At 63.3% G+C, this 57,671-nt stretch carries 43 protein-coding genes, 5 tRNA genes and 2 pseudogenes (2 of these 50 cut by a window edge); 19 read left to right on the plus strand and 31 right to left on the minus strand.

The window, feature by feature from the left end; all coding sequences use genetic code 11:
- Positions 1-604, plus strand: partial view of a deoxyribose-phosphate aldolase gene (gene deoC / locus BUS42_RS36440; RefSeq protein ID WP_074315972.1) — the 3' portion only. It extends 80 nt beyond the left edge of the window; the window shows 604 of its 684 coding nt (coding positions 81-684); its start codon lies off the left edge, out of view; its stop codon occupies positions 602-604.
- Positions 605-945: 341 nt separating this feature from the next.
- Here deoC and rpiA read toward each other — a convergent pair whose 3' ends face one another.
- The 8 genes from rpiA to BUS42_RS36480 all read right to left on the minus strand — a co-directional run bounded on the left by rpiA (position 946) and on the right by BUS42_RS36480 (position 8,421).
- Positions 946-1,644 carry a ribose-5-phosphate isomerase RpiA gene (rpiA, locus tag BUS42_RS36445; RefSeq protein WP_074317464.1) on the minus strand — a complete coding sequence of 233 codons (699 nt, stop codon included), beginning with the start codon at positions 1,642-1,644 and terminating at the stop codon, positions 946-948.
- Between the two features lie 64 nt (positions 1,645-1,708).
- Positions 1,709-1,783: transfer RNA gene (locus BUS42_RS36450), tRNA-Pro, on the minus strand.
- Positions 1,784-1,804: 21 nt separating this feature from the next.
- Positions 1,805-2,260 (minus strand): response regulator, encoded by a 456-nt coding sequence (locus tag BUS42_RS36455; RefSeq protein ID WP_074315974.1) that lies wholly within the window; start codon positions 2,258-2,260, stop codon positions 1,805-1,807.
- Between the two features lie 9 nt (positions 2,261-2,269).
- Positions 2,270-2,968: a hypothetical protein gene (locus BUS42_RS36460; RefSeq protein ID WP_254054049.1), complete on the minus strand. Its 699-nt coding sequence runs from the start codon at positions 2,966-2,968 to the stop codon at positions 2,270-2,272.
- Between the two features lie 399 nt (positions 2,969-3,367).
- Positions 3,368-4,264 (minus strand): ParB/RepB/Spo0J family partition protein, encoded by an 897-nt coding sequence (locus BUS42_RS36465; protein ID WP_074315980.1) that lies wholly within the window; start codon positions 4,262-4,264, stop codon positions 3,368-3,370.
- Positions 4,257-5,003 carry a ParA family protein gene (locus BUS42_RS36470; protein WP_074315982.1) on the minus strand — a complete coding sequence of 249 codons (747 nt, stop codon included), beginning with the start codon at positions 5,001-5,003 and terminating at the stop codon, positions 4,257-4,259. Before BUS42_RS36470 ends, BUS42_RS36465 begins: the two co-directional genes overlap by 8 nt.
- Before the next feature lie 264 nt (positions 5,004-5,267).
- Positions 5,268-6,623, minus strand: coding sequence for a nicotinate phosphoribosyltransferase (locus BUS42_RS36475; protein WP_074315986.1), 1,356 nt, complete (start codon positions 6,621-6,623; stop codon positions 5,268-5,270).
- Between the two features lie 37 nt (positions 6,624-6,660).
- On the minus strand, positions 6,661-8,421 hold the full coding sequence (locus BUS42_RS36480) for an ArnT family glycosyltransferase (protein ID WP_074315989.1): 1,761 nt from the start codon (positions 8,419-8,421) through the stop codon (positions 6,661-6,663).
- Positions 8,422-8,609: 188 nt separating this feature from the next.
- Here BUS42_RS36480 and BUS42_RS45735 point away from each other — a divergent pair, with 188 nt between their 5' ends.
- The 3 genes and pseudogenes from BUS42_RS45735 to BUS42_RS36490 all read left to right on the plus strand — a co-directional run bounded on the left by BUS42_RS45735 (position 8,610) and on the right by BUS42_RS36490 (position 10,892).
- Positions 8,610-8,891, plus strand: coding sequence for an arginase family protein (locus BUS42_RS45735; protein ID WP_254054115.1), 282 nt, complete (start codon positions 8,610-8,612; stop codon positions 8,889-8,891).
- A pseudogene (locus BUS42_RS45740) lies at positions 8,858-9,400 on the plus strand (histone deacetylase); the annotation flags it as partial. The gene BUS42_RS45735 and the pseudogene BUS42_RS45740, both read left to right, overlap by 34 nt.
- Before the next feature lie 127 nt (positions 9,401-9,527).
- Positions 9,528-10,892 (plus strand): dicarboxylate/amino acid:cation symporter, encoded by a 1,365-nt coding sequence (locus BUS42_RS36490; RefSeq protein WP_254054050.1) that lies wholly within the window; start codon positions 9,528-9,530, stop codon positions 10,890-10,892.
- 9 nt (positions 10,893-10,901) lie between these two features.
- Here the strand turns inward: BUS42_RS36490 and BUS42_RS36495 are convergent.
- Both BUS42_RS36495 and BUS42_RS36500 read right to left on the minus strand, forming a co-directional pair.
- A tRNA-Glu gene (locus tag BUS42_RS36495) sits at positions 10,902-10,976 on the minus strand.
- 181 nt (positions 10,977-11,157) lie between these two features.
- Positions 11,158-11,232: transfer RNA gene (locus BUS42_RS36500), tRNA-Glu, on the minus strand.
- 202 nt (positions 11,233-11,434) lie between these two features.
- Between BUS42_RS36500 and BUS42_RS36505 the strand changes: the two genes are divergently transcribed.
- Positions 11,435-11,995, plus strand: a complete 561-nt coding sequence (locus tag BUS42_RS36505; RefSeq protein WP_074315991.1) for a DJ-1/PfpI family protein — start codon at positions 11,435-11,437, stop codon at positions 11,993-11,995.
- A gap of 158 nt (positions 11,996-12,153) precedes the next feature.
- Here BUS42_RS36505 and csrA read toward each other — a convergent pair whose 3' ends face one another.
- From csrA to BUS42_RS36525, 4 genes are all read right to left on the minus strand, one after another.
- Positions 12,154-12,372 (minus strand): carbon storage regulator CsrA, encoded by a 219-nt coding sequence (csrA, locus tag BUS42_RS36510; protein ID WP_074315993.1) that lies wholly within the window; start codon positions 12,370-12,372, stop codon positions 12,154-12,156.
- A 256-nt stretch (positions 12,373-12,628) separates the two neighbouring features.
- On the minus strand, positions 12,629-13,369 hold the full coding sequence (locus tag BUS42_RS36515) for an RNA polymerase sigma factor (RefSeq protein WP_074315995.1): 741 nt from the start codon (positions 13,367-13,369) through the stop codon (positions 12,629-12,631).
- 226 nt (positions 13,370-13,595) lie between these two features.
- A tRNA-Arg gene (locus BUS42_RS36520) sits at positions 13,596-13,668 on the minus strand.
- Positions 13,669-13,718: 50 nt separating this feature from the next.
- Positions 13,719-13,792: transfer RNA gene (locus BUS42_RS36525), tRNA-Arg, on the minus strand.
- 135 nt (positions 13,793-13,927) lie between these two features.
- On the opposite strand from BUS42_RS36525, the gene BUS42_RS36530 reads away from it, so the two are divergent.
- The 3 genes from BUS42_RS36530 to BUS42_RS36545 all read left to right on the plus strand — a co-directional run bounded on the left by BUS42_RS36530 (position 13,928) and on the right by BUS42_RS36545 (position 20,311).
- Positions 13,928-14,710: a 3-ketoacyl-ACP reductase gene (locus BUS42_RS36530; RefSeq protein ID WP_074315997.1), complete on the plus strand. Its 783-nt coding sequence runs from the start codon at positions 13,928-13,930 to the stop codon at positions 14,708-14,710.
- 412 nt (positions 14,711-15,122) lie between these two features.
- The gene (locus BUS42_RS36535; protein ID WP_074316000.1) at positions 15,123-19,187 is read left to right on the plus strand and encodes a serine/threonine-protein kinase; all 4,065 of its coding nucleotides are present in this window, start codon (positions 15,123-15,125) and stop codon (positions 19,185-19,187) included.
- A 374-nt stretch (positions 19,188-19,561) separates the two neighbouring features.
- Positions 19,562-20,311 carry a tetratricopeptide repeat protein gene (locus tag BUS42_RS36545; RefSeq protein WP_074316005.1) on the plus strand — a complete coding sequence of 250 codons (750 nt, stop codon included), beginning with the start codon at positions 19,562-19,564 and terminating at the stop codon, positions 20,309-20,311.
- A gap of 718 nt (positions 20,312-21,029) precedes the next feature.
- Here BUS42_RS36545 and BUS42_RS36550 read toward each other — a convergent pair.
- Genes BUS42_RS36550 through ubiE form a run of 4 tightly spaced genes read right to left on the minus strand, consistent with a single transcriptional unit; the run spans position 21,030 to position 24,221 of the window.
- On the minus strand, positions 21,030-21,899 hold the full coding sequence (locus tag BUS42_RS36550) for a UbiA-like polyprenyltransferase (protein ID WP_074316006.1): 870 nt from the start codon (positions 21,897-21,899) through the stop codon (positions 21,030-21,032).
- Positions 21,880-22,800, minus strand: a complete 921-nt coding sequence (locus BUS42_RS36555; protein WP_074316008.1) for an SDR family NAD(P)-dependent oxidoreductase — start codon at positions 22,798-22,800, stop codon at positions 21,880-21,882. Before BUS42_RS36555 ends, BUS42_RS36550 begins: the two co-directional genes overlap by 20 nt.
- Positions 22,801-22,803: 3 nt before the next feature.
- A complete protein-coding gene (locus BUS42_RS36560) occupies positions 22,804-23,451 on the minus strand; it encodes a UbiX family flavin prenyltransferase (RefSeq protein WP_074316010.1) in 648 nt (215 codons plus the stop codon).
- The gene (ubiE, locus tag BUS42_RS36565; protein ID WP_254054051.1) at positions 23,448-24,221 is read right to left on the minus strand and encodes a bifunctional demethylmenaquinone methyltransferase/2-methoxy-6-polyprenyl-1,4-benzoquinol methylase UbiE; all 774 of its coding nucleotides are present in this window, start codon (positions 24,219-24,221) and stop codon (positions 23,448-23,450) included. The genes BUS42_RS36560 and ubiE overlap by 4 nt, the downstream gene beginning before the upstream one ends.
- 206 nt (positions 24,222-24,427) lie before the next feature.
- Between ubiE and BUS42_RS36570 the strand changes: the two genes are divergently transcribed.
- Positions 24,428-26,257: a UbiD family decarboxylase gene (locus tag BUS42_RS36570; RefSeq protein ID WP_074316014.1), complete on the plus strand. Its 1,830-nt coding sequence runs from the start codon at positions 24,428-24,430 to the stop codon at positions 26,255-26,257.
- Positions 26,258-26,587: 330 nt separating this feature from the next.
- On the opposite strand, the gene BUS42_RS36575 is transcribed toward BUS42_RS36570, so the two are convergent.
- On the minus strand, positions 26,588-28,150 hold the full coding sequence (locus BUS42_RS36575) for a B12-binding domain-containing radical SAM protein (protein ID WP_074316016.1): 1,563 nt from the start codon (positions 28,148-28,150) through the stop codon (positions 26,588-26,590).
- A gap of 1,447 nt (positions 28,151-29,597) precedes the next feature.
- On the opposite strand from BUS42_RS36575, the gene BUS42_RS36585 reads away from it, so the two are divergent.
- The 3 genes from BUS42_RS36585 (at position 29,598) to BUS42_RS36595 (ending at position 33,903) form a co-directional block, all read left to right on the plus strand.
- Complete coding sequence (locus tag BUS42_RS36585) at positions 29,598-29,828, plus strand: hypothetical protein (protein WP_074316018.1); 231 nt, start codon at positions 29,598-29,600, stop codon at positions 29,826-29,828.
- A 110-nt stretch (positions 29,829-29,938) separates the two neighbouring features.
- Positions 29,939-31,795 carry an alkaline phosphatase family protein gene (locus BUS42_RS36590; RefSeq protein ID WP_254054052.1) on the plus strand — a complete coding sequence of 619 codons (1,857 nt, stop codon included), beginning with the start codon at positions 29,939-29,941 and terminating at the stop codon, positions 31,793-31,795.
- 149 nt (positions 31,796-31,944) lie between these two features.
- The gene (locus tag BUS42_RS36595; RefSeq protein WP_254054053.1) at positions 31,945-33,903 is read left to right on the plus strand and encodes a sulfatase; all 1,959 of its coding nucleotides are present in this window, start codon (positions 31,945-31,947) and stop codon (positions 33,901-33,903) included.
- Positions 33,904-34,064: 161 nt separating this feature from the next.
- Here BUS42_RS36595 and BUS42_RS36600 read toward each other — a convergent pair whose 3' ends face one another.
- Positions 34,065-36,005 carry an acetate--CoA ligase gene (locus BUS42_RS36600; protein ID WP_074316021.1) on the minus strand — a complete coding sequence of 647 codons (1,941 nt, stop codon included), beginning with the start codon at positions 36,003-36,005 and terminating at the stop codon, positions 34,065-34,067.
- Positions 36,006-36,117: 112 nt separating this feature from the next.
- Between BUS42_RS36600 and BUS42_RS36605 the strand changes: the two are divergent.
- Positions 36,118-37,493: pseudogene (locus BUS42_RS36605) on the plus strand (tryptophanase).
- Positions 37,494-37,755: 262 nt separating this feature from the next.
- Here the strand turns inward: BUS42_RS36605 and BUS42_RS36610 are convergent.
- Complete coding sequence (locus tag BUS42_RS36610; RefSeq protein ID WP_074316023.1) at positions 37,756-38,121, minus strand: hypothetical protein; 366 nt, start codon at positions 38,119-38,121, stop codon at positions 37,756-37,758.
- A 591-nt stretch (positions 38,122-38,712) separates the two neighbouring features.
- Entirely contained in the window at positions 38,713-39,012 is a 300-nt protein-coding gene (locus tag BUS42_RS36620) for a helix-turn-helix domain-containing protein (protein WP_074316027.1), read from the minus strand.
- Positions 39,013-39,312: 300 nt separating this feature from the next.
- Between BUS42_RS36620 and BUS42_RS36625 the strand changes: the two genes are divergently transcribed.
- Entirely contained in the window at positions 39,313-40,404 is a 1,092-nt protein-coding gene (locus BUS42_RS36625; RefSeq protein WP_074316029.1) for an NAD(P)/FAD-dependent oxidoreductase, read from the plus strand.
- 151 nt (positions 40,405-40,555) lie between these two features.
- A complete protein-coding gene (locus BUS42_RS36630; RefSeq protein WP_074316031.1) occupies positions 40,556-41,293 on the plus strand; it encodes a class I SAM-dependent methyltransferase in 738 nt (245 codons plus the stop codon).
- Positions 41,294-41,397: 104 nt separating this feature from the next.
- Here the strand turns inward: BUS42_RS36630 and BUS42_RS36635 are convergent, their stop codons facing one another.
- The 5 genes from BUS42_RS36635 to BUS42_RS36655 form a co-directional block, all read right to left on the minus strand.
- Positions 41,398-42,375: a helix-turn-helix domain-containing protein gene (locus BUS42_RS36635; protein ID WP_254054054.1), complete on the minus strand. Its 978-nt coding sequence runs from the start codon at positions 42,373-42,375 to the stop codon at positions 41,398-41,400.
- A complete protein-coding gene (locus tag BUS42_RS36640) occupies positions 42,365-42,832 on the minus strand; it encodes an Rrf2 family transcriptional regulator (protein ID WP_074317474.1) in 468 nt (155 codons plus the stop codon). The genes BUS42_RS36635 and BUS42_RS36640 overlap by 11 nt, the downstream gene beginning before the upstream one ends.
- A 113-nt stretch (positions 42,833-42,945) precedes the next feature.
- Positions 42,946-43,518 carry a peroxiredoxin family protein gene (locus BUS42_RS36645; protein WP_254054055.1) on the minus strand — a complete coding sequence of 191 codons (573 nt, stop codon included), beginning with the start codon at positions 43,516-43,518 and terminating at the stop codon, positions 42,946-42,948.
- A gap of 39 nt (positions 43,519-43,557) precedes the next feature.
- Positions 43,558-44,853, minus strand: a complete 1,296-nt coding sequence (locus BUS42_RS36650) for an MFS transporter (RefSeq protein WP_074316034.1) — start codon at positions 44,851-44,853, stop codon at positions 43,558-43,560.
- Between the two features lie 211 nt (positions 44,854-45,064).
- A complete protein-coding gene (locus BUS42_RS36655; protein ID WP_074316035.1) occupies positions 45,065-46,348 on the minus strand; it encodes a beta-ketoacyl-[acyl-carrier-protein] synthase family protein in 1,284 nt (427 codons plus the stop codon).
- 827 nt (positions 46,349-47,175) lie between these two features.
- Here BUS42_RS36655 and BUS42_RS36660 point away from each other — a divergent pair.
- From BUS42_RS36660 to BUS42_RS36670, 3 genes are all read left to right on the plus strand, one after another.
- The gene (locus BUS42_RS36660; RefSeq protein ID WP_074316037.1) at positions 47,176-48,285 is read left to right on the plus strand and encodes a glycosyltransferase family 4 protein; all 1,110 of its coding nucleotides are present in this window, start codon (positions 47,176-47,178) and stop codon (positions 48,283-48,285) included.
- Positions 48,282-49,562: a glycosyltransferase family 4 protein gene (locus BUS42_RS36665; RefSeq protein WP_074317476.1), complete on the plus strand. Its 1,281-nt coding sequence runs from the start codon at positions 48,282-48,284 to the stop codon at positions 49,560-49,562. Before BUS42_RS36660 ends, BUS42_RS36665 begins: the two co-directional genes overlap by 4 nt.
- A 141-nt stretch (positions 49,563-49,703) precedes the next feature.
- Positions 49,704-50,225 (plus strand): hypothetical protein, encoded by a 522-nt coding sequence (locus BUS42_RS36670; protein ID WP_074317478.1) that lies wholly within the window; start codon positions 49,704-49,706, stop codon positions 50,223-50,225.
- Positions 50,226-50,454: 229 nt separating this feature from the next.
- Here BUS42_RS36670 and BUS42_RS36675 read toward each other — a convergent pair whose 3' ends face one another.
- The 3 genes from BUS42_RS36675 to BUS42_RS36685 form a co-directional block, all read right to left on the minus strand.
- Positions 50,455-52,545: a S46 family peptidase gene (locus BUS42_RS36675; protein ID WP_074316039.1), complete on the minus strand. Its 2,091-nt coding sequence runs from the start codon at positions 52,543-52,545 to the stop codon at positions 50,455-50,457.
- 55 nt (positions 52,546-52,600) lie between these two features.
- Positions 52,601-54,847 carry an OPT family oligopeptide transporter gene (locus BUS42_RS36680; protein ID WP_074316040.1) on the minus strand — a complete coding sequence of 749 codons (2,247 nt, stop codon included), beginning with the start codon at positions 54,845-54,847 and terminating at the stop codon, positions 52,601-52,603.
- A gap of 118 nt (positions 54,848-54,965) precedes the next feature.
- A complete protein-coding gene (locus BUS42_RS36685) occupies positions 54,966-55,613 on the minus strand; it encodes an adenylate kinase family protein (protein WP_074316042.1) in 648 nt (215 codons plus the stop codon).
- Positions 55,614-55,770: 157 nt separating this feature from the next.
- On the opposite strand from BUS42_RS36685, the gene BUS42_RS36690 reads away from it, so the two are divergent.
- The gene (locus tag BUS42_RS36690; protein ID WP_254054056.1) at positions 55,771-56,400 is read left to right on the plus strand and encodes a histidine phosphatase family protein; all 630 of its coding nucleotides are present in this window, start codon (positions 55,771-55,773) and stop codon (positions 56,398-56,400) included.
- An 86-nt stretch (positions 56,401-56,486) separates the two neighbouring features.
- Here the strand turns inward: BUS42_RS36690 and BUS42_RS36695 are convergent, their stop codons facing one another.
- Positions 56,487-57,671: the 3' portion of a DUF1501 domain-containing protein gene (locus BUS42_RS36695; protein WP_254054057.1), read on the minus strand. The gene runs 225 nt beyond the window's last position; only the last 1,185 of its 1,410 coding nucleotides appear in the window; its start codon lies beyond the right edge, outside the window; its stop codon occupies positions 56,487-56,489.

The raw sequence follows: 57,671 nt of genomic DNA on the forward strand, positions 1-57,671 counted from the left end.
GGAGGGTTGCCGCCTCGCCGCGAAGTACAAGGTGGCCAGCGTCTGCATCAAGCCCTACGCTGTCGCTCAGGCCGCGGCGATCCTTCGCGACTCCGGCGTGTTTGTGGGGACGACCATCGGCTTCCCGCATGGCGGACATACCACGGCGGTAAAGCGCTTCGAGTCGGAGCGGGCAATCGATGACGGGGCGACCGAGCTCGATATGGTGATCAACATCGGCCATGCGATCGAGGGCCAGTGGGATCGAGTTCAGGCCGAGATCGAGGCGATCACCCGAACAGCGCACGAGGGAGGGGCGATCCTCAAGGTCATCTTCGAGAACTGCTATCTCAACGATGAACAGAAGATTCGTCTCTGTCAGATCTGTGGCGAGGTCGGAGCCGACTACGTGAAGACCTCGACCGGCTATGGAACCGGCGGCGCCTCGCACGCCGACTTGATCCTGATGCGCAAGGCTGCCCCGTCGCATGTGAAGCTCAAGGCCGCCGGCGGAATTCGCGACCTCGACGCCGCGATCGCGGTCGCCAAACTTGGGTCCGATCGGATCGGTGCAAGTAAGACCGCGGAGATTCTCGACGAGCTCACCGCGCGTTTGGCTCGCTAAGCGCATCGCAGCAAACGCTGTACGACGGGCGTGTCGCTAGCACTTCGTCCTCACCTCTGGAGGACAGGGAGCGACCCGCCCGCCCTACCGGATTATCGTGAGACACTCGACGTTTCACGTGGAATCAGGTGAAGGGGTCCGAGCTTCGGGACCGCTCAAGCGACCGACTCGGCGGGTTCGACGAGTTTCACGTGAAACGAGGTTCAACCGCTCACGCCTTCAACTTTGAAAGCGTAGCGGTCTCGTCGTCGCATGACCAACCGGAAATGACGAGGGCTTGAAGCGCTTGTCCGCACTCAATCCGTCCCACGTACCATCGAGGCGGTGCGGAACGGCGTGGATCAGACGTGAGGCGGGGCCTCGAACTGTTCGACCCGATCGGCGTATCCGACGACCAGGAGGTCGCACAGGCCGAAGAAGAAGCCGGTATCGAGAACCCCGGCGACCCGTCGGAGCCGAAGGTCGAGACTTTCCGGATCGTCATTGGCGGCGAACCGGCAGTCGATGATCCCGTTCCCACCATCGGTGAGAGACAGGGTGCCGTCGCTCTGAGTCCGGATCGACGTGCTGGCACCGAGCCGCTTGAGTTGCGCCTCGGTGTGTTTCAGACCGAAGAGACTGACCTCAACAGGAAGCGGCATCGTTGCACCGAGCCGCTCGACCCGCTTCTCCGCGGTGATAATCGTGACCTTGCGTCGCGCCGAGGAGACCACGATTTTCTCACGGAGCAGGGCCCCTCCCCGTCCCTTGATCATCCGGAACCGCGAATCCACCTCGTCGGCCCCGTCGAGGTTCAGGTCAAGGGAGTCGACCTCGTCAAGTTCGCGAAGCGGGATGGCCAAGGATTGGGCCAGCTCAGCCGTCGCGGTGCTGGTGGGAACGCCCACAAAGTCGAGGGCTTCGTGATTGCGACGATCGCCCAGAAGCCGGATCGTAAGACTCGCGGTCGTTCCCGAACCCAGTCCGACGACCATCCCACTTTTGACCAATGCAGCCGCGGACAGGGCCGCCTGGTACTTCGCGGGATCGCGCTCGCTCATGACGTCGACTTGCCCCACCTATCGATCCAGGCCGTGTCCAGAGACGGGAATCTCAAGCAAAGAATCGGGGCGACCAGATTCGAACTGGTGACCTCCTGCTCCCAAGGCAGGCGCGCTAACCAGGCTGCGCTACGCCCCGAATCGGTTGGACCACGGCATGTTACGAACAATCCGGCATGTAGGTCAAGGTCGGCTCGAGAAAGCTTTCGGTGGGCATCAGGCGATCGAGGCATTCGAGGAACCGATCGAGGTCGATCGGCTTGCGAAAGACCGCGGTAAACGTGCGGCGAAACGAGTCGAGCGTGGGCATGTCAAGAATCTCGCCGGTCATCAGGATCAGGGGGACCGACGGATAGCGGGCACGGATCCAGTGGGCCAGGGCTCGACCATCGAGGTTCGGCATCGAGAGATCGGTCACGATCACCTGGGGCCGACGGACATCGCACTGAGAGAGCGCCAGGGCCCCCGATGAGGCGACCACACAGGAGTGACCGGCACCCTTCACCACCTGGTGCAGCTGACGCAAACTTGGCGCATGGTCATCCACGAGGAGGACGTACGGCTTCGTTCCGCCCACAGGCGCGGTGGTGGTGAGAATGGGTGCGCTGCTCAGCATGATAGTCACTCACAAGGAAGGACGAACGGTCAGGGGCCAAGTCGCCCTGAGGTGCAAACCGTCGTGGAAGTCGAGAGTCATCGTTCCCCCGTGCGCCGAGAGCACTCGGGCCAGGAGCGGCAGGGCCAGCGGGTCGGACCGGTCCGAACGTTCGGGAGTTCCACCGACGCCGAAAGAGGACGGCTCGTCCCACTCAATCAAAAAATGATCGTCTTCAATTCTCCACCCCAACTGGGCTGGCTGCCCGCGTTCACCCACTTCAGCACGCCAGAGAATGAACGTGTTGAGGCACTCGGGGAGGCGAATCGGGTCAAACTCGCCGACGTCGGACGATTTCGGTGGAACCAATCGGAGTGAACGATCTCGTGCAGCCATGGCCTCAACCCAGGAGGCCCCCCGCTCTTTCATGATGAGCGACAGCGAGGCCCTGAGGGGAGTCAGCGTCATCGGTCGGCAAATGGCCTGGAGTCGATCGAAGAGAAGTTCCACCTCGTGGTAGCGTTGATCAAGCTCGCCCCACAGCGGCGAGGCCACGTGCGATGCGTCACGCTTCGTCAGATAGAGGCTCAGTTTCAAGGAGTTGAGCGTGTTCCGGCACTGATGACAGAACACTCCGAGAATGTCGTGTAAGGCGCGAACCTTGAAGGGGTCCGACGCGACCCCGACCAAGGAACACGCGAGGTCGTCTTCCAGCATTGCCTGAGCCATCGGAAAATCCATCTCGGACGCATTTCGGGCCGCTTCGCCAAACGAACAGGACCAGGCCTCCTCGCCGGGCCGCTTGGGGAAAACTCGTCGGAGAGTCGGAGGAATCATGAGTCGGGAAGAAACGCAAACAGAGTGCCACCCCGTCCAATTCGCCGCCGCATCCCCTGAGACGCTTCCACACGGTTGAATTGTGCCATGTGAGGCGAACCTCCGAAATCGCGACGCGCGATCGGTTCGCCACTCTCGGTTCTCCTTTCCCGGACAAGCCGAAAGAAATGGGAAGCGTGGTCATCGTTTTCTTGCGATCAGGCGGAAAACGACGACAGGCGCGGAAATCACCGTGGCAGTGATTTCCGCGCCTGGGAGGTTCAACGTCGGCGACTCGACCAAGTCGGTGGCTTATTCCCCGCGAATCAGGGTGGTGACGCGCTCGAACTCTTCCTGCGAATTGAAGTCGATCACGATCTGACCGCGGTCGCGGCTCTTCACGCGAATCAAGACCGGTGTGCCGAATCGGCTATGGAGGTGTTTCTCGAGTTCGAGGACGTGGGGCATTTTCCCGCCGCCCGAAGTGACCCCCTGCTCGGCCGGATCCTTGCGAATCCGGGTTCGGGCTGGAGTCGGTTCGCCGGTGGCGACGAGGGCCTCGGTTTGGCGGACCGAGAGATTCTCGGCGATGATCCGCTGGAAGGCGCCGATCTGGCTGTCCGCGTCCGGTAGGCCGAGAATCGCGCGCGCGTGACCTTGGGAAATCTTCTTGTTACGGACCGCGTCCTGAATCTCTTCCGGCAGGTCGAGCAGGCGGATTAGATTCGAGACGGTGGAGCGGTCGAGGCCGAGTCGGCCGGCGAGCTCCTCCTGAGTCCCCCCGTAGTTGTTCAGGTAGTCACGGAAGGCGACCGCCTTTTCCAGCGCGTTCAAGTCCTCGCGCTGAAGGTTCTCGACCATGGCGAGCTCGCTGACCCGCTGGTCATCGAGCTCCATCACGCGAGCCGGGATCTCGTGAAGCTGGGCCTCGACGCTCGCCCTCAGCCGGCGTTCGCCCGCGACCAGTTGGTAGCGGTCGTTGACGGCACGCACGAGCACGGGCTGGAGCATGCCGTGCTGGCGGAGCGAGTCGGCGAGCGCCGCGATCTCGGCCGGGTCGAACTGACGTCTCGGCTGAAACGGGTTGGGATCGATCAGGTTGATCGCGACAAAAGTCAGGTCGCTGGCGTCGCCGGATCCGGGGTCAAAGCCCCCTTCATCGCGACCCAGGAGTGACTCCAGACCGCGTCCGAGTCGTCGCTTATTCACGGTCGATGACCTCCATGGCAAGTTCGGCGTAAGCCCAGGCGCCCCGGGCTCTCGGGGAATAGTCGAGCACGCTGACGCCGTGGCTCGGCGCTTCGCTAATATGAACATCGCGAGGGATGAGAGTGTCGAAGACGGTCTCATCGAAGTAGTCGCGGACTTCCTCGGCGACCTCGTTGGCGAGATCGAGCGCGGGGTCGTACATCGTCAAGACGATCCCGCCGATCTCAAGCCGGTGGTTGTCCTTGGCCTTGGTCTGGCGGGCAAGGTCGATGATCTGCGAGAGTCCCTCCATGGCGAAGTATTCGCACTGGATCGGGATGTAGACCTCGGCAGACGCCCCGAGCGCGGCGCGGGTGAGCTGACCCAACGAGGGGGGGCAGTCCAAGAACACAAAGTCGTATCCGCCCAGTTCGCCATTAAGCTGCTGGCGGAGCGTCGAGGCCCGCTGGCGATTCGAAGCCGAGAGCGCATCGGCGTCGGCCAAGCTCTGCGATCCAGGGAGGACGAAGAGCTTCGGCTGGGACGTCTCGACGACCGACTCGACCAACGGCCGACCGGCGAGCAGTGGATGACGCTGGGCAGGCTCAACACCGAGCCCGCTTGTGGCGTTGCACTGGGGATCGACGTCGATCACCAGCGCGGATCGGCCTGCCTTCGCGAGGCCCGCGGCGAGGTTGATCGCGGTGGTCGTCTTGCCGACCCCCCCCTTCTGGTTGGCCACGCTGATGATCTTGGCCACGTCTCGGCAACCTCCGTCCGAACTCGATCGATCGCGCAAGGGGCGACCGACGGACGGACGGATGACCGTTCCGGGATCGGGCGTCCCTGCCCGCAGAAGTGAGAAACCAGGGCCAGGAGGCTCCGGTCGTCGCGGATCGTATCCGGGTCGGGAACGGGTGTAAAGCTCAAGATCCGAAGCCGTCTCCGGCCTGAATTTCTCCCATTCCGCCGCGGAATTCAGGCGGTCGGCAGAACGGTCCCGAGCTTCGAATCCCAGCGCCTCTCAACCTCCTGAAACGAGCCGTTCCGCCTCCGCCTCGAGCGCGAAGCTATAGGCGAGTGGATAGAGCGGCTTGGCGTTGTGCCCGCGAAGGATGTCGGGAAGCGAGGCGAGTTGCCGGCGACAGTAATCCCGAATCGCGTCGAGCCGAGGAAGCGAGTCGACGAGCGCACCCGACCGGACAATCGGGACGAGGAGCGGCTCACCGTCCGACGGTTCGTCCGCTTTTGTCACTCGGTCGCATGAGAACCGTCCCGTGGCATCCCGGAACCGATAGACCTGCTTCGCCATCGGATAGGTCTTCTTGCCAGGACTGCGCTTGATCCTCCCGGTGCCGTTCAACTCGACGAGTTTATAGACGATCGACAGACTGGGCGCGTCGCGGCTCGTGATCAACTCGGTGCCGACCCCGAACGAATCGAACGGCGCTCCGTGCCGCACCAGGCGGGCGATCGCGGCTTCGTCGAGGTCGCCGCTCCCAATGATCTTGACCGCGGATCGGTTCGCGGCGTCGAGGATGGCTCTGGCTTTGAACGCAAGTGCGGAGAGATCGCCGCTATCAAGGCGGATGGCCTGGATCGCAGGCTCGAGCGCCGCGGCAAGGCGAACGCCTTCCACGGTGTCGTAAGTATCCACGAGCAGCGTCGATGCGTTGGGGAAAATCGCGTTGAAAAACGCGAAGGCCTCGGCTTCGGTCGGGAACGACTGGACCCAGGAGTGGGCCATCGTACCCACGCAGGGGATCCCCAACCGATGTGCGGCCTCAACATGGCTCGTCCCCGCGCAGCCGGCGAGATAGGCGGCCCGCGCCGCGAGAAACCCGGCGTGAGGACCGTGGCCACGCCGCGCTCCGAAATCAAAGACAGGGCGGCCCTCCGCCGCCTCGACCAGGCGCGCGGCTTTCGACGCGACCAAGGTCGGATAGCCAATGGAAGCGAGTAAGAAGGTCTCCACCCATTGCGCCTGGGGCAATGGGGCCTCGACCCGAATCAGAGGCTCGCCCGCAAAGACGACCGACCCTTCGGGGGCCGCCCAGACATCGCCCTCGAACCGGAGGGTCCGGAGCGACTCGAAGAACGAGGAGTCGATGTGCGAGAGCGCCGGGAGGCGCCGGATCGCGTCGACCTGTGCGTCGGAGAAAGCCAATCGCAGGAGGTCGCCGATCGCCTGTTCCAAGCCCGCAAAGACGAGGAACGCGCGGTGGTCCGGCAGTCGCCGGACGAACAACTCGAACGTGGCACGGTCGCGGTCCTTTCCCGCCTGCGCATAGCCCGCCATCATCGTGAGCTGGTAGAGGTCCGTGACCGCACCAAGTGACTCGGGGTCTGGCCAGAGGGAGACGGGAGGATCCGGAAACAAGGGGGGATTCCTCTCAAGGGAAGCGGAGCAGGGAGGGTCATCTCACGCGATTTCGCAATGCGACGCTCGGCAGCCCGGCCGGCTTCAAGAGCAGGATCAGGTTCGAGCGAATCGGGTTTCGGGCGAACGCAGATCCGGGCGAGATATCGAGCAAGGTCACCGGGTCTAGAGTTTCGTTGCGGGTCTCGAAGATTCGTCCCGTGACAGCCGAGGGCAAGATCGGTTCAACCCCGCCGTCGAACAAGGCGTCGTCAAGGATCGCCCACTCGTGAGGTTGCTGGATGATGTCGTCGAGACCTTCCAGGATCCGAAATCGGTATCGCCCTTGGAGTAACAGGTAGAAGGCGAGCGGACGCCGGCCCAAGACGACCAACTCGGGCTCTCGTCCCGAGGCGGCAGGAATGAGCTCGGGCAGTTCGCTGACCAGGTCACGGAGCGTCGAGGTCGACAGGTAGAAGCGGGCGAACGAGAACGACCGCGCCGCCGTGTTCCACTGGAAGATCAGTCCGACGACGAAACACACCAGGATCGGCACGAAGAATCTCAACGACCGGACTCGCGGTTCCGCTCGCTCCCAGGCTCGATCTCCCGGTTCGAGCGGCTCCGAGGGAAGGAGCTCGACGAGGAGACCGGCGGCCAGGAGCCAGCCCGCGGCATGCAAGGGGAGCCAGAGGCGGGCATACGGATGATAGAACGGAGTCAGCACCGAGAGCAGGAGCCACCAGCTCCCGAACATGCGTCGGGCAGGACTGGTCGCGATCAGGAGCCAGGGAGTCGCGGCGAACCCAATCCACCAGGGGAGGCTTGGTAACACCGCGAGTGCGATCCCCCCGCCGACGAGTCCCGAACTGAGCCGTATCCAAGACACCCCTGGCTTCCCGGCGAACAGGGAACTCCCGTGTCTTGACCAAGCGCACGCGAGCCAGGCGACAGCCCAGGTGAATCCGCCCCAGGCGGCGCCGCCCGACAGGGCGACGAGCTGGGCCTGCTGTTGGTTCCAGTAGGGATACCACTGGGCCGGGCCTCCCAGGTAACTCCGGTGGTGCGTGAGCAGCGCCTGATACCCGCCGTGCCGTTCGACGAACTGATACCAGGGCCAGTAGACCAACAACGCCAACCCGGCCGCGACCGCGCTCAGGAGTACCGGACCAAATCGGAGGCGGCCAGCCGAGAGCCACGCGCGACGTAGCTCGGCATGCCCGACCAAGCCCACGAGGGCGGCAAAAGCAACGATCAGACCGGTGAGCCAACCGTTGTACTTGAACTGCTGAGCCAGCCCGACTCCTAGTCCGAGCGCAAGGGCACGACCGATCGTCGGCTTCTCGAGGAAGCGCCCCCCTAGCCCGATCGCAATCAGCCAGACCAGCCCAAGTGGCACGTCGGTTAGCGCCTTTCGCGAAAAGGCGACGTGCGGCATCGCCAACGCGGTCAAGGCCGCCGAGGCAGCCCCGGCGCCGACTCCGAAGGTCCGACGGCCAACCCAGGCCGCCACCGGTATCGTGGCTACGCCACAGAGGGTCGAGGCGAGGATCGCGGTGACATCGCTGACCCCAAGCACAAAGTCGATGACTCCCACCAAGAACGGAAACCCGGGAGGGGCGTAGGCGATCACGATCGGATTGAGGCCGGCGAGCCCTTGTGGGCTCAGCGACCAGAGTCCCGATAGGGCGTAGATCCCCTCGTCGAATTGATTCAGTCCGAGCCCCCCATAGCCCCAGAACCGAAGCCCTGTCCCCACCAGCGTGAGGATCGAGACGGCAACGAGCTCACGGCGGGTCGACGGTTGGAAGCGATTCATGGGGGCCGATCATATACGAAACCGTGGGGAATCTCATCACGTCAGGCTGGTAAACCGTGACCTGTTTCACGTGGAACCGCACAGCCGGTTGACGCCGAGCCGGTCGAACTTTAACCTCAGAGTCGTATTCCTTTCCAACAACGGCCACCGGGGTTCCGCGTATGGTCACGCTCTTTACCGACCCGCGGATGCTCGACCACATTCCGCCCGTCCAGCACCCGGAACGTCCGGAACGACTTAAAACCATCCTACGCCAGCTCGAGAGAACCGGGTTGCTGGCATCCTGCCCGATCGGGACCGTCCGCGAGGCGACCCGCGAGGAACTGCTCCGAGTCCATACTCCCGGTTACTTGAAGATGGTCGCCGACTTCCAGGCAGAGGGCGGGGGGCGATCGAGGAGGATACCTGGGTCTCCCCGGGCTCAAACCGGGCGGCGCTGCTCGCGGCAGGGGCCGCCGTCGAAGCCGTGACCGCCGTCGTCAACGGCCCCGGGAACCGTGCACTCTGCCTGGTCCGTCCCCCAGGGCACCACGCCAGACCGGACGCGCCGATGGGGTTCTGCCTCTACGGCAATGTGGCGGTCGCCGCGGCCGACGCCGTGCATCGTCTGGGAATGCACCGCGTCCTGATCGTCGACTTCGACGTGCACCACGGCAACGGGACCCAGGAAATGTTCTACGACGATCCCTCGGTCGCGTTCCTCTCGATTCATCGCTTCCCGTTCTACCCGGGCACAGGCGCGGCGAACGAGACCGGGACCGGGCGGGGCCTCGGGATGACCAAGAACATCCCCCTGCCCGCCCATGTTTCTCGGGCGGACTATCACGCGGCGTTCCGGGCTGAATTGGATTCGATCGCGGATCGGGTCCGCCCCGAGCTCGTTCTGATCAGCGCGGGTTTCGATGCCCACGAGGAAGATCCCGTGGGCGGTCTGGGTCTGGTGGAGGAGGACTTCGAAATTCTGACTCGCAACCTCATCGACGTCGCCGAGACCCATGCGCAGGGTCGGATCGTGAGCGTCCTTGAGGGGGGTACAACGTTTCGCGGCTCGCGGGATGTGTTGAGGTTCATCTCCGTAGCTTGGGCGCAGGACAGGTGGATCGCAAATGAACGCCGCTTCCGAAGGGTCGACGATGCCAATGACGCCGAGCGGCCCGCGACGTCGGATTCCGTTCTTTGCTCGAATCCTCGCCGCGATGATGCTCGGTGTGGTCGTCGGCCTGATGTTCGGTCCACGAGCGGAACCGCTTGGCCAACTCGGCAACGTCATCATCGGCTTGATCAAAACCCTCGCGGCGCCACTCCTGTTCTTCGCCGTCGTGGACGCCTTTCTGCGCACTCAGATTCGGCTCCGGAGCGGCTTGATCATGCTCGCCATCACCGCGACGAACGCGGCGTTGGCGGTCATCATCGGTCTGACGCTCTCGAACACACTTCGACCCGGCGATCATCTCACCGTATCGAGCGCGTTAAGCGCGCAGGCGAAGGCCGAGAGCGCCGTGCCCGAGGCCAAGAAGATCGACTTCTTGCGTGAGTTGACGAACTATATCCCCAGTAGCGTCGTCCGCCCGTTCCTCGATAACTCGATCATCTCGATTATTTTCCTCGCCCTGCTCTCCGGCATCGCGTTGCGGCACGTGAAAAACGAGCAAGTGGCGGAGGGCGACCACGCCTACCGCGTGGTCGAACAACTCGTCGCGACGCTCTATCGCGCGATCGAGTTCATGCTCGGCGGAGTGATCGCGTTCGTTCCGTTGGCGGTCTTCGGCGTGGTCGCGAAGATGATCGGCCAAGAAGGTTTCGCCCCGTTAGTTGGCTTGGCCGCCTACGTTGGGGTCGCGGTCCTTGGCTTGGCGATTCAGGTCTTGGTGGTCTATCAGGCCTGGATCTACTTCGTCTCCCGACGGACCTTACGCGAGTTTTGGGTGGGCGCGCGGGATGCCGTGGTGTACGCGTTGGGGGCGAGCAGTAGCCTCGCGTCGCTCCCGGTCACACTCCGTTGTCTCGATCGGATGAAGGTCTCGCCCCAGTCGGCTCGGCTTGCGGCCTGCGTCGGGACGAATCTGAATAACGATGGGATCTTACTGTACGAGGCGATGGCGGTCCTCTTCGTCGCGCAGGTCTACGGCATCGAGCTCACGCTCGGCCAGCAGTTGCTGACCGCGGCATCCTGCGTGATCGCGGGTGTAGGGATCGCGGCCGTGCCCGACGCGGGTCTCATCTCGCTCGCTTTGGTGCTCGCCACCGTCGGGTTGCCACTGGAGCTGCTCCCGCTGCTCCTCACCGTCGACTGGCTGCTCTCGCGCTGTCGCGCAATGACCAACGTGACGAGTGATATTCTCGTGGCCGTTCTCCTCGATCGGTTCGATCGGGAGCAGAGTCCACCGGAGGAGGGGGCGGATCCAGAGCTCGAAGTCCAAGCTCCAATCCCGGTGGAAGCCACCGGGTCATTTCCGCCCCGAACCGCTTGAAGTGTGTGATGACCCCGACGGGATTTGAACCCGTGTTGCATGCGTGAAAGGCATGTGTCCTAGACCAGGCTAGACGACGGGGCCTAAGCGGAGAGCAGCGGCGACAAGAAGAATAAACTTCCTGTCGCATCTCATCTCGATCGCTTGGAGCGATCGAGACAAGAGTCCAACGAAGTAAGGAGCGGATCGAGAGCTTGAAAACCAAGCTCCAATCCCAGTGGAAACCACCGGGCTATTTCCACCCCAGACCGCTGAAAAAGAGCAGTGACCCCGACGGGATTTGAACCCGTGTTGCATGCGTGAAAGGCATGTGTCCTAGACCAGGCTAGACGACGGGGCCTTAGTGTTGCGGCGAGGAATAATGTAACCGGACGAGGGAGATCAGTCAAGCCGAGGACTGACGAAGTTCGTCGAGAGTTGCCAGAAAGATTGGAGTCGGTCCGAGCCCGTTGCGGCGCCGTCGGGAAGCCGTTAGCCTCGGGAGAACCGAAGGGTGCGAAGCTACCAAGAGACAGGTCAGTCAGCAAACGAGGGTCGCCACCATGTTGAAGATCTTGTTGATGTCGGGCGATGCAGGCGAGGCGCAGGAGATCTACTACGCCAAGTACCGCCTGGAAGAGGAGGGGTGGCTAGTTCACATCGCGGCACCCGAGAAGCGGGCCTTCCTCTCCGTGGTCCACGACTTCGAACCCGGATTCGACACGTACACCGAGAAACCGGGCTACCGAGTTGAGGCCGACCTTGGATTTGCGGAAGTCGATCCGACGGCCTATGACGCCCTGGTCCTGCCAGGAGGCCGTGCCCCCGAGTATCTTCGGAACCGGCCCAACGCCGTGACAATTGTCCGACATTTCGTCGCGTCGAACAAGCCGATCGCGGCCAACTGCCACGGCCCGTTGCTTTTAATTGCGGCCGGTGGCGTCAAAGGGAAGACGCTGACCTGCTATCCCGACCTCGAGCCCGATCTTTGTGCCGCGGGCGCGGAGTTCGTGAATCGTGACGTTGTGGTCGATGGGACGCTCGTGACTGTCCGAGGATGGCCGGACAACGGCCCCTGGATGCGGGAATTCGTCCGCATCCTCAAATCGACGACGCCAGTGTAGAAGCACGAGTTGAACGTCCCGGGAACGCCCGAGGCCGAAGTCGGCCGACGGGGTTTGGGACGGGAGCCGTCAATGCGATGAGGCCCGTCGAGGGCCTCATGGTGCGCAGGTGGGAAGGGGCCAGGCCGTGAGCCTGGTTGCCGTTGAGTCGACTCGATTCAGCTCACGCCCGAATCAGGACTGACCGGACTCCGATCGGGCTCGCCCACCTTCGTTTGGTTTTGGATGGCCTCGTACACCTCGCGGCGATGTACCGTCACATCCTTTGGGGCGTCGATGCCTAGGCGCACCTTATCACCCCGAATCTCGATCACGGTAATCGTGATGTTATCGTTGATGATGATGCTCTCGTTCTTCTTACGGGAGAGAACCAGCATCGCCGCTCCCCTCTAAGCCAAGCGTCCTTGGCAAGACCCGTGTAACACGGGAGGCACATCTTCGAAGTCGATACGTCGTAGAGGTCTTCCGTCATCACCAGCAACGGGATCGACATCCTCATTACAACTTTACACGCCGAAGATAGGGGGTCAAGGGGCCGTGGGAATTTCCCCACTTTCGCAGATCAGGAAACCCGGGTAGTTTCCATGATCTGCGTAAGCCGTGAAGTGGTGAACGCCAGGATGGCGGGAGGGGTTAGTTGTCGAGTTCGGAGGAATAGCGGCGATAGAGGTTGCCCAGCCCGAGGTCGAAGATTTCCGCCTCGATGTCTTCCGGTTCCGCGGGGTGAATCGTTTCGCGAAGCTCCATGATGAGGAGTTCGAGGAACTTGGCTCGGGCCCGCTGGAGGGTTTTGCGGAACGCTTCGGGAGTCACGGTCGTTCGGTTTTGTTCGCCCAGTTGCTGTGCGAGCTCGTCGATCGACGCCTTGGGGTTGCCCACTCGGAGGTGAAGTACCGTCGCGTACCGATTCTTCGGGGTGTTGACTTCGTAGGTGTCCAGCCGTGTCCAGACGCGCTTGATCACAGCTTCGCGCCAGACCCGATCGTAATCGGCGTCGGGGCTTGCCGGGTCGAGGAGATCGCCGGGCGGGAGTGGCTGAATCTTCTTGGCTCGGAAGTGGTCGATAATCAGGCGATGGAGCACGGTCCGCAGATAGTCGCGGAACCGCCCTTTATTGTTGTCCGCCCCCGCCAACTTGTGCGTGAGGAGTTTCGTCCAGAACTCCTGGAAGACTTCGTCGGCCAGATTTCGATCGCGCAGCTTGAGTCGGAGGTATCGTTCCACCGCATCGTGATAGCGGCCGATCAACTCACGCATCGCCGCCTGGCCGACCGGCCCGGGGCAATGCGCATTGCGAATCGTGGTCCAACTCGTCTCCAAGTCGGTCAGGTTCTCGCCCGAGATTGGATTAGCCCCTGATTCGGGGAGGTCCATGTTCTGGCCCACCTCAGTTGGACGTTTCCCGTAAGCCTAGGGAGTTTCACGTGGAACTTCACTTGATGCCCTAGCCCGAGGGCAATACGCCCGGTCGCCCTTATGAGACTCGACGCGATCGAGCCTGTCAAGAAGAGCGACAGTGGCGATCGAAATTTCCCGCACCGGGGGGTCGGAACGCCGTTTTGGGAGGAGACCGCAACCCTCGTGAAGTCTCCCGAACAAGTACGCCCGGCAGGATTCGAACCTGCGACCGACGGTTTAGAAAACCGTTGCTCTATCCACTGAGCTACGAGCGCATCGATGATCGGCAACTCGGCCGCGCGGGCCTTGGCGGTATTGTATGAGGTGCGCCCGGCAGGATTCGAACCTGCGGCCTGCGGTTTAGGAAACCGCCGCTCTATCCACCTGAGCTACGGGCGCGATTACTGAGTGCGTGCTCGATAATGCTCCAAGAGGCGGTATGCTGTCAACGCCGGGAATGCGTGACTCACCGATTTCGTGAGTTGCGCGCGATTTGAGCGCGCGGTCGACATCAACACCGAGGGGGGGCCTGAGATGACGGTCGGGGAGCGAGTCGCGATCGTAACGGGAGGTTCCCGAGGCATCGGTCGGGGGATCGTCGAAGAACTCTCCGCCCTGAAATACTCGGTGGTCGTCAACTACCGTTCCGATGGCGAAGCCGCTGAGGCGACCTGTCGTGAAGCCGAGAACCGAGGGGCCCCGCGTACTCTCGCGATTCGCGCGGACGTCTCCGACCTCGAAGCCGGGCGAGCCATGGTGGAGCGGACCGTTGCCGAGTTCGGCCGGATCGACCTCCTGGTGAACAACGCGGGCGTCGCGCCCTTGGTTCGGCTCGACCTCATGAACACGACGGCCGAGAGTTGGGATCGCGTCCTCGGGATCAACCTCCGCGGCCCCTTCTTCCTGACCCAGCAGGTGGCCACGTCGATGGTCGACTTGCTTCGTGCCGGCACGATCGCCGATCCTCAGATCATTTTCGTGACCTCGATCTCAAGCACGTTCGCCAGCGTCACCCGCGGCGAGTACTGTGTCTCAAAGGCGGGGCTGAGCATGGTTGCGCAGCTCTTCGCCACCCGGCTGGCCGACGAGGGGATCCGCGTCAACGAGGTTCGTCCGGGGATCATCGCCACCGACATGACCGGCGCCGTCCGGGACGTTTACGATCGGCGGATTGCCGGCGGGCTTGTCCCGATCCGACGCTGGGGAACTCCGCTCGATATCGGCCGAGCGGTTGGGGCGCTGGCCGCCGAGTCCTTCCCTTACACCACCGGGGAAGTCTTTCATGTGGATGGAGGTTTGCACCTTCGGCGGCTCTGAATCGCCCCCGACCGTTGTTGGGTCCGATTCCGCTCATTCCCCGAGCCTCAGGCGTCACCCCGCCGCGAGCCGACCGTACCCCCAGTGGTCGGACGATCGATCCCAATGGGAACGAGCCGTTTCGGCTGACCAAGCGAGCCGAGCCAGGGTAGGGGTGTCGACGCGTGTTCCTCTTCGGTTACAATTCTCCTGAAGTCCGGGTCGTTTCGCATCACCTCCCCCTGTCGCTCAAACCGCGATTGTGTTCGGACTCAGGATCGAAGTCACCGGCCAATCGGCCGACCGCGACCTATAAGGAGATTTGGTGGCGTGGGCTTCGCGAAGTCCGGGCTTCCAAATCATTGAAGAGAGCGTCGGCGTTTGACGGGAGTGAGTTCCCGGTCGATGTCGTGAGTTGGGGATGGGAGCGTCAATGTCCGAGGGTGCAACCACCAACGCCAGCAAACCTCAACCGAGGATTGGCAGTTACCTCCTGCTCCACTCGCTGGGCTCGGGGGGGATGAGTTCGGTCTTCAAGGCCGTCCACGTCGAAACTGGCCATGAGGTGGCGGTCAAGGTGCTCCCGCGCGCTCTGGCCAAGAATTCGACGCTGCTTCAGCGCTTCATTCGCGAAGCCAAAAGCGCCGAGTCGCTCGAACATCCCAACATCGTTTCGATCTACGATCGCGGAGTCGATCAGGGCCGTCACTACCTCGTTCTCGAATATGTCGAAGGGGGAGACCTCCACGACCGCGTGCGGCAAGGCGGCCCGATGGGGATCGGTGAGGCCGTCGCAGCCATTCGCTCGATCGCAACCGGTCTGCAGTACGCGGCGAGTCAAGGCTTGATCCACCGTGATATCAAGCCCGCGAACTTGCTGATGACCCCGTCAAAGCTCGTCAAAATTATTGACCTCGGCCTGGCGCTCCAGGCGGAGAGCGAGGATGAACGGGTCACTCGGGAAGGGACGACCGTTGGCACGGTCGACTATATGTCGCCCGAGCAGGCACGCGATAGTCGAGCGACGAGCGAGCGAAGCGACATCTATTCGCTGGGCTGTACCTTCTACTTCTTGTTGACGGGATTTCCTCCGTTTCCCGGCGGCGACATCGCCGATAAGCTCAGCCGACACTGCTCCGAGCCTCCTCCCGACTCGCGGAAACTACGCCCCGAGATCCCTGGCCCGGTGGCGCTCCTGATTCGTCGAATGATGGCGAAGCGTCCCGAAAACCGGTTCGCGAACTACGCGGAGTTGATGGACGAGCTCGACGTCGTGCCCACGGCCGTAGAGCCCTTACCGAAGGAGGTCGATGATCCCGACCTGCTCTTCGCATTGGTGGACGAGGGCGACGAAGGTGGGGACGGCGATACGCCCACGGTCGATGCGTTGGGAGAGCCTGTCTTCGCCCTGATCGACGAGGACGACAACGATCCGATCACCGAACTTTCCGTCGATCGGCTCGAGCTCCTCGAGCCTGAACCGAAGCGACAGGCCGGGATCCTTGGCCCTCGGACGGAATCGACTCCGCCGATCGAGCTGACCATGGCGGAGCTCGCCTCACTCGACGACCCCACACCCGTCTCCGCGCCGCTCCGTCGGCCCACACCGGCTGCGCCCATCAGCCGATTGGCCGGCCCGGACCTCTTGGCCAACGCATTGCTCGAGGAGGAGCTGGACGCTCAGTTCGAGCCATCCCCCTATCTCTCGGGTTCGCGGACCCACGATGATACGACCAAGAAGCTGGTACTCACCTACACGCTCATCGGGCTGGGGCTGATCGTATTCATCATCGGGGTCCATCAGCTCTACCTTGCCTCGCTCCCCACTCAGGAACTGGAGGTCGAACGCCCGGAGATATCGAAGGCGAACGATGCGCCGGAACCGGTGGTTGCCAGCCTCGTTCCCCCCGCGCCACCACGCCTGACGTCGATTCCGCCCCCGGTTCCGACGATTGCCGATCCGCGGGCCAAGGAGCCCGTGCCCGCTCTGCCTTGGGTCGAGCCCGATGACCCGGTTTCCTCGGTGCTCCAGGAACCCGACTACGGCTTGGAACGTGAGCGGCGGTTCATCCCGGCCTGGGCAAGGACCAACGTTCCGGATCGACTCGGCGGTCACTTCATGAGCGTGAAACGCGTGGTCGATCCCCGAGATCCCAGTCAGAAACATGCCCTGAAGCCAGCGCTCGAGGCGACGATCGGTGGAACCATCGAACTCGCCGATAGCGGCCCTTTTTTTGAAGACGACCTGCGGATCCGCGGCGATGCGCTGCTGATCCGAGCGCGCGAGGGTTATCGTCCGATCGTCTGCATCGAACCGGGTCAGCTCGACGTCGTCCGAGGACAACCCGCCTTGATCGTGCTTGAGGGCAAAAGTCTGGTCCTCGAGGGTCTCGATCTGGTCGTCAACGTCCAAGATCTGCCACTGGCCCAGACGGCTCTCTTCCTCTGCCGCGGCGGAAATCTGACGCTCAGCCGCTGCACCGTGACGATCCAGAACCCATATCGCCGGCCCTTCAGTCTGGTTCGAACCACGAGCGCACCCCGCCCCTCACGAGTGCGAATCGAGCAGTCGATAGTCCGCGGCGCCTCGTTCTCGGCCCTGACGCTGAATGGTGGTAGTGTTGACGTCGTCTTGACTCGGACCGTGGTCGCGAGCGGGGGAGCGCCGCTGATTCAGACGGCGAGTGTGGAGCTGGACGCTGACCGAACCATTTTGTTCAATCGGAGCGTACTCTCTGGTCGCGGCTCGCTTCTGGAAGTGGGTAACCACTCAGGGCCTGGCCGCCCTCGACCGATCGTCCTTCGCGCACTCGGCACAACGTTCGCCCAGCTGGCCGGCGAAGGGACGGCGAGCCTGATGGTCTCGGCGGCGGAGGAGGGCCGTCCCAACGAGCAGATTCGGTGGGCAGGTGCGTTCAACGTCTTCGCAGGGTGGCACAACTGGATGTCGACCGCGAAGGGACGCGTCGTCAAGCTCGCTAATCTTTCGGCGGCACGGAATGCCTGGCCCGACCTCGAGGCCGGGAATCGTGAGGATTTTACGCGTTGGCGAATCCCGGGCTCGCCGTTGCAACTCCGCCCAGCCGAGCTGGCACCGCTTGCAGTCGAGCGTGAGGGCAGCTTGTCACGAGTTGCATCGCCGAGTCCTTACCTCCTCGAAAAGACTTTTGAGCCGTTCAACAACCCGACGATTCCCCGGCTCGCGATTCCTTCCCGCCCCTTGCCAACAACGAAGCCCGAGCTTCCGACACAACCCTCGATCACGGCGGCCACGCCTCCGGAGAGCGCGGCGGGCGAGGCGAGTTCCCGAGGCGAGCGCGAACTCGCCTTTAATCTCGCGGCCGCCCCCTGGAATGGTGACCTCGGCCTCTTCCTGCGCGACCAAGTACGGAAGGAGGACCGGCGACTGCGCGTCTTGGTCAGCGGGAATGGTTCACCCTACTCCACACCGATCCAACTTCCGGTCGGACTCTCGTTGGAAATTCACCTCGACCCATCCCGGTCTTCTGAACTTCCGCCGGTCATTTGGTCGCCCGTCAAGGGGTCGTCAGGCGAGGCCTTGATCGACGTCCGTGGGGGCGATCTGGTGCTCACCAACGTCCGACTCAGCCGCGACGGCTCGGCATCCCCAAAGCACCTGATCCGGGTCGACGCCGGGCACCTGATTTTAAACCAATGCTGGCTGACGGCTCCCGGCACGGTCGAGCAGGGGGGAGGCGACCTGATCTGGTTCCGGGCGACGAGTACCGAGCCGCGTCCGGAACCTTCGAGCCTGTTTCAAACCCATGCGGATCGCCCGATGTGTCTGCTGACCGATACGCTCTTGATGACGGGCGGCGACGCGATCCGGGCGGACGTCGGACGCGGCTTCCTCTCACTCTCGAATTGCGCAATGGCGGTGGGAGGATCCGCCTTTGATCTTCGGCCCGCGAAGGTGGCTCGCGACCGTTTCGAGGCGGGACTCGCCATCGACCGCTGCACCCTCACCGCGGAGGAGAGCTTCGTGAGCCTGGGCCGATGGCCGGGTTCCAACCCTGGTCCGGACCGCCCCTGGCTGGTCACCACCAAGGATAGCGTTTTCCTGGCGAGCTATGACCGCAGCAGTGTCGCCACCGAAAGTGTCCTGCTCCGCGCCGAGCCCGATTCCCTGGCCCGTGGTAGCTATTTCTGGCAGTCGAGCAACGACGCATTCGATGTCACCCATTTCACAGCGCTCGCCGGGATCCCTCCCATGACCCCAAGGCGGCCCGATGTCCACCGCCAGTGGGTCAACCTCTGGGGCGCGAATCATATTCGCAATGCGACCGGACCGCTCTGGCCCAAGGGCAGCGTCCTGTCGACCCAGAGCGTGCGGTTTTATGACCGACTCCAATCCCGGAATGTCTCGCCCGCCGACCTCGAGCTCGACCCAACCCACCACCCCGGGCGCCCGCGGCTGAACGTGGGCGCGGACCTGCTTCGGCTTCAGATCGGCTTGAGGAAGCAGGAGCGGCGGTAAGTCCCGAGTCGCACAAGCGGCGAATCGGATTCTCAATACCATCGAATGCGCAGGGCATCTCACCTGCCCATTTGACAATTCGTTCGATGGTCCGTCGCCGACTCTCGTATAATCTCGAAGAGGAGTGGTGAGCGTTCAACGATTTGGTCGTGCGCGAGGAGGAACGCCCGTTGCCTTTTCAAGGACTGATGGGTGATAATCAAAGAATCGTGGCGGAGCGTGGGGGCCTTCAAGGGAAGGAGGTCGGGCAAGTTATGTCGTTCCTCCGAACTGTAGGCAGATTTTCAAGTCTCGTGGCCCTCCTGACGGTCTCGAGTGTCCAAGGGTCGGAACGTCCGGGATCGAGCTCATCGGGGTCAAGCTCGTCGGGATCGATGCCCACGGCGAATATTCCGGCCGCCGTGAGTGGCTCTTCCTCGGGCTGGCGGTACTATCCTTATCCGTACTACCAGACGATCGGTCCGAACGGACTCCCGATTACGATTCTGCCGCCGATGCCTCCAGTCATCATGCCGGCGGTTTTGGTACCCGTCGCGGTTCCCCAGCCTCCGGTTCCCAATGGCGGCAACTTCGGTCTGGCGGGTCCACTCCCGCGGCGCGGCGTCCCTGTAGTGCACGCCCAACTTCCGGCCACCAAGAAAAAGGCCGATCCTGCTCGGGCTAATCAACTCGTGACTTATGGTGACCGGCTGTTCCGCGGTGGCAATACCCGAAAAGCTGAGGAACGCTACGAGCAAGCCGCCCGAGCCAACCCGAGCTCCGCCGCCCCCCAAGTTCGCCTCGCGCAGCTTGCCTTGGTCCGTGGTCTTTACAGTGAGGCGGCCGACCACCTCCGAGCCGCGCAAACCGCCGAGCCCGGTTGGATCACGAACGTCGACGACGTCCAATCGATCTACAGTGAACCCGCCGATTTCGCGAAGCAGATCGCCCGGCTCGAGTCGCACCTTCAAGCCACACCGGGGGACCGTGACGCTTGGCTCGTTCTGGGAGCCCAGTGGTTCCTCTCAGGCCGAACCCAAAAGGCGGCCGATATCTTCCTACGGTTATCCGACCGCCAACCGGATGCGACCCTCGAGGCCTTTCTTGAGGCGTCCCGCTCGAATGATCCCGCGCCGGTCCGCTGACCACCAGGCGCGTGATCGTGGCGTGACCGACCGCTCGGTCACGCAGGTAGGATCGCGGAAGGTCCGAGTCGGACTTCGATGTTCTCGGATCGACTCCCTCGTCAAGCCCGACCGTTCGTCAGTCTCACTCTTTTTTGGTGGGGCAGGGCGGGTGTTCATAAGACGAGAACCAGCGCCAGACCAGACCCGATCCCCAAGATTTCACGTGGAACAATGAGGCGATCGGATGTCCTGGCAACTTGCTCGATGGGGTGAGCTACTGGCGAGCAGCCCCTGAGGCAAGCCTACGCTCATCATCACAGTACACCACTCGAGAGGCGGGCCTCACTTGGGACCAGGTTCTGCTGAAAAGCAGGGTTCGGGTTCGTCCTCAACGACCAAAGCAGGGGCAGTCCCAATCGTTGGGCCACTGATTCCTACACCGCGTACGCAGCAGAGCTTCCCAGACCGAGCCGCGCACGCAGCGCGGCGGAGTCAGCGATCGGGTTGCGCCCGTCATCTCGGAAGGCCAGTCCTGTGACCGCTTACTCCGCTGCGCTGCGTGCGCGGCTCGGATCAAGCGAGGCTCATCGCTGAGGATCGGTTGGCTGGGGTCCGTACTCGGATTCCAGCCAACCGATCGAAAACCGCTCGGGCCGAGACGTTGAGGCCAGAACGAGATCAGCAATGCCGTGCTCTTCATCCGCGGAGAAGCATGCGTCGAAGGCGGCGCCCGCGATCAGGTCAAGAGGTCGAGGACGCCGAAGGCGAGTAGCCCCATGCTGATCGCAATATTGACTTGAAAAAAGGCGATGTTGACCCGCGTCAGATCGTCGGGGCGGACGAGCGCATGCTCATAGGCCAAAAGCAACGCAACCGCACCGATTCCCACGAAGTAAACTCGGCCGAGCGGATAGGACCAGCCGAGTGCGATCAGGGCAACGATCATGACCGCGTGACACAACGCGGCCAGCCGCAACGCCCGGCGTACCCCGAACCGAGCCGGGATACTGTGCAGCCCGGCCTCGCGATCGAAGTCGGCATCCTGGCAGGCATAGATCATATCAAAGCCTGAAACCCAGAAGAGTACGGCCAGGCCGAGGAGGACAGGGGGCCAAGCCAGGTCCCCTCGTAACGCGATCCAAGCGGCGACCGGCGCCAACATCAGTGCAACGCCGAGCCAGACGTGCGCCAGGCTCGTGAACCGCTTGGCGTAGGAATAACCGAGCAGCCAGAGCAGGACCGGAACCGAGAGCCGTAGCGGCCACGGATTCGGCAAGAAGAGCAGTGTCGACGCCACGAACACCACGATGCAGATCAGCGTGAAGAGCACCACCGAGGCGACGGAGAGCTGTCCGCTCGGCAGATGTCGCATCGCCGTGCGCGGGTTTAAGGCGTCGATGCGGCGATCGGTGAGACGGTTGAACGCCATCGCGGCCGAACGAGCCGTCGCCATGCAGAGCAAGATTCCGATCCAGTCGCGAGGACGTCCCTGCCAGCCTTCGGGCGTGTGCGCGGCGAGCACGGCACCCAGCAAGGCGAAGGGCAAGGCGAAGAGCGTATGGCTGAACTTGATCATCCCGAGTAAATCATTCAGTCGGCCGAGCATCACCGAGGCTCCGGGAGGGAGACCGATTCAGGTCCCCCTTCTTGTCGAAGTGTTTAGTCATCGTCGTGAGCCCGAGGTCGCCCAGCCAGGGCCAGAGTCGAAATAGGCCTCCAACCACGCGCCAGGGCCAAACCACCCGGCGCGGGACGGAGAGACGCCGTTGGGGATGTTCAATCAAGCGGACGATCCGTCGCGCCACGTCGTCGACCTGGGCCGACATCCAAGGGGCCGGCGCGTCCAGCAGCGGGTTGTACTCGCCATTCTCGGGCGCGAGCTTTTCCAGGGCGCTGAAGAATTCGGTCTTCACCGGACCGGGCTCGACGAGGCAGACCCTGACTCCCTTGTGATGGAGCTCACGTCTCAGCGCATCGTTCCAGTAGGCGAGGCCCGCCTTGGTCGCACCATACGCGCCCAGGGCCGAATTGGCCACGCAACTGATCGCCGAACCGATGTTGATGATCGTGCCGCGCCGCTCAAGCAGATGGGGCAGGGCGTGCCGGCTCAGCATCAGGGGAGCGACGAAGTTGACCTCGAGCTGGCGGCGGACGTCCGTCGGATCGGCGTCGGCGAACAGGGTGGGCAGACCGAACCCGGCATTGTTGATCAGCACGTCGAGCTGCCCGAACCGCGCGATCGTCTCGGCGACGAGACGCTCGGGCGTGGACGGATCCTCGAGCGCCGACGGAATGACGAGGACCTCGATCGCGCTTCGTCCCGAATCGCCTGTCGTGTGCTTCTCCGAAAGCCCGCGGAGTTGCTCCGCCAGCTGGTTCAGGCGGTCTTCACGCCGCGCGGTCAGCACAAGGTCAAAGCCCTGACTCGCCAGTTCTCGCGCGATGCTCGCTCCAATCCCAGCCGACCCGCCGGTGAGGAGAACGACTCTTCTCTTCGCAACGACCATGAATCACAAGGCTCCGCGGGTTCCAGTGGCAGTGGCGGGGGTTTCACCCCAGCGCCGGGCCGGGAGCTCAACGCCAAGCTGGTCGCAGATTCGCGAGACGACGAACTGGACCAGGTCGTCGAGCGACTGGGGGCGATGATACCAGCCCGGCATCGCCGGTAAGACCAGTGCGCCTGCACGCGTGACGCTGAGCATGTTTTCCAGATGGATCTGGCTGAGCGGGGTCTCGCGAGGAACGAGAATCAGAGTGCGTCGTTCTTTCAGATGAACGTCCGCCGCGCGCGTGATCAGGCTCGTCGTGATCCCATGCGCGATCGACGCCAGGGTACTCATGCTGCAAGGAGCGACGACCATCCCCGCGGTTCGGAACGACCCGCTCGCAATGCCCGCGGAAAAGTCTCGATGGTGATGGTAGACGATCCGTTGCGCATCGAGATCGCCGAAAACTGAAACGTCGAAGTTCCCCAGCGAGACGTTGATATCCATCTCTTCACGGAGAACTTGCACCCCGCTCTCACTGATCGTGAGATGGACCGTACGCCCGGTCCGACTCAGAGCGTGCAGGAGTGCCACGGCGTATGGCGAACCACTGGCGCCGGTCATCGCCAGGACATAACCAGGAAGGGGAGGGGGGGCCGGGATCGCGCTCATCCCGCCACCCCTCGGACCGGCTTGGTACCGACGTAGAGCGTCGCGATACCAAAGGTCAGCGGGTAATGCCGGGTCTCGTTCAGTCCTCGTGAGGTCAGCAAGTCGAGCATCGCCTGACCATCGGGAAATTGGAGAACGCTCGAAGGCAAGTAGTGATAGGCGTCGTGTTGATTCGGCGCGATCGCCTGGCCAACCTTGGGGAGGACATGCCGAAAGAAGGCGAGATAGAGGCGGCCGAGCAGGGGCCCTCGCGGCCGCGAGAATTCCAGGATCGCAACCTTGCCGCCGGGCCGGGCGACCCGAATCATCTCGTCGATCCCACGAACCGTATTGCTCACGTTTCTCAGGCCGAAGGCGACGGTGACGATCCCGAAGGTGTCGCTGGGGAGCGGCAGGCGCTGGGTGTCACCCTCGACCAGGACGATACGTTCGCTCGCCCCCGCCTTCTTGACCTTGCCGTTGCCGAGGCGAAGCATCTCGTGGCAGAAGTCGGTGCCGATGACTGGCGAACGTCCCTGACTCGCCCGATCATAAGCCAGCGCGAGGTCCGCGGTGCCGGTGCAACAGTCGAGCACCGGTACACCCGGCTCGGGCGGGACGGTCCTCGTAGTGAACCGGCGCCAGAGGCGGTCGACATTCAAGCTCAAGAGGTGGTTGAGCAGGTCGTACTTCCCCGCGATCGAGGTAAACATCGACCGTACGCGCATCGACGATTTATCGACGACGTCCGCCTCGTGTCGGCGCTCTGCCGGTTCGGTCTCCGTGGACATTCCCATTCCCTTTGCAGTTCCCAAGCGGGTCGACTCGACTGCCGCACTCTTGACCCCGTCTGATTGTAGCGTCAACCGGGCGCGACTCGATATCGCACTTCCGACCGAAACCGATGAGGCAGACGTGGCTTGGCGATCCTCGGCCGAATTCCTACTCTGTCTTGGGAACCCGCCGACAACGAACCGCCCGGAGCCGTCGAAACAAGATGGGCTATCGCACCTTGGCCGAATGCGTGACCGACCTGCGGACGCGCCGGATGCTGGTCGAGATCGACGAAGAAATCGACCCCTACCTCGAAGCCGCGGCGATCCAGCGCAGGGTCTACGAGGCCGGAGGACCCGCACTCTGGTTCCGCCGCGTCAAGGGAAGCCCGTTCGGCATGGTCGGGAACCTCTTCGGGACGATCGACCGAACTCGTTTCCTGTTCCGCGACACCCTCGAGGCCGTGCGGCGGCTCGTCGAAATCAAGGTGAGCCCCCCCACGCTCCTCCGTAACCCTTGGCGCTACCGGGGGGTGCCAAACACCGCGCTTCACTTACTACCGTGGCGGGTCGCCCGCGGCCCGATCCTCGGGCAGACGACCACGATCGACCAGCTACCGCAACTCCAGTCCTGGCCCCGCGACGGCGGTGCCTTTATTACCCTGCCTCAAGTCTATTCCGAGGATCCCGATCGGCCCGGGCTCTCGAAGTCGAACCTTGGCATGTATCGGGTCCAGCTCTCGGGGAACCAGTACGAGCCGAATCGTGAGGTTGGTCTCCACTACCAGATCCATCGCGGGATCGGAGTGCACCACGCCGCGGCGATCCGCCGTGGTGAGCCGCTGCGCGTCAACATCTTCGTGGGCGGCCCGCCGGCCTTGACGGTCGCGGCCGTCATGCCGCTGCCGGAGGGACTCCCCGAGTTGAGCTTCGCCGGGGCTCTGGCAGGGCACCGGATCCGGATGGTCTCCCCCCCTGGCCAACTGCCGATGCCCGCCGAGGCCGACTTTGTCATCACGGGCACGATCGACCCCGACGTCCGGAAGCCGGAAGGGCCGTTTGGCGACCACCTCGGCTACTACAGTCTCACCCACGATTTTCCGGTGCTTCGCGTCGACCGAGTCTACCACCGCGCCGGGGCGCTCTGGCCGTTCACGTCGGTGGGCCGCCCACCCCAGGAAGACACCTCGTTCGGCGCCTTGATCCACGAGCTCACCGGCCCCTTGGTCCCGACCGTGATCCCGGGTGTCCACGCCGTCCACGCCGTCGACGCGGCCGGCGTCCACCCCCTCCTCCTGGCGATCGCCAGCGAGCGCTATGTCCCGTATGCCGAGGTCCGTCGACCACAAGAGATCCTGACCACCGCCAACGCGATCCTGGGCCAAGGGCAGATGTCGCTGGCCAAGTATCTCTGGATCGTTGCGCGCGAGGACGACCCGACCCTCGATCTCCACGACATCCCACGATTCCTCCGGCACGTACTCAAGCGGGTCGACTGGAGCAACGACCTCCACTTCCAGACGCGAACCACGATCGACACCCTCGACTATTCTGGCCACGGCTTCAACCAAGGCTCAAAGGTCGTCATCGCCGCGGCCGGTCCCGTACGTCGGACCCTGTCCACCGAGCTGCCGGCGGACCTTCGCCTCCCGGACGGCTTTCACTCGCCTCGGGTGGCGATGCCGGGCATCCTCGTCATTCAAGGTCCACCGTACGAGCACGGGGCAGAGGTGCTCCGACGACTGACGGAGTCTGACCGGCCGAGGGATCGAGTCGAAGGGTTCCCGTTGGTCGTCGTTGTCGACGACAGCGAGTTCACCGCGCGGAGCGAGAAGAATTTTCTTTGGGTGACGTTCACTCGCTCGAATCCCGCGTCCGACATCGAAGGGTTCGGCGCATCGATCACCCAGAAGCACTGGGGCTGCACAGGGTCCCTGGTGATCGACGCGCGGATCAAGCCGCACCACGCGCCACCCCTGATCGATGACCCGGCCATCGAACGTAAGGTCGATGCCCTGGCAGGGCCAGGCCGCCCCTTGCACGGAATACTCTGAGACGTTGATTTCGGTTTTCTTTGATTTTCTGATGGACAAATCGCAGCGATGCACCGGCCGCTGGGTGCCACGGGTTGTACTCAACCCGCGAGCGACCGCCCGGGTTTCTGGCTCACGAGTTGAGTACAACCCGTGGCACCCAGGGCTTGCACAGCATTCAAGATCAGGAAAGACCAGATCCACCTGTCAAGGAATGATTCGCTCGCCAATAAGACACAACCACCCGCCAGTGAGCGAGGAATCCCCCTCGTTCCCACGGGGGGCCGTGGGAACGAGTCGCGAGCAGCTTCCTCGCCCTGGCTCGGGTCGTTGAAAAGAACGCCCAAGTGTCTATGTATTGACCAACCGCGATTCGCCACGAACCATCTGCTGGGTCATGGTCGCGAAGTGGGTGTGGAGGATACATTTCCAGGCGAACTGGAACAGGTAGCGGGGGGGACGACCGGAGAGAATCATCTTGCGAAAATACTTGGCATAAACCGGACGGTACGGTTTGGTCCGTGGATCGGTCCAGAGCCGAACGAGCATGCCCAGAGCGCCCAGGATGGTGAGCGTCTGGTTCTTCAGATAGGCGAGAGGCTTGTGCTTGCGGAGCCAGCGCATCTTGGCGCTTGCCAACGGGAGCTTCCCCTTGATGAAGAGCTCATCGAACCGCTCGAAGTAGTTTTCCGCGTCGTAGAGCCGATCCATCAAGTCGAGCCAACCATCGCGCATCTCTTCACGAGACATGAGCAACGGGATGACATTGGTGGCGATCCTTGGGTCGTCGGCCGCGGCATTATCGAGCCGGCCCGCGGCTTCGAGGCGATCGTAGAGCGGGGTCTTGGGAATCGCCGAGAGCATGCCGGCCATGGCGCCGATGACCCGGGCACGCTGGAGGAACTCGAACTGACGGTCGAAGATCCCGGTGTCATCACTATCGAAGCCGACGATCATCCCCGCGTAGACCTCGAGCCCGGCCGCCTGCACCTTGTGGACTCGTTCGATCAGTCCACCACGGACATTTTGATATTTCTTGGTTTCGCGAAGTGCGTCCTCGTCGGGGCTCTCAACGCCGATGAAGACGGCGACCATGCCGGCGTCGGCCATGAGCTGCATCAGCTCGTCGTCCTCGGCGAGGTCGAGCGAGGCCTCGGTGAAGAAGGCGAGCGGATAGCCATGCTGCTTTTGCCACTCGACGATCGCGCGGAGGATGACCTTGGCCGCTTTCTTGTTGCCGATGAAGTTGTCATCCACCAGGAAGATGACATGGACGCCGAGCTTGTGCTGGGCATCGATTTCGGCCACGACCAGCTCGGCCGTCTTGACCCTCGGCTTGCGGCCAAAGATCACGATGATGTCGCAAAACTCGCACTGGAACGGGCAGCCGCGTGAGGTCTGGATGCAGCCCATCGCATATTCGCGGAACGGGACGAGGTCGTAGCGGGGGAGGGGGACCTTGGTCATGTCGGTCTTATCGGCTTGCTCGTACCGAGGTTTCCACTCGTTCCGGCTCCAGTCCTCGAGAAACCGGGGCCAGGTCTCCTCCGCCTCGCCGACGAACATGACGTCGACCAGGCCGCGGAACCAATCTTCGGCCACGGTGATCCACGGCCCCCCGATCACGACGAAGATGTCTCGCGCTTGCAACTCGAGCAAGATGTCGCGCATCCGATCGCGCTGAACCGTCATTCCGGTCAGGCCGACGATATCAAAGCCCTTGAGCGCATCGAAGTCGATCTCCTGTACATTTTCATCAATGAGGACGACCTCGTGCTCCGCGGGCGTGAGCCCCGCGAGGACGGGAAGTGCCAGGACCGGCATGTTGGCCTTCTTGCCGAGCAAGGGAAGGCCGTGATTCAGGCCCCAGAACGAGGTGGGGAAGCGAGGGTTGATCAGGCAGATGCGTGCCATCGAGCGTGTCCCGGCCACGGGTGCGCATGGGATCCCCTGCCGAACCTCGGCGTGGTCTCCTTGAGCCCGGAGCAAGCGCGAGGTTAGCAACAGCCAGTCCGAGCCACAAGGGCCTCGGTTCAATTCGCTTGCGGAAACGGGTCGGAACCACGCTCGGACAATTCGGTTCCACGGCGTGAAGACGCAAGCCAGGCCTCAATTAATCACACAAACTCTTCTCAATCTCATCGACCTAGCGACACGACCCAAACAACCCATTCCTCCCATTTCTCCACAGGTCGCCCGTGGTACGGGGCAAGTCAACCCCCTGGGTCCAAGTCGACCCGATCGAGCCCGGTCGAGGCCCCAAAGTCCTAATGATTTCAGCCATCATTAAGTCCTTGGGGTGCAAAGGGAATATCATGCCGACCCACAGACTTAGGAATTCCGAAAGATTGGGGTACAATCCGAGCCTGATTCTTCCGATACTACCGATAATTACGTGGAGACTTTCGGACGGATCCGACGTTTCTTCTGGTGGACGCCGCGCTCATGGATCGAGCCTGGATTGTACGGTTGACCTTCCGACGCTTGATCCTTGTCGCAATTGCGTTCCAGGCGATGACGCCGGACCTCCTCGATGAAACCTGGATTTCCCAGTCGCTTCCACCCGATGCCCTGGTTGCGGCCACGAGCCCGACGCCCAGCCGCAAGGCATTTCGATTCCCGAGTTTTCCCCTTGAATCCGAGGCCGTTCCCGCGGAATCCGCGGCTGGCAACGATTCGCCCGAGAATCTCTGCGAGCCGATCTGGCCGGAGCTAGGTCTCAGGCTTGATCGCAATGGGAGCACTCCCGCGCAACTTAAGCCTGAAGTTTACCTCCCACGCGTTCCATTGACATTGGGGCAGGCCCCGGCCGGGTTGAGACTCGCTCTCGATTCCGCAAAGACCGTTTTGCGGTCGAAGCTCCCGCTTCGACTGATCTGCTGAGTTCCTCTCCGAGATCGCGTCGCTGTCCCCTCTGCGGAGTTGCGTTTTTAAAGTCAGGCGCCGCGAAACCGCTCGGCGTGTCGGGTGCCCCCGCGCGAAGAGAAGGGGGCAGGATCGACTGCCGATCGCATCGACCACAAAAACACCCCAGATTTTCGATCATTTGAACGCAGAGCGGACCGCCGCCGCCGCTGGTCCAACTTCAGCCCCCACTCGCCCAAAACGAACTCGATCAATAAGTATACGAGTTCTCGTCGATTCAAAAACCTTCGGACGTTTTTTTGAGACGTACCGCGGGTAAGAACCGACTCATGGCATTTGGCGGATTCTATCTAGCCTGATGGATTCGGGTGCTCACCGGGACGACACCTCCTGACTCGTGAACTTCGGCCACGCAAGCGGGCCCTTGGTTCTTGTGTGGGGATCGTCCCGCACGACCACGCAAACTTTAAACACTTGATATGAAGAGGCGATAACCATGGTGTCGACCGTCGTTCTGCTTGCCTATTTCGGACCGGAAACCGTTCTGCCGATGACGTCGGTGATCGCAACGGCAGTTGGACTCTTTATGATGTTTGGCCGCAATACTTTACGCTTCCTCTTCCGTTGGCGGCGGGTGGACTTGACCGCGCCGAAAACGGCCGAAGCCGTGCGAGGTCCACACTTCTCGCCAAATCGCAAGGAACAGCCCGTTCAACCGCGACGCTGAAATCAATATCGGAGGGTACGAAGCCTTCGCGACAGGAAGGTCGAGCAACCAGTGACACGATCGATTGCCGACGACGGCTGAAGCCGTTGGGAACCGAGGAGGTTGAAGCGTTGATAAAGAAGACGATCGTGATCGGTCTGGACGGTCTCGAACCCCGGATCGTCGAAACGATGCTCGAGGCGGGGCAACTGCCCAACCTGGCGGAGCTCAAGAGACGCGGCGGCTATTCGAGGGTCGCGACCACATCCCCAGCCCAGACCCCGGTGGCCTGGTCGACCTTTGCAACGGGGGTGAACCCTGGCGGTCACGGGATCTTCGACTTTATCAGACGCGACCCTCGGACCTATCTTCCCGATTTCGCCCTGAACCGTTACGAGGCCAGGGGCGCTTTCCTCCCTCCCAAGGCCGTCAATCTGAGGCGTGGAAAGCCGGTCTGGGACCTTCTCACCGAGGCCGGACTCAGCTCCACGATCGTGCGCTGCCCGTGTACCTACCCACCGGACCCGCTCCGAGGCAGAATGCTCTCGGGCATGGGGGTTCCGGACCTCCGCGGAGGACTGGGGACGGCCACTTATTATACGTCGAATGACGAGGTGAAGCCGGGCGAGAGCGAGAACATCGTCCGACTTCCGGCCGGAATCGATCGTCCGATCGAAACCTATTTGATCGGGCCGAGGAACCCGAAGGGCGGGGGGGATCTCCGGTTCGATGTGACCCTCCACCCTGATCTCGACGGTCGCCGGGTCCTCCTGCGTTCGGCGGGCGCCCCCAAGGAACTCGAAATTCGCGAGGGGCAATGGAGCGACTGGATCCGGGTCAAATTCAAGCTCGGCATGCTCCAATCCGTGCGCGGGCTCGTCAGGTTCCACCTCGTCCAGCTCGAGCCGACGCTCGCCCTTTATGCGTCGCCGATCAATTTCGACGTCGAGACGCCCTTGTTTCCGATCAGCCAGCCGGCGGATTACGCGGCGAGCTTAGCGGAAGACATCGGGAGCCTCTATCACACGACGGGCATGGTCGAGGATCATGCCGGCTTGAATAACGAGCGGTTTGGCGAAGACGCCTTCCTCGACCAGTGCGACACCGCCTGGCGCGAGCGCGAAGCGATGTTGCTCCGCGAGCTCGATCGCTTCGACGAAGGACTACTCTACTGCCTGTTCGACACTCCCGATCGGGTCCAGCACCTGTTCTGGCGCTACCTCGAACCCGATCATCCGGCGAATCAGGGCCGAGCACCATCCCCCGCCTATGCCGGGGTCATCGAAGATCAATATCGCCGCGGCGATGAAATCGTCGGCAAAGCCCTTCAGCATGCGGATGATGACACCTTTGTCATCGTCCTCAGTGACCACGGATTCGGCAGCTTCCAACGTGGCGTCAACCTGAACACGTTGCTCCACGATCAAGGCCTCCTGACCCTCCGAGACGGCCTGAAACCGGGCGAAGAGGCAGGCGACTTTCTCAAAAGTGTGGATTGGAGCAAAACGAAGGCCTACGCGCTCGGCCTCAGTGGGATCTACCTCAATCTCGAGGGCCGAGAGAGCCAGGGGATCGTCAAACCCAACGACGTCGCCAGCCTCAAGACGTCGATCGCGGCGGGATTGGCGGGCCTGGTCGATTCCGCCACGAACGAGGTCGCCATCCGCACGGTCCGACCGCGCGAGTCGGTCTACAGCGGCCCCTTCGTTGAGGAAGCCCCTGACCTGCTGGTGAATTTCTCGCGGGGCTACCGGATCTCATGGGGCTCGTCGCTGGGCGGGGTCGGTGAGGGCCACTTCGAGGACAACCGCAAGAAGTGGAGCGGCGATCATATCGTCGATCCCACGCTCGTACCGGGGGTCCTTTTCATGAACAAGCCCTTCGATGGCAAGGACGCCGCGCTGCTCGACCTGGCGCCGACCATCCTCAATGCCTTGGGGGTGCCCAAGGGCGCCGCCATGGAAGGCAAGTCACTGCTTGCGGATTGAGAGTCGGTACCGTCGCGCATCCCGATCACGGCCGCGTTCACCGTCGGATGGTACGTTTCAGGAGCCCGCCGCTGCCGGGCGATCAGGAGGATTGGCTTGTGGTGAACGTCGCTCGAGAGTTTGGCAACAGGATCCGTGGACTCGGTTCATTGCAACGCATCGACGCTCGACGAACCGAGGGCACGGGCGAAGCCGCTTCCCGATCGAGCTCACGACTCCTGATCGCAAACGCTCTGATCTTCGGGCTCGTCACCGGCTTCCTCGAACTGGCCCTTGTGCTCGCCCAGGATGCGCTGATCCGCACGATCACGATGGACTCGCTCCGCACAAACCTCCACTTCATGTGGATGATTCCGCTGGCGGACGTTGCGATCTTTGGAACTTGTGGCTTGCTGTTTGGCTGGCTGGCCAGGCGTCGCCCAGAGTTCGCCACCAAGTGGGCCTTCTTGACGATGTCGGCCATGCTCGCCCTCGCCTTGCTGATGCGGTTCGACGGCCTCTACATGATCGCTCGGATCGTGTTGTCGATGGGGATCGCCGGCTCGATTGGCCCTTGGCTCGAGGCCCGCGCCTTGGCCTTCCCTCGCCTGACGCGCTGGGGCCTACCGCTGCTGGGCGGTGGCTTGATCGTGCTGATCGCGGTCGATTTCACGCGAGTGGCGACCGCCGAAAGCCGAACGCTCGGCCGTCTACCCGCCGCGTCTCCCCAGGCGCCCAACGTACTCTTCCTCGTCATGGATAACGTCCGTGCCGCCAGCGCCAGCCTCAATGGCCACGACCGCCCCACCACGCCCAACCTCGATCGACTCGCGGCTCGCGGCATTCGCTTTGAGGAAGCCCGTTCCATCGCGTCGTGGACGCTCCCGTCCCATGCGGGCATGTTTACGGGCCAATGGCACCACCGCCTCACCGTGGGGTGGGATCAGGCGCTCGACAAAACGTATCCGACCCTGGCCGAATATCTCTCGAACCAGGGGTACGCCACCGCCGGGTTCGTCGGGAACATCTATTACTGCAACCGCCGGTACGGGCTCGACCGTGGTTTTGCCCGCTATGAAGATTACTACGAAAATCAGACCGTCTCTCCCTACGAGATCATCCGGAGCTCGAGCCTGGGCCGCTGCCTGCTGCCGCTGGTCGGTTACCCGGTCCGGGTCGGCTTTGCCGAGGTTTATCGTCGAAAGAGCGCCGACCTGCTGAATCAGGACCTGCTGGGATGGCTCTCGAAGCGCCGGGACAGTCGACCGTTCTTCGCGTTCGTCAACTATTACGACGCCCACGCCCCTTGCGTGCTCCCCGAGGGGTCGCATCGCCGGTTCGGCCATGCCGAACGACCGCACAAAGAGCAGATCGCAGCGCTCAAGCGCTACCAGCGACTCATGGCCAACACCTTGAAACCCGAGGACGGCGACAAGAACGAGGTCGACCGGGAAGGGATCGAGGTTCTCAGAGATTCGTATGAGAGTTGTATTGCCTACATCGACGCCCAGATCGGCCGACTGTTCGCCGACCTCGAGCGCCAGGGGATCCTCGAGAATACCATGGTGGTGGTGACGTCCGACCATGGCGAGCACTTCAACGAGCACGGATTCGTCGGCCACGGCCAGAGCGTCTACCGCCGCGAGGTCCACGTTCCGTTGCTGATCATCCCCCCGTCGAGCCGTTCGGTCGTGGCCAAGGGCATCATTCCCGAGCCAGTATCGCTCCGTGACTTACCCGCGACGATCGTCGACATCCTTGCGATCAAGGACAAGTCGCCATTCCCCGGCGGCTCGCTCGCCCCGCTCTGGAATTCGAACGGGTCGTCGGATTCGCTCCAGCCCCCCTCGCCGGTGCTCTCAGAAGTCGGCCACAAGCTCCACGTCCCCCGGATGGAGCAGATCCCGTCAACCGTGGGCGAGGTCAAGGCGCTCATTTCCGAGGGAAAAGTCTACATTCGCAACTCAGGAGCCAAAGAAGAGGTTTTCGACCTCCATGTGGATCCGTTGGAGAAAACGGACATCGTCGCCGCCAAGGATCTCCATCCTTCGTTGGAGCATTTTCGATCCACGCTGAAACAAATCCTCGCCGGCAAGGATGTCAACGCGGAAGAACTTGCCCGGGATTGAGCTCAGGCCGCGGAGCCAAAATATTCACGAATTCAACCACGAATAACCTGAATGACACGAATCATTTAAAAAATACATGATTGATTCAGAAAAACGAATTCCATTTGCATTCATTCGTGTTATTCGTGGTTAAATTTTTCGTTTTGGATTGGCGTAGAACCTCAAGCCGAGGCCCGGGGAATTTCCTCGAGCGCGGCAGGGTTCTCCAGACTCGAGAGGTCACCGAGGTCGAGATTGAGCAGGCGGGCGCGGATCGCCCGCCTCAGGATCTTGGCGCTTCGGGTCTTGGGCAGGTCACTCACGAACCGAACCTGATCGGGGGCGAACGGCTTGCCGAGCACGTGGGCCACCTGGTCGCGGATCTCTTGCCGAAGCGTCGGGCTCGGCTCAATCTTCGGGCCGAGCACGACGAAGCACCAGATCGATTCCCCTTTGAGTTCATGGGGCACGCCGACCGCCGCCGCCTCCATCACGCTGGGATGACCGACGGCGGCCGATTCGATCTCGGCCGGACCAATCCGTTTGCCCGCGACCTTGATGGTGTCATCGCTCCGGCCGTGGAGATACCAGATCCCTTCCTCGTCGATCGAGGCCCAGTCGCCGTGGGTCCAGACTTCGGGCCAACGCGACCAGTACGAGCGGAGATAGCGTTCCTCATCATTCCAGAGGCCGCGGGTCATCCCGGGCCACGGCTTGGTGCAGACGAGCTCACCCACTTCACCGCGGAGCGGTTGGCCCGACGCATCAAAAACGTCGATCGCCATCCCGAGCGAAGGTCCGCCAAGCGCACAAGGCTTGAGCGGTTCGATGGTCAGACACGAGAGGAAGCAGGCGCCGACCTCGGTCCCGCCCGAGAAATTAATCAAGGGGCGCGTTCCACCACCGACCTGTTGGAAACACCAGTTCCAGGGGGCGGGGTTCCAGGGCTCACCGGTCGAGGCCAGGACGCGGAGCCGATGCAAGTCATGAGCCTTGACCGGCTCCTCACCGTACTTCATCAACGCGCGAATCAAGGTCGGCGACAGCCCCAGAATGGTGACCCCGTGCGTTTCGACGACGCGCCAGAGCCGGTCGGGGGTGGGAAAATCGGGTGCCCCCTCGAAGAGAACGAGGGTCCCACCCAGTGCCAGGCCCCCGATCACCTTCCAAGGGCCCATGATCCAGCCCATGTCCGTCACCCAGCAAAGCCGGTCGTCATCGTGGAGGTCGACCTGATGGAGCACCTCCTGGGCGATCTTGACGAGAAAGCCGGCATGGACGTGCACGGAGCCCTTGGGCTGCCCCGTGGTCCCGGACGTGTAGGCAATCATCCAGGGGGCTTCGGAATCCATCGACTCGCACGGACAGGATGACGGTTCCGCCTGGCTGATCTCGTGCCACCAGAGGTCGCGACCTGAGGTCCAGGGAATGTCACGTCCCAGGCGCTGGACGACGATCAGGTGTTGCACCGTGGGGGAGAGCGCCACGGCCTCGTCGGCGATCGGCTTGAGCGGGACGGCCACCCCACGTCGCAGGGTTCCGTCGGCGGTGATCAGGATCTTGGCCGCGCCATCCTGAAGCCGGGTCGCCACCGCCTCGGCCCCGTAGCCGGAGAAGATCGGAATCGCGATCGCACCAATCTTGGCGCAGGCAAGCATCGATGCCACAGCCTCGGGTACCATCGGCAAAAACACGGCGACTCGATCGCCGCGACCGATCTCGAGCCGTTTCAGAGCATTGGCGAGCCGGTCCGTCTCCTCGAGAAGCTGACGATAGGTGAGCTCCCTGACCGCGCCATCTTCCCCTTCCCAGACCAGGGCGATCTTCTCAGCGCGGGCCGAGGCGACGTGTCGGTCCAGGCAGTTATGGGCGAGGTTGAGCTTCCCTCCCACAAACCAACGCGACCAGGCCATTCCATCGCTCGAATCCAGGACCGTATCGTATGGCTCGAAAAACTCGATGCCGAGCTCGTCGACCATCGCACCCCAGAACCAGGCAACGTCGTCGGTGGACCGGCGACGCAGTTCGTCGACATCGGTGATTCCGTGTCGGTCCATAAACTGCCGGACGTGACTGCGCTCGATATAATCGTGAGTGGGGGTCCAGGCAAACGCGTCGGCCATGGCGATCAACTCCTGGGGCACAGGTCGGCAACGGCCCATCCCATGTCGAGCGGCCGGCAAACGGACAGGATATCCTCCATGACCCGGGTGTCAATCGGCGGGACGCATCGGCATGAAAACAATCATCGAACCCTTCAAGATCAAAATGGTCGAGCCACTCAAGCTCACCACCGTGGAACAGCGCGAGCAGGCCCTCCGCCAAGCTCAATTCAACCTGTTCCAGATCCCGGCCGAAGACGTCATTATTGACCTGCTGACCGATAGCGGCACCGCCGCGATGAGCGCCGATCAATGGGCCGGCATGATCCGCGGCGACGAGTCGTACGCCGGCGCACGCAGTTGGTTTCATTTTGAGAGAGTGCTGCGCGAGCTCACCGGGATGCCGCACATCCTGCCGACCCACCAGGGGCGGGCCAGCGAGCGGATCCTGTTCGAGCTCATCGGCGGACCCGGCAAGGTCATCCCGAGCAACAACCACTTCGATACCACCCGCGCCAATATCGAGCACTCCGGCGCCCGCGCGGTCGACCTTGTCATCGCGGAAGGGACCGACCCGCGCAATCGTCACCCGTTCAAGGGAAACCTTGACCTCACGAAGCTCGAAGCCCTGATTGATGAAGTGGGTCCGGAGCACATTCCCCTCTGCATGGCAACTGTCACCAACAACAGCGGTGGCGGCCAACCCGTGAGCCTGGCGAACCTGAGGGCAGTCCGCGAGGTTTGCCATCGCCACGGGATTCCGCTCTTCCTCGACGCCTGCCGATTCGCCGAGAACGCCGCCTTGATCCAGCAACGCGAGCCCGGGCAGTCGGGTCGATCGGCCCGGTCGATCGCGCGTGAGATGTTTGACCTCGCCGACGGTGCGACCATCAGCGCCAAGAAAGACGGCCTGGTCAACATCGGCGGCGTCCTCCTGATGCGCGACGACGCGCTCGCCCTCCGCGCCAATGACTTGCTGATCCTCACCGAGGGCTTCGTCACCTATGGCGGCCTTGCCGGCCGCGACCTTGAGGCCATGGCGCAGGGCTTCATCGAAGTCCTCGACGAGGATTATCTCCAATACCGCCTTCGGAGTGTGGCCTACCTGGGCGAACACTTACTCGCCGCCGGGATCCCGATCGTCGAACCGCCGGGCGGACACGCGATCTACATTGATGCCGCCGCTTTCTGCGCCCACATCCCCCCCAGCACTTTCCCGGTCAGGCCCTCGTGTGCGCCCTCTACCGCCACGCGGGAATCCGGAGCGTCGAGATCGGCAGTGTTATGTTCCACTCGGTGGATCCTGATACCGGTGAGACGATTCATCCCCCGATGGAACTGGTGCGACTCGCCATCCCGCGTCGGGTGTACACCCAGAGCCACATCGACTACACCGTTGAGGCGACGATCGAACTCTTCCAACAACGCGACTCGATCCGAGGCTTGCGGATCGTCGAGGCCCCACCGACACTGCGACACTTTACCGCAAAATTTGCGGAACTCCTCTGAGCCAATGGTTCCCCGAAGCGTGGATCGTAAGTCAGAAATGTAAACCACGCATTTGGCAGTCCCGAAGGGACAACCGTTCATCGCCAGCAACGCAAGCCCCTGAGGAATCTTCGACCTATTTATGTTTTGCGGGCTCGAAGGGGCGACCGTCAGCGGCGCCCGACTCGAATAAACCCGCTCACGACGAAACGCCCGGCGCCTCCTGGGAGGCGATCGGGCGCCGGCGCATTCTCAGCGTACGTTCACGTCTCCTCAGGGAGGGTCAGGGCTTCACGGCATTGTCGATGGCCCGTCCGGCCTTTTCCGCGGTCCCTGGGGGATGGATCGCGTCCTTGGCTTCCTGGACGCCCTCCTTGAGCTTCTCCTCCGCTTTCTCGATCGCGTGGCCAGCCTTCTCCCCCGCTTTGTCGATCGCGTGGGCGGCCTTCTCCCCCGCGTTTTCGATCGCGTGGCCAGCCTTCTCCGCCACACTCGGGGGATGGACCGCGTCCTTGGCTTCCTGGACGCTCTTATCGAGATTTTCCCCGGCTTTTTCGGCGGGGCCCTTTGACTCACAACCTGCGAGAAGCACCACCGCGCCAAGGAACAGCGACAAGGCACGCGCGGTCTGAATCAGCCAAGTCTTCATCTGAGATTTCCTCAACGTGAAAGGATCGGAGACGAAACGCACCAAGCGTTCGAGACCCCACGAGAGAAGCAAAGCGCATGCCGAGTTGGCCGAACCGACGTCCTTGGTTCGGGGATGGAATCGACGTCTTTCCCTGCTCGTCTCGAACCAACCGCGATTCCTCAGGTTCGCGAACGAGCCGAAATGACGGTGGGCCGAAACGGGGTCACGAGCGTCGGCAGGGGACGATCACAGCCGAGCTGATTCCGTCGCTCGCGATGACCAGGATCGGGCGGGACGAATTGTCTGGTCTGCTCAACCTGCTTCCGGCGCATTCTGACTGACGCCGAGGAGACTCCGGATGACCTCGCTCCTGACGAGCGGGAGCGATTGCTCGTTGAGTATGGGGCCTGCTCCCAGTCACCTGAGTGGAGCCGGCAAAGATCGCGAAAGCCTGCAAGACGATCGATCGCCGGACGAAGCTCGTCGAGGGTTACACCGACCCGGAAGCGGTGGCACTGATGGAGTTGGAGCGGAAAGTCTAGGGGATCGTTGATGAGCTGTCACCCACGGATGACAACCCATCAGGAAACGGTGACATCAACGAAATGGTCACACGGTGAATTTCGCCTTCGCCTTTCGTTTCACGGCCGGCTTCGCCTCCGGCAACTCGACCGGCCACTGGCCGCCGACCGTGAACAGGGCCTTCAACATCAAATCCAGTGTCACGTCACTGGACCCGGCTTCGATCTTTGCAACGCGCGGTTGGCTCGACCGAATCGCCCTGGCGAGTTGTTTCTGGGTCCAGCCTTTCACCTCGCGTGCTGTGCGGACGGCCCGGCTCAAGTTGAGCCGGAGTTCCGCGAGTTTCGCTTCGACGTCCGTCGTAGACCTCCCTATTTTCGCGTTCAACGCCCGACCGCCTCGACGTCACCGAGTGCTCGCAGGAGATTGCCGGCCGTTCTGGACCCACAATTTCCTGCAACCGGGCCGCAGGAACCCGGAAGACCCGCCAGACGGACATCTCTAAGATCCCACCGTCCTGGTTTCGGTGGGCGAAAAGCCCCGCCGTCGGCCAAGACCGCGGGAGTGCCGGGGCGTGCGCCCCGCTCCCTCAGCAACATCGTCCCGATCCGGCGGCATGGACTGGCGTGAGACGCCCGGCCCATCCGACGGCGTGGCGGCGATGGTGATCCATCAGGGAGTGTGACCATGACCAACGAGAAGATAGGTACGGACGACGGTGCGATGACCCGCCGGCACGCCCTCGCAACGGTGGCCTCGGCCGGCGTGCTGCTCGGGGCCGTGCCGGCAGTAGCAAGAGAGGAGGGACCGATGGCGGGTTCGAGTCGGCGATTCGATCGATACGACGTGGTGGTGGTCGGCGGCGGGCCCGCCGGTCTGAGTGCCGCCCTGGTGCTCGGCCGGGCCTGTCTTGAGGTGCTGGTCTGCGACTCGGGCAAGGGCCGCAATGCTCCAGCGGCCGGCGTTCACGGCTTCCTCACGCAGGACGGCACCCCGCCGGCCGAGCTGCGTCGGATCGGTCGGGAACAGCTCCGGCCGTACGAGGTCGATTTCCATGAGGGGGCGGTCGTCGATGCTCGGAAGACCGAGGGCGGCTTCGAGATCACGCTGGAAAACGCCCAGGTCGTCGCCTGCCGCAAGCTGATCCTGGCCACCGGGATGGTGGACGTATTACCGGAGATCCCCGGCTTACGTGAGCTGTGGGGCACCGGCGTGATCCACTGCCCCTACTGCCACGGCTGGGAGCACCGGGGACAACCCTGGGCCGTCCTCGTCCCCCCCGAGGAGGCGGTCGAGGCGTCGACGCTGCTGCTCGGCTGGAGTCCCCATCTAACCCTACTGACAAACGGCCCGTCCCGGCTCACCCCCAAGGACCAGGCCTGGCTGAAAGAGCATGCCGTCGAAGTGGTCGAGGGCCGGGTCGAGCGGCTCGAGGGGGACGGTGGGCGGCTCCGGGCGATTCGGCTCGAGGACGGCCGGCGGCTGGAGCGGGAAGTCCTCTTCGTGCGGACCCAGCTCCGCCAGTCGACCGACCTGCCCAAGCGATTGAACTGCGCGTTGGTCGCCGACGGTCCGAAAGCCGGGATGGTGCGGACCGACCCGTTCGGAGCGACCAGCGTGGAGGGTCTTTACGTCGTCGGGGACGCCTCCGACGCCGGCGTGCCGAGTGTGGCCTCGGCGGTGGCCGAGGGCTCGATCGCGGCCGCCGGCGCCAGCAGGACATTCTTCACCGAGGACGCCCGTCGGCCTGCGGGCGACGGCCCAGTTCGCCGGAAGTGACTCCGAGGAGCCGCCGGACGGGTGGTGCAGGTGAGACTGGCCAGAGAAGCCGACCCGAGCCGCCGCCTGCCAGTGTGAGGCCGCAGCCACCTCGCAGGCGTTGCCTCGCCCTCCCTCACACTCGACCTGAGAAGCAAGGGAACCTAATTCCATGAGACATACAACACTTCTTTTTATGAGTCTGGTTACGGGGGGCATGATGGGGTGCAAGAAGCCGAGAGAGAGCGCCGCGCCGGTTGTCGAGAACTCCAAGGTCGCCGAGCAGGTGCCTGAGCAAGAACAAGTACACATACATGGAGGTCATGAACATCACCACCACGGCTTCGACGATCCCACGAAATTCGAAAACCAGTGGAACGCCCCCGAGCGCGACCGCTGGCAGCACCCGGAGGAGATCATCGCGGCGCTTGCCCTGTCGCCAGGGGCGACGGTGGCAGACATCGGCGCAGGGACGGGCTACATGGTGGCGCACCTGAGCAAGGCGGTGGGAGACCGTGGCACGGTGATCGCGATCGACGCCGCGCCGGCGATGATCACGTATCTGACGAACCGCAGCGCGGATCTGGGACCAGCCAAGATCGTGCCGCAGCAGGTGAGCGGGGAGAGCCCTGAGCTCCCTGACGATCGTGTGGACGGCGCGATCACAGTGAACACGTGGCATCACATCAACGAGCGAGAGACGTACGCGAAGAAGGTGTACTCAGGGTTAAAACGTGGGGGGAAATTCGTGGTGGTGGACTCCGAAGTCGACGCCGAGTCCGGGCCGCCGAAAGCGATGCGGCTCGAGGCAGGGCGGGTGATGCAGGACCTCGAAGCAGGAGGCTTTCGCGTCGTGATCGCGCACGAATCGATGCCACAGCACTACATGATTGTCGGCCATAAAGATTAGAGGTTTTCCCTGGGGGGATGTCCCGTCTCTCGTTGTAGCGAGTGACGGCTCCCCCCACGACATTTCCACGCCATGTCAGGCTCGCTTCGCCAGCATGACATGCTTCACCGAGGACGCCCGTCAGCCTGCGGGCGGCGGGCCAGCTCGCCGGGGGTGACCCCCAAGAGTCGCCGGACGTGGTGGTGCAGGTGGGACTGGCCGGAGAAGCCGACCCGAGCCGCCGCCAGGGCGATGTCGCACCCGCCTCGCAGCAACTCCCTCGCCCGCTCGACCCGGCGGCGGATGACGTACTGGTGGGGCGTCGTCCCGGTGGCGACCCGGAACAGGCGGGCGAAGTGGTACGGGCTCAGGCCGGCGACGGCGGCGAGTCGGCCGAGCGACAGGTCGCCGTCGAGTTGGCCCTCAATGTGGTCCGTCACCCGCCGCAGGTCGTCGTTCGGCAGGCCGTTCGGCCTCGGGGGCATCTGCGGCCCCTCGTCGGCATAGGCCCGCAGCAGGTGGACGGCCAGGGCGGTGCCGAGCGACTCGGCGAGCAGCGACGGCCCGACTCGCCCCGACTCGGCCTCGTCGGCGAGCTTACGGGTAACCTCCCCGGCGAACGGGTCATGCCGCATCGCCGCCGGGCGGAGACGCGCGGCATCCAGCCCCGCCTGGCTGGCGACCCGATCAACCAGCCCGGTCGAAAACCGCACCGAGACCGCCTCGAATGGCCGGTCCCAACGGACCAGGGTGGGGACGATGGCCGGCGTCAATACCAGGTCGCCGGCGGCCGGTCGGCCCGAGTAGGCCCGACCTTCGCTGAAGTGCCACTCAACGTGTCCGGGGCTGGAGAGAAATAGGGTGACCTGATGAAAGTCGTGGGCGTGCCAGCCGCCCACGAACGGACTCAGGGGCGACGAGCGGCGGACGATCAGCCCGTCGGCGAGTCCCTCGTCGTGCCGACCCATCGGCACAATCTCCAGCCCGGACAGGCACGGGTGACCGGGCGTGGCGGGATAGTGCGCGACTTCCTCGGCCACGTTGCGGATCGGGTCCGGTGTCGCTCCGTTGCAGCCGCCGAAACTGATTAAGTCATGATGCATGAACGTTATCCAAATGATCATGCAAGTCGCCACGAGCGATCAGGCGGTTGTGCAGATCGGCGTTGAGCATGGCCAGCGTCACCTCGCCAAGCCGCGAGAGCAGCAGTCGCTCCGCATCGTGGAATGCCTGGTGGAGGGCGGCATTCACGGCCTGCTCGACGAGGCAGTCGGGCGACTCCGTCCGGTTACCGATGGCGAGAAGCGATGGGCTGCCGAGCGCGGAGTAGATGTCGTGCAGTGACACCTTCGAGAGGTCGCAGGCGAGCGTCCACCCGCCGCCATGCCCCTTTTCCGATCGCACATAACCCTGGTCCCGTAGACCCGCCATGATCCGCCGGATCACCACGGGATTGGTGTCCATCGCCTTCGCCAGCACTTCGGAAGTGACCGGGGTATCCTGCTCTGCCATGTGCAGCAGGACGTGGAGCACACCTGACAATCGACGATCGCGTTTCATGTAACACACCATGTTACATAACTGCGAAAATGTCAAGGCGGATGCCCTCGATGGCTTGACGTGAGCATCCGTTCTTTAGAAGTCGGTTCTCATTCGTCGACCGAGTTCGGTCCTTAATCAAACGTGCATCCCGAGGTCAACACGTCCGGTGCATCGCCGACGTCGAGTCGCACCTCGGGCACACCGACGGCAGAGGCCAGCCGCGCTCCAAGTTCGCGGAGCATGCCGGCCGAATAGCCGGGCCAAAGTCGGTCCACCGTTCCCTGCTGGGTGACAAGGGCCACATAGGCGGACCGCTCGGCATGATAGGCGTTGACGACTTTCAAATCCGGGTCGGCGATGACGGGGTAGGGGGTGTCATGCTCTCGGGTCCAACGCGCCGCTTCGGGGGATTCGCCGTCGATGATTCCGAGGAACGCGACCCGATCTCCGTAGGCGGTGAAAAGCCGACGGAAGCAAGGGTCGGCCGCCTCGCTGCACGGGCAACCGTCCTTGATGAAAATGAGCACGGTCGGCCGCTCGCGTGCCGCCTCCGGCAAGGAGAGGGCAGGGCGTCCCGCAACCGCGCCGGCGTCGGCCCGCATCCGGGCCGTGACCGGATGTCCGATGCGAGATCGGGTGGCGATCGCGGCCGTGAACGCGGCGGCCGCGGCGACGAGCAACAGGATGGTTGCAACCTTCCTCACGGCGTCCCTCGCCAGGAGAGTCTGTGGATGCGCCGAGGCTCAGGCGACGGCGGTTTCGGGGTCCGCAAGAACCGCGACGGTCGCGACCTGGCCACGGCCGATTTGAAGGACCATCGCGGCGGTGACGAGACAGAGGGCTCCGGAGGTCAGAAAGGCGGGTTGGTAGTCGCCGATCACCGAGCGGATCGTGCCCGCGCCGAAGGTGGCGACGGCCGCCCCCAGTTGGTGCGCCGCGACGATCCAGCCGAACATGATTCCTGAGCGCTCGCGCCCAAAGGCGTCCGCCGTCAGCTTGACGGTCGGGGGCACCGTCGCAATCCAGTCGAGCCCGTAGAGGACCGCGAAGGCGGAAAGCCCCCAGGACGCGTCAGCCAGGCCGAACGGCAGATAGATCAGGGCGAGCCCACGGAGGCCGTAGTACCAGCAGAGCAGAATACGGTTATCATACCGGTCGGAGAGCCAACCCGAGGCCGTCGTCCCCAGCAAGTCGAACAGTCCCATGGCCGCGAGCAGGCCGGCCGCGCGGATCTCGGGGATACCGGCGTCCAGGCAGGCCGAGATCAGGTGGGTGCCAACGAGCCCGTTCGTACTCAGGCCGCAGATGAAAAAGCTGCCGGCCAGCAGCCAGAAGTCGCGGGAACGCAGGCCGTCGCGCAGCGCCCCGACCGCGGCGGCGAACGGTCGGTCAACCTTGGTCGACACGATAGGCGCGTCTGTGGCGGCCCCGAACGGTCGAAGGCCAATGTCCTCGGGGCGATCGCGCATCAAGAGGGCGATCAGCGGCAAGAGGAGCGCCGCGACGCAGGCAACGACCAGGACTGCCGGGCGCCACCCGTACCGCGTGACGGTCGCGGCCAAGGCGGGCAAGAAGACCATCTGGCCGGTGGCCGAGCTTGCCGTCAAAACGCCAAGCACCAGCCCCCTGCGGTCTGCAAACCAGCGGTTGACGACCGTCGCGCCGAGGACCAGGGCCGTCATCCCCGTGCCACCGCCGACGACCACGCCCCAGAGTAGGACGAGCTGCCAGGGGGTCGAAATTCGGGACGAGAGAGCCACCCCCATGGCCACCGCCGCCAGTGATCCGAGCATCGTCCGCCGCACACCAATTTTGTCCATGAGTGCGGCGGCAAACGGCCCGATCAGCCCGTAGAGCAGCAGGTTGACCGAGATCGCCAGCGAAATCGTCGCTCGGCTCCAGCCGAACTCGCGCTCGAGCGGCACAATCAGGACACTCGGCGTCGCCCTGACTCCGGCCGTCGCCAGGAGCGTCAGGAATGTCAGGCCCGCAACGACCCAGGCATAGTGGTATCTCCGCTCACGGATCGGCTTGACCATCGCGTCGTTTCCTGTTCGCTCTCGGCATGGACTCGGGCAGAATGCATTCGACCCGCAAGCTCGTCGAAGCGCACTGAGGTCGGGCGCCGCGTGCTCGAGGTCGATTGACGCGTGGCTTGAGGTTCAGGTTCGCGAGAATCCGGGAAGTCTTCCCCCTCGACGGCGGATATCGAAGGGGGGACGACCACCGATCGCGGTCGGTCGGACGCGATCAATCCGTGAATCGGCGCACGATCAGGGCGGTGTTCTGACCGCCGAATCCGAAGCTATTCGAGAGCACCACATCGACCGGTTGCTCGCGCGCCTCGTGCGGCAGATAGTCGAGGTCGCACTCCGGATCCTTGTTCTCCAGGTTGATCGTCGGAGGCAAGACGCCGTCCCGGATCGCCAGCAGGCAGGCGATCGCTTCGACGGCCCCACCGGCCGAGACGAGGTGGCCCGTCATGCTCTTGGTGCTCGAGATCGGAAGTCGATAGGCGTCATCGCCGAAGACGCGCTTGATCGCCAGGGTCTCGATTGAGTCATTGGAGGGCGTGCTCGTGCCGTGCGCGTTGATGTAGCCGATGTCGGAGGGGTCAATCCCTGCGTCGGTCATTGCGCCGCGCATCGCCGCAATGGCGCCTCGCCCTTGGTCGTGGCTATCGGTCAGGCGAAAGGCGTCGGCCGTCGAGCAGTGCCCGGCCACCTCGCCGTAGATGGTCGCGCCTCGGGCCTTGGCATGCTCCAAGTCCTCGAGCACGAGCATGCCGCCCCCTTCGCCGAGCACGAAGCCGTCGCGGTGACGGTCGAACGGGCGGCTGGCGGTCGCATAATCGTCGTTGCGGGTCGACATCGCCGTGAGCAGGATGAACCCGGTGAGGCCGAGCGGGTGAACCATGCTGTGAGTGCCCCCCGCGAGCATCACGTCGGCGTCACCACGGCGAATCAACTCCGTGGCCTCGCCGATGGCCTGAGCGCTCGCGGCGCATGCGGTCTGGCAGGTCGAGTTCGGCCCTCGCGCATTGAAGACCGCCGCCAGGTACCCGGCCGGTCCTCCATGTTCCTGATCCGCCTCACTGATCAGCTGGAGTCGCTCGATCCCGTAGCTCGTGAACTTGGCCGGATTGAACTGGCCCTCCGCACTCGAGCTGTAGACGAGGTCGACGAATCGGTCAAAGTCCTGCTGTCCTTCTCCGGAGCCAAGGTAGACTCCAAAGCGGGTCGGATCGAACGCAGCATCACTGATCCCGGCGTGAGTCACCGCCATCGTCGCAGCGGCCAACGCGAGTTGCGAGGTCCGGCTGTACTCGACCCACCGGTCGGCATCCGTCCGGTAATCCCCCAGGCGGAACCCTGCGACCTCGCCCGCAATCCGCGTGGCGAACGTCGACGCGTCGAACAGAGTGATCGGTCCAACCCCTCCGCGCCCCTCGCACAGCGAACGCCAGGACGATTCGACATCGCGCCCCACTGGCGTAATCATCCCCATCCCGGTCACTACCACTCGTCGTTGCACGCGTCTCTCCCCAGCAGCCTAACGGCCCTTTTGCTCGCACCTCGGCCTCGAAAGCCGACCCTAACCGGCCCTACCACACCCTACGATCCCGCAAGTCGAGCGTTCCAAGCCCGCAATTGTATGCGATCCGCAACTCGACTCCCCCCCCCAAGGTTTCGGCTTGAACGACCACTCGGAGTGAATCAGAACGCGACAAATAATATGACGACCGTAATTCAAAATCAACGCCCCGCGCGGTTTCGGTGTCGGCGAGTCGACCCGCCCCTGCGGGAGCGGACCTGGCTCGGTCTTCGTTCGGGAGCGGATCTCCCGCACGATCGACGCGGTGGATTCGACCCGACTCATTCATGTCTGTTGTTTTGTTCAGACCTACACTCGTTTCTGGGGCGGAGGCCGACTCAGCCGTTGGTCTCGGTTTGCTTTGATTATCTGATCGGTAACCGCGGTGTTGCAATCGCCGTTGGGTGCCACAGGTTGTACATGATTCAATACGAGAGAAAGACCAAGTCCAACGGCTCAGGGCCAGCACGGTGACACGGGGCAGCACGCGAAGATTCGCTCGAACCGACGATTAGGGCCGCTGAGCGCCCCGGTCAAGTCGCCGATGAAGACGGTTCGCGAGCCAAATACGCTTCACCTTGGCTCGACTGGACTTGACCGACTTGGGGCCATCGGATAGAAGGCGTCTGCCTCCAGGTTTGCACCTCTTCGATCGCCATTCAAAGCATGCAGAACATTTCCTCCGAGCCACTCGCACGAGCCGTTGCGAGCTTGGTCGCGTTGGAATCGCGTTCCACACGGGATGACCGCGAACATAGAGGTGGTTGATGAGCGTGAGGAAGATCGCCTACCTGGCGCCTCTCTACTTCGACGAACAGTGTTATCTGGGAGGCGGCGAACGATACCCTCTGAATCTGGCCAAGGGGGTCGTTGAAAGCTCGGCGGGAAACTATGAGGTCGAGCTGGTTTCGTTCGGGCCCACCTCGTTCCGAAGGGAGATCGCGCCTGGCGTCTCGTTCCGGATCCTGACGGCGGCCGGAAAGCCGGCGCACCCACTGGACATGGTTTCCTGGGAGCTTCCCGAGGCCCTGGCCGACGCCGACCTGGTGCACATTCACCAGGCCTACACGCGCTGTTCCGAGTTGGGCCTGCTCGTCGCCAAGCAGCTCCGCAAGCCGATCTGCGTGACCGACCACGGCGGGACCTCCAGCCCGTTCGTCCAGCACCTGGGCATCCTCGACCTGGCCGACCAGATCATCGCCCAGTCGGACTTCGCCGCGTCCTTCTTTCAGACCTCGACGCCCATCGAGATCATCAAAGGGGGCGTTGATGCGTCACGGTTCACTCCGCCACCGCGGCCAGTCAAACGCGACCGCGTCCTCTTCGTCGGCCGGCTCTTGCCGCACAAGGGGATCGACCAGCTCGTCGCGGCCATGCCGCCCGAGCTTCCTCTGACCGTCTGCGGCCGCCCGTACGACGAAGTGTTCTTCCAACGCCTTCAGGAAGCGGCGGTCGGCAAGCAAATCGAGTTCATCACCGATGCCGATGATGACCGAATCCTCGAGCTTTATCGCAAGGCCTGGGCCAATATCCTGCCCTCGGTCTATGTCGATTGCTACGGCAACATGCATCGCGCCCCCGAGTTGATGGGCTTCTCGATTCTCGAGGCGATGGCCTGCGGGACGCCGGCGATCAGCTCGCGAGTCGCGGCGATGCCCGAGTTCATCCGCGAGGGGGAGACCGGTTTCGTCTTCGACGATCCCGCCGAGCTCGCCGCGCAATTGCGTCGGCTTGCCGCCGACCCCGAACTGGTTGAAACGATGGGCCGGCAGGCCCGGCTCGTCGTCGAGCAGGAGTACGACTACCGGGTCGCAGGCGCCCGGTTGGTCGACGTCTATGAACCCTTGATCGCCCGCGCATGGGAGGTGGCGGCGTGAAGATTCTGGTGATCAGCAACCTCTATCCTCCCGACGCCCTGGGCGGCTACGAAATGGGCTGCCGTCAGGTGGTCGAAAATCTCCGGGCCCGCGGCCACGAGGTGCGCGTCCTGACCACCGCGCCTCGGACGCCGGTGGCCAGCCCTCCTCACGTGCGCCGGACGCTCCGACTGACGGACATGTGGGTCGATTACCACATGTCACGCTGCGCGACGGTGACTCAACTCCTCGACGAATCCGAATCGCATCGAATCAACGCGTTCAATGTTCACGCGTTACTCGCCGAACTCGACGACTTCGAGCCCGACGTCGCCTACGTCTGGATGCTGACCGGGATCGGCGGGCTCGGCCTGATGGCTGCGCTCCACCATCTGCGGGTGCCCTGGGTCTGGCACTTGATGGACGACGTGCCTGCCACGCTCTGTCAGCTCGATAATCGGGTGGTTCCGGCCTTGGCTCGTGAAATCGAACGGCAGTTGCGCGGGCACACGATCGCGTGCAGCCAGCAACTGGTCGATGAGATCGAGCGCAGGGGAATTCGGCTCCAGGGCGAGGTCGAGATCGTGCCCAACTGGGTTGCCGGCCCGATTCCGCCGCTCCGCTCCGAGTTCTACCAGGGCGATCGCCCGTTGCGAATCGTGGCGTCCGCCGCCCATATTGACCGCTGTTACGACAAGGGGATGGACCTGCTCATCAAGGCGGCCGCCACCTTGCGTGACCAGGGTCGTGAAAATTTCTCGCTCGATATCTTCGGACAGGTCAACGACAGCTTCTACGGCGACCTCATCAAGACGAACCACCTCAGCGGGCTCGTGAAACTACGAGGTAGTCTGAAACAGGCCGACCTGATCGCTGCCTATCAAGACTACGACATATTCGCCTTCCCCGCGCGGCTCCGTGAACCGTGTGCCTTTGCCCCGCTCGAGGCCGCCCCGAGCGGTTGCGTCACGGTCATGTCGATCCTCAGCGGCAACAGCGAGTGGCTAGTCCACGGCGTCCATTGCCTCAAGGTGCCCCGAACCAGCGACGGGTTCGCCCACATGTTCGGCGAGATCCTTGATGGACGGGTCGACCTCGAACCGATCGGCCGCCGAGGCGCCCTGGCGGTCCGCCGCGATTTCCACCTGGACAAGCTCTTGCCGAGGATCGAACAGATCCTGACCAAGGCCGCTCGGCAAACTCGTGACGGGGCAGGGACCACCGACGAAGTCTACCGGCTTGCCCTCCTGGCCGAGAAGTTGACGAGCATACTCATCCAAGAACCTTATTGTGCGTAATTGACGACGCACGTGATTGTCCTTTCCCCCTGTTGCATCCCCGCGTTGAACACGGACGGTTCGACCCGGGCGTGCGATCCAAAGGCGACCGCCAAGGCCGATTCGGCGGTGCCCACTCGACTCCAAGGAAGGAGTATTTTCATGCAAGATTTTGCATTCTATAACGCAGGTTCTCACAACCTCAAGGGCCCGCGTGGTCTCGTGGTCATGGCCCGACGCATGATGCGCAGGGTGCTCCGCCCGATCTTCCTCCGGCAAGTGGAAATCTTCCAGTACTTCGCCGACTTGCTGGACAACCACGAGAACCGAGTGTTCGCCTTGCGCATTGATGCGGATGCAATGAAGCGACAGCACCGGGATCTGGCCCACGAATTGGGTCAGCAGAACGAAGCGTTGGCGTTGCGTCAAGATCTGCTGAGCGCGCGGCAGGACGAGTTGGCCGATCAGATCCAGACCACCATGGCCTTCGGGTGGGACTACGTCGCGATGGTCCGTCGCTTGGCCACTCTCGAGGATCAGCTCGCACTCTTGACCGGCTCGACGCTCAGCCCGTCGGACGAAGGGGATGCCCACCCGTCGATCCTCTTCCCCGGCTTGGCGAAAGGAATGAGGAAGCCCGCCAATGATGACGACGACAAGACCATCCGTTCGAAGGTCTGCTAACCTCGAAGTCAGCGATTCAGCCGGGCGGCCCGCCCGGAGTCCTCTGAGCCGGCGGGCCGATGGGGATAAAGCCAGGGCGAAGAATCAATTTTTGTTCAAATTTACGAATCAAAACAAAACTCTCCCCCCAACGGTCACGCCGATGAGGGGAGAGTCGCAAGTTCAACGGCCCGGAGCGGCACTTTTTCGAGTCAGCTCGTCGCCGTCGCCCTTCCTGCCGCCGGTGGGATCAATGCTTACCCATGAGCTCGCCCGCGAGCTCCTCTGCGTGATAGACCGATTTCAGGGCCTCGAAGATCGCCCGCGAGTCGACCGAGATCGCCCGGGCGGACCGATCGTCGAATGCGAAGTCGAGGACGAGTGAGTCGACATTGCCATCGAAGATGAGGCCGACGACCTCGTTGTCGCGGTTGACGACGGGGCTCCCCGAGTTTCCGCCAATGATGTCGGCCGTCGAGACGAAGTTCATCGCGGTCTCAAGGTTCAATCGGCCTTCTTGCTTTGCCTGGTGCCAGCTCGGCGGAATCACGTAGGGCGTCGTATTGCCATGGGCGTCCGCGTGCTTGAAGGCGCCACCGATGGTGGTGTAGGGGGGGATGAACTTGCCCCCGGCCTCGTAGCCCTTCACTGTTCCGAAGGCAAGCCGGAGCGTGAACGTGGCGTCGGGGTAGACCGAGTCGCCCTGGGCTTCGAAGGTCGCCTTGGAGATCCCGGCGTACTGCGCGGAGAGGACGTCCTCGACTTCATCCTCGTATTGAGTCCGGAGCGTACGCGCGTCGGCGTCGATTGCCAGCGCCAGCTTGATCATCGGGTCGTCAAGTTCGAGCAGGGCCTTCAATCCCCCCTTCGCCAGGGCGCGACGCACCGAGACGTCGGCGAGCTTGGTGCCCCCGACCAACTCCTTGGCCACCGCTTCGGGGGTCCGCCCATGGAGGACGCGGGCGACCAATGGGTCGTTCTCCCCCATCCCCTTCTTCCAGAACGCCAACGAGTGAGCGAGCTTGGCCTCCTCGAACTCAGGGTAGATGGGCGCGTCGGAGAAGAGGGCGAGTTGGAGCGACTCGAGCGCCGACTCGCGGTACTCGCGCAGGCGGTCGCCGTTCGGCTTCTCTTGTTCTTGAGCGAGACGAACCAGGGTCCGAGCCACGTGAAAGAGCGCCGAGTCGAAAGCGAATCCACGCTCGAGGAAGTTGAACCGCTTGGCGATCTTGGTCGAGACCTGGTGCGCGGCCGCAATCTTGTCCCAGGCCGATCCGTAGGCCGCCTGAGCCGCGTGATCGGCCTTGATCCGATCACGGAGCGTGACCTCAGCCTCGCGTTTGCGGGCCATCAGCGCCTCGTCCTTCAGGCCTTTGAGACCCCCTTCGCGGGCCTTCCGGGAGTTTTGATAGCCGAAGAGTTCATCCATCGCCTGCCTGGCGTGCTCGGCCCCCTTCTTGCCGTACTCCGCCAGGAACGCCTCGCGGGCGTGGAGGATCTCGAGCGAGAAGGGGAACGAGACGTCTCTGAGGTATTCCAGGTGGGCGACGGTGTTCAACCGGCTCGTCTTGCCCGGGTGCCCCGCGACGAAGATGAGGTCGCCGTCCTTGCTCCCGGCGGCACTCCAACTCAGGTAATGCTTGGGCTGCGCGGGTTTGTCATTCTCGTAGGCGCGGAAGAAGCAGACGTCGAGGTCGTAGCGGGGAAACTCGAAGTTATCCGGGTCGCCGCCGAAGAAGGCGATGTCGAACTCGGGGGCAAAGACGAGGCGAACGTCGGTATACTTCTTATACGTGTATAGCGCGTACTGCCCTCCTTGGTAGAGCGTGACGACATCGCTCCGGAGGCCCGACTTGTCGAGCGACTCCTTCTCGATCGTCGCCATCGCCTTCCGCTTGGCGGTCCCCGCTTCCGAATCACCCATGCCCGGCTTGACCGCGGCCAGGACGCGGTCGGTGACGTCCTGAATCTCCACCAAGACGTTCAGCTCAAGGTCAGGGGCCTTGATCTCGTCGGCTCGCGTTTTCGCCAGAAACCCGGCTTTGTGATAGTTCTTGCCGGCCGTGCTGATCTTCTGCAGCATGTCGGCGCCGACATGGTGGTTGGTCATCACCAGGCCGTCGGCCGAGACGAAGGAGCCCGAGCCTCCGCTATTGAACCGCACGGCCGAGGAGCGGAGTCGCTCAATCCAGGCCGGGGTCGGCGCGAAGTTGTACCGCTGTTTCAACGTCTTCAACGGCAGGTTGTTGAAGACCCACATCCCTTCGTCAGCGACCACGGTCCCTCCCCCACACAAAACAGAGATCACGGACAAGGCCAAGATCTGTTGGCGCGCACTCATCGTTTGATATCCTCAGTGCTAACTCAGTGATCAAGAACGGCGAAATGAGCCCGTGTCAGAGGTCTTCTTCACGGCCCTTGACGCCTTCGCTGACGGCAGGGGACTCGACGCTACGGAGCAACACCCCGATACCGACGAGGAAGAGCACGAGCGTCATGAATGAGAATGCGACGATCGAAGGCCACGGACTTCCGTTCCAGTGAGCGGGCAGGCGAGTCGAGAGATCGAGCAGCTTCGAGGCTTGCGGAATAATCGCCAAGGTCGCGATCAGGATCCCCGCGATTGCGCCCCCCGCGATGTATCCGCTCGAGAGCAGGACCGCCGGGCTCGAGTCCGACTCTTCGGCCGGAGTCCGCTTGATCTTATCAACAACCGCGCGGACGAGGCCACCGACGAAGATCGGCGCCGAAGTCGAAAACGGGAGATAGACCCCGACGGCGAACGCCAAGGCCGGAACACCGGCCAAGTGCATCACAATCGCGATGAAAACGCCGATCAAGACCAAGTTCCAGGGCAGCTTACCGGTCATGATGCCGTCGATGATCAACGCCATCAGGGTCGCCTTGGGCGCATCGTACTTCACGACCTTCGACCCGTCGTCACGGGTATCGACCCGGCCGTTGATCGCCGGATCGATCAGGAAACGAGCCTGTCCCTGGTCGTCTACCAGGTATTTTCCTGGCTGAGCGCCCGGGATCGGGTTGACGACCCGCCAGACGTGGTACGACTGATCTTGATAGGTGGTCGTTTCGGTCAGCGTGGCCACGTCGACCTTGGCCGTCGGCAGGTACTCCGCGCGGCCCGTGGTGACGGTGCTCGCATCATTGAGCAAGAGCAGGGTGAACCCGATCACGACCGCCGAGGTCAACGCGCCCACCAGGATCGAGATCTGCTGCGACCGAGGGGTGGCTCCGACCAGAAAGCCGGTCTTGAGGTCCTGTGAGGTCGTACCGCCGTTCGAGGCCGCGATGCAGACGATCCCGGCGATCGAGAGCGCCGCCAGGCGATAGGACGGGCCCACCCAACCCATCAGGACGAAGATCAGGCAGGTGAGCAGCAGGGTCGCCACGGTCATCCCCGAGATCGGGTTCGAGGACGACCCGATCTCACCGGTCAGGCGGGACGAGACCGTGACGAAGAGGAACCCGAACAGGACGACCATCGCCGCCCCCACGAGTCGCCCCGGGAGATCGGTCGGCATCAGGTGCGTGGAAGCGATCGCGGCCACGAGCGCGATCGAACCGAGCCCGACCATCCAGAGCGGCAAGTCGCGGTCGGTCCGCTGGGCTTGCTCGGCGGCCCCACCTCGTTTCGAGAGCCGGATGTCGCGCAAGCCGGAGCCGATCGATGAGACGATGAGCGGCAGGGCCTGGAACAGGCTGATGATGCCGCCGGTCGCCACGGCCCCGGCCCCGATGTAGAGGATATAGGCGTCGCGGATATCCTTGGGGCTCATCGCGGAGATCAGCTTGGTGCCCGGAAAGATCGGCTCGGTGGCGGCCCCGCCGAAGAAGGCGATCGCCGGGGTTAACACCAACGCGGCCATCATGCCGCCGGCCACCATCACGCAGGCGATCCGGAAGCCGATGATGTAGCCGACCCCCATCAGCACGGGGGACGACTCCAGCGAGACGACCGCCCCCTTGAACCCCTTGATCGCCTTGGCGGGATATTCCTGCCAGATCCGCAGGGATTGCATCAAGACCTGGTAGACGAAGGCGAGCCCAAAGCCGACGAACACCGTCTTGGCGCTGGAGCCGCCTTGCTCGCCGACGATCAGGACCTTGGCGCAGGCGGTCCCCTCGGGAAAGGTCAGTGACCCGTGCTGCTTGACGATAAAGGCGCGGCGGAGCGGGATCATCATCAGGATCCCGAGCAAGCCGCCCAGCGCGGCCACGAGCATGATCCGAACGATATCCAGGTCGTAGCCGAGGATCATCAAAGCGGGCATCGTCACGCCGAGGCCGAATGCGATCGACTCGCCGGCCGACCCCGCGGTCTGGACGATATTGTTCTCGAGGATCGTGGCGGGCCGCGTCCCGAGGATCTTGGAGAAGGCGCGGAAGACCGTGATCGAGAGCACGGCGACCGGAATCGAGGCCGATACGGTCATCCCGACGCGAAGTACGAGATAGAGGGACGACGCCCCGAAGACGATCCCGAGGATCGCGCCGAGCAGAACGGCTGACCAGGTCAGCTCGTCCATCTCGGTATTGGCATGGATGTAGGGCTTGTGGACAGGGTAAGCCGAGCCGAGTCCCTCGCTCGGGGTCTCGGCCGGAGGGGGTGTGTGAACCGACATCTCATCTCCCTCGAAGTACGAAGCATGCGCCTCCCAGGCTGCGACGTCTCCACCTTACAGCGTCGAGCCGAACGTCGCAAAGGGGCTGCGGAGGGAGGTGCATCCTCGCTCGAGGGGGTTACCCAACCGTCTCGGACATGGCGGAAGGCCGCCGGCCCGGCAAGCGGTTCTGCTGGATTTCGGAGAGGCGGTTGACGATTTGGCGAAGGACCTCGAGCGGGGCCAGGCTCGCATCCACTTCGTAGACCGTTTCCGGCGGGTAGAAGCTCAGGGTCTTGAACGTCTCCTCATAATAGGTGTTGAGCCGCCGCTTGATGACCTCCTCGTTCATGTCGTCGAGCCGATTCTCGCGCAAGGCGCGGGCCTTGAGTCGCTCGCTCGCCTTGACCGTATCGTTGATCACGAGGTGGAAGATCTGGACCACGTCGAGGATGTGGTCGAGTCGCTCGGCCTGCAAGTAGTTCCGCGGCAGCCCATCGAGAATCAGGGTGTGCTGGTCGGGCAGCAGCAGCTCCTGCATTTCGAGGATCTGGACGTGTCGCTCCCAGATTTTGACCGTCAGATCGTCGGGAACGAGCGCTCCGCTCGATGTGAAGTGGGCGATCTGCTGACCGTAGTGGCCGTACTTCGGGATCTTACGAAACACATCCCCCATCGAAACGTGGACGAGGTCGGGCAACTGGCCGAGGACCGACCCTTGGGTCCCTTTACCGCTTCCAGGCATCCCGAACAGCAGAATCGTCCGATACTTGTGGGAGTCGGCCATCGCAAGTCCTCGACAAGACGTATGGGGGGATGGATCACCAGGAGCAGTGGCAACCATCATGGGGGGGGGCGTTCCGATCGACAACCCGAACTCTCGAGAATTCCACAACTTACCCACTCCCTCCATGATCCGAACTCTTGACCCACGGAGCAAGCCGTTGCCGGAAAGCCGCATTCTTCTCCTCCGCCACGCCGAGACATCGGCCCCCGACTGTTTTCACGGCGCCGAGTCCGACATCGCCCTGGGCGACCGAGGACGCACCCAGGCCGCGACCGTGGCCCTCGACCTCGCCACGATCGAACCGGTCGCCGTCTATTCGTCCGGGATGCTCCGCGCCCGCGAGACTGCCGCACCCATCGCGAGGGCGTGCCGGCTTGTGCCTCAGGTGATCGAAACCCTTCATGAACGGCGGATGGGCCCGCTCAGCGGTCAGCCCAAGGCTGAAGGCTGGTCGACCTATCAGCAGGCGATGACCCACTGGATGGCCGGTGACCTCGACTACACCCACGAAGGTGGAGAATCGTTCGCGGCCATGGCGGCTCGAACGATTCCCCCGTTCGAGGCCCTCGCCGATCGGCATCGCGGTCAAACGATCGTGGTCGTGGCCCACGGTGTGGTGATCCGGGTCTTGCTCTGCAGCCTGGTGGACCAACTGAAGTTGACCGATTTCGCGGCAGTCCCCATCGAGTTCGTCGCGGTGAATGACCTGCGATGGGACGGAACCCACTGGTCCGCCGTCGAGTTCGATCGGAAATCGGCTGAGAATCATTCGCCCGCGTCGACCTGAACCGCCTGGAGATCAAACACCTGGCATAATCTTGCCAGGTTCCCACCCAACGGGAAGCAATCAGCACCACATACCGATATTAGCATTCAGGCAAGGAGGCTATGGACGACTTGCGCATTGGTCACATCGGCATCGGTCAGACTATCGTCCCGGCCATCGTGAGGGTAGGTGAGCCGACGATGGTCGAGCCCCAGGGAGTGGAGCAGGGTGGCCTGGAGATCGTGAACCGTGACGATGTTCTCGACCGATTTGTAGCCGAACTCATCGGTGGCGCCATGACAGTAACCCTGCTTGAACCCGCCGCCAGCCAGCCAGAGGGAGAACGCGTGCCGGTTGTGGTCGCGACCGTCGGTCCCCTGGGAGATCGGGAGGCGGCCGAATTCGCCGGTCCAGAGCACGATCGTGGAGTCGAGTAAGCCCCGCCGTTTCAAGTCCAACACCAGCGCGGCGCTCGGTTGATCGGTCCGGGTGCAGAGCCCCTTGAGCGTCTCGGCGTTCTTGCTATGGGTGTCCCAGGGTTGCCCACTGAGAAAGAGTTGGACGAACCGGACACCGCGCTCGACCAGCCGCCGCGCCAGCAGGCAGCGCGTGCCGTACTCACGCGTCTCGTCGCGGTCGAGACCGTAGAGCCGCTTGGTCTCCGCGGTCTCGTCCGAGAGGTCGAGGACGTCCGGAACGGCAGTCTGCATCCGCGCGGCGGTCTCGAAGTTCGCAATCCGAGCGTCGAGCTCAGATCGACCCGGATGCTTGCGCAAGTGGATTCGGTTCAACTCATCAATGAACCCGAGTTGCCCTGTCCGCGCCGCGGGAGTCACCCCCTCGGGGGTGATCAGGTTGGGCACGGGCGCGGCCCCCGAGCGAAACGGAGTGCCCTGATAGACCGCCGGCAGCCAGCCCGAGGTCCAATTGCGGACACCATCGACCGGCAGACCGCCCGGGTCGGTTAAAACCACGTAGGCGGGCATCTCCCTGTTCTCCGACCCAAGCCCGTAGATCAGCCACGAACCCAACGTTGGCCGCCCGGCCTGGAACTTGCCTGAGTGGATCAGCCTGAGCGCCGACTCGTGGTCGACCGACTCCGTCGACATCGAACGCACCAGCGTGATCTCATCGACGATTCGCGCGGTGTGCGGGAGCAGTTCAGAGAGTTCGAGGCCCGACTCGCCGCGAGGCCGGAACGAGAACGGCGAGGCGAGCAGGTTTCCCTTCTGGCTGTCGAAGTGAACCTCGAGCTTTCCCGGGTACGGCTTTCGATCCCAGCGCGTCAGTTC

This window comes from Singulisphaera sp. GP187 (assembly GCF_900129635.1).
In the GTDB taxonomy this organism is placed as follows: domain Bacteria; phylum Planctomycetota; class Planctomycetia; order Isosphaerales; family Isosphaeraceae; genus Singulisphaera.

Excerpts from the sequence above, each read along its gene's own strand:
- rpiA (WP_074317464.1), bottom strand. The coding sequence starts at position 1,644 with ATGAGCGAGCGCGATCCCGCGAAGTACCAGGCGGCCCTGTCCGCGGCT.
- BUS42_RS36455 (WP_074315974.1), bottom strand. The coding sequence starts at position 2,260 with ATGCTGAGCAGCGCACCCATTCTCACCACCACCGCGCCTGTGGGCGGA.
- BUS42_RS36460 (WP_254054049.1), bottom strand. The coding sequence starts at position 2,968 with ATGGCTCAGGCAATGCTGGAAGACGACCTCGCGTGTTCCTTGGTCGGG.
- BUS42_RS36480 (WP_074315989.1), bottom strand. The coding sequence starts at position 8,421 with ATGAATCGCTTCCAACCGTCGACCCGCCGTGAGCTCGTTGCCGTCTCG.
- BUS42_RS45735 (WP_254054115.1), top strand. The coding sequence starts at position 8,610 with ATGCTCGACCACATTCCGCCCGTCCAGCACCCGGAACGTCCGGAACGA.
- BUS42_RS36490 (WP_254054050.1), top strand. The coding sequence starts at position 9,528 with ATGAACGCCGCTTCCGAAGGGTCGACGATGCCAATGACGCCGAGCGGC.
- BUS42_RS36505 (WP_074315991.1), top strand. The coding sequence starts at position 11,435 with ATGTTGAAGATCTTGTTGATGTCGGGCGATGCAGGCGAGGCGCAGGAG.
- csrA (WP_074315993.1), bottom strand. The coding sequence starts at position 12,372 with ATGCTGGTTCTCTCCCGTAAGAAGAACGAGAGCATCATCATCAACGAT.
- BUS42_RS36515 (WP_074315995.1), bottom strand. The coding sequence starts at position 13,369 with ATGGACCTCCCCGAATCAGGGGCTAATCCAATCTCGGGCGAGAACCTG.
- BUS42_RS36530 (WP_074315997.1), top strand. The coding sequence starts at position 13,928 with ATGACGGTCGGGGAGCGAGTCGCGATCGTAACGGGAGGTTCCCGAGGC.
- BUS42_RS36535 (WP_074316000.1), top strand. The coding sequence starts at position 15,123 with ATGTCCGAGGGTGCAACCACCAACGCCAGCAAACCTCAACCGAGGATT.
- BUS42_RS36545 (WP_074316005.1), top strand. The coding sequence starts at position 19,562 with ATGCCCACGGCGAATATTCCGGCCGCCGTGAGTGGCTCTTCCTCGGGC.
- BUS42_RS36550 (WP_074316006.1), bottom strand. The coding sequence starts at position 21,899 with ATGCTCGGCCGACTGAATGATTTACTCGGGATGATCAAGTTCAGCCAT.
- BUS42_RS36555 (WP_074316008.1), bottom strand. The coding sequence starts at position 22,800 with ATGGTCGTTGCGAAGAGAAGAGTCGTTCTCCTCACCGGCGGGTCGGCT.
- BUS42_RS36560 (WP_074316010.1), bottom strand. The coding sequence starts at position 23,451 with ATGAGCGCGATCCCGGCCCCCCCTCCCCTTCCTGGTTATGTCCTGGCG.
- ubiE (WP_254054051.1), bottom strand. The coding sequence starts at position 24,221 with ATGTCCACGGAGACCGAACCGGCAGAGCGCCGACACGAGGCGGACGTC.
- BUS42_RS36570 (WP_074316014.1), top strand. The coding sequence starts at position 24,428 with ATGGGCTATCGCACCTTGGCCGAATGCGTGACCGACCTGCGGACGCGC.
- BUS42_RS36575 (WP_074316016.1), bottom strand. The coding sequence starts at position 28,150 with ATGGCACGCATCTGCCTGATCAACCCTCGCTTCCCCACCTCGTTCTGG.
- BUS42_RS36585 (WP_074316018.1), top strand. The coding sequence starts at position 29,598 with ATGGTGTCGACCGTCGTTCTGCTTGCCTATTTCGGACCGGAAACCGTT.
- BUS42_RS36600 (WP_074316021.1), bottom strand. The coding sequence starts at position 36,005 with ATGGCCGACGCGTTTGCCTGGACCCCCACTCACGATTATATCGAGCGC.
- BUS42_RS36610 (WP_074316023.1), bottom strand. The coding sequence starts at position 38,121 with ATGAAGACTTGGCTGATTCAGACCGCGCGTGCCTTGTCGCTGTTCCTT.
- BUS42_RS36625 (WP_074316029.1), top strand. The coding sequence starts at position 39,313 with ATGACCAACGAGAAGATAGGTACGGACGACGGTGCGATGACCCGCCGG.
- BUS42_RS36630 (WP_074316031.1), top strand. The coding sequence starts at position 40,556 with ATGAGACATACAACACTTCTTTTTATGAGTCTGGTTACGGGGGGCATG.
- BUS42_RS36635 (WP_254054054.1), bottom strand. The coding sequence starts at position 42,375 with ATGCATCATGACTTAATCAGTTTCGGCGGCTGCAACGGAGCGACACCG.
- BUS42_RS36640 (WP_074317474.1), bottom strand. The coding sequence starts at position 42,832 with ATGAAACGCGATCGTCGATTGTCAGGTGTGCTCCACGTCCTGCTGCAC.
- BUS42_RS36650 (WP_074316034.1), bottom strand. The coding sequence starts at position 44,853 with ATGGTCAAGCCGATCCGTGAGCGGAGATACCACTATGCCTGGGTCGTT.
- BUS42_RS36660 (WP_074316037.1), top strand. The coding sequence starts at position 47,176 with ATGAGCGTGAGGAAGATCGCCTACCTGGCGCCTCTCTACTTCGACGAA.
- BUS42_RS36670 (WP_074317478.1), top strand. The coding sequence starts at position 49,704 with ATGCAAGATTTTGCATTCTATAACGCAGGTTCTCACAACCTCAAGGGC.
- BUS42_RS36675 (WP_074316039.1), bottom strand. The coding sequence starts at position 52,545 with ATGAGTGCGCGCCAACAGATCTTGGCCTTGTCCGTGATCTCTGTTTTG.
- BUS42_RS36680 (WP_074316040.1), bottom strand. The coding sequence starts at position 54,847 with ATGTCGGTTCACACACCCCCTCCGGCCGAGACCCCGAGCGAGGGACTC.
- BUS42_RS36685 (WP_074316042.1), bottom strand. The coding sequence starts at position 55,613 with ATGGCCGACTCCCACAAGTATCGGACGATTCTGCTGTTCGGGATGCCT.